Origin of the sequence: Paenibacillus polymyxa M1, assembly GCF_000237325.1 — a bacterium.
Classification (GTDB): domain Bacteria; phylum Bacillota; class Bacilli; order Paenibacillales; family Paenibacillaceae; genus Paenibacillus; species Paenibacillus polymyxa_C.
Genome location: NC_017542.1, coordinates 5,490,858 through 5,548,528 on the forward strand (window position 1 = coordinate 5,490,858; position 57,671 = coordinate 5,548,528).

Here is a 57,671-nt window from a genome sequence, read left to right on the forward strand (position 1 = left end):
ATCGAAACAATTGGTTATCACTAGATATCATCAATATGTTGTTTTTGTGAAAAATATATATTTTTTACTATATGGAGGGTTTTACGATGAAGGTGCTGGAGGAACATCAATTATACGACATCGGCGAGCGAGTCATTGGGGCACAAGATCTGGACATGCTGCGGGAGAATGCAAATTTAAATGGAGAATCGTTCAGTGGCAAAATGAGCAAGCTTGGCTCGGAATATGCCAAATGGTATGCGCGCTTGCGTGTACTTCCGCCTGAATTGACAGACGCCATTGACCACGGGTATGTATATGTTCACGATTTGGACCAATATGCGCTCGGAACTACAAATTGTATCTTTATCCCATTTGGTCGTTTGCTACAAGACGGTTTCAATACAGGCAATGGCTCTGTACGCACACCGCAAACAATTATGTCTGCGATGGCACTGGTCGCCATCATATTCCAGTCTCAGCAAAATAGCCAATTCGGTGGTGTCTCTGCCAATAAAATAGATTGGGACCTTGCTCCATACGTTGCTCGTTCCTTCCGCAAGCATCTGCGCAAAGGACTCCGGCTGTTCGAGGAAGAGCTAGACTCCCGTTGGTCTGACGAAGAACTGCATCTAGCCAATACCCACTTGCAAGAAATCTGTCCTCGTTCATACTCATTCGCACGCGAAGAGACAGAGACAGAAACCCGGCAGGCCGCTGAATCGCTCATTCATAACCTGAACACGATGAGCAGTCGGGCAGGGGGGCAAATTCCGTTCACTTCACTAAATTACGGGATGTGTACGTCTGCTGAAGGTCGGCTTGTTTCGCAATCACTGCTGGAAGCCACAATTCGCGGACTCGGCAGCGGGGAAACTCCTATTTTTCCACAACATATTTTCCAATGTAAAAAAGGAGTCAACCAGGCAGAGGGCGATGTCAACTACGACTTGTTCTTAAAGGCGGTAGAGTGCTCCAGCAAGCGGATGTATCCCAATTTTGTGAATGTGGATGCTACCTTCAACCTGCCCTATTACCGCGCAGATGACCCCGATACCATCATTGCCACGATGGGCTGCCGTACCCGCACCATTTCTGACCGTTTCGGTAGAAACCGCCAGAGCGGCAAGGGTAATCTCTCATTTAATACCATTAATCTGGTACGGCTCGGGATTGAATACGGTATTTGCACAGGCAAGCGTCTGACACCTGACCGGGATCGCTTTGACGCGAGATTGGAAGAGGTTATGCGAATTGCAGTAGACGGTCTAATCCATCGCTATCATATCCAGACCAGCCAGCCAGCCAAAGCTTCGGACTTTATGATGCGCGAAGGGGTATGGGAAGGCGGAGAAAAACTGGCACCTGATGAGAAGGTAGGAAGCCTCCTAAAGCACGGTACACTTTCGATTGGTTTTATCGGGCTGGCTGAGTGCATGAAAGCATTATATGGAAAACACCACGGGGAAGATGATGCTGTATACCGTGAAGCACAGCGAATCATCACTTCCATGCGCATGTATTGTGATCGAATGAGTGAGCACTACAATCTAAATATTACACTGTTCGCAACGCCTGCCGAAGGTCTGTCAGGCAAGTTTACATTGCTGGATCAACGTGACTTCGGAATTATCCCTGAGGTCAATGACCGGGAATATTACACGAATTCCTTTCATATTCCGGTGTATTACAAGCTTCCCGCTGCACGTAAAATCAGCTTGGAGGCTCCGTTCCATAATCTATGTAATGCGGGTGCAATTTCATACATTGAGCTGGACGGTAATGCACGGAATAACCCGGATGCATTTCTTAAAATTGTTCAGTACGCACTTCAACAGAACATCGGCTACTTTTCCATCAACCATCCGGTAGATCGTTGTACGGAATGCGGCTATGAAGGAATTATCGGGACAAGCTGTCCTCAATGCGGCACAGATGAGGAGCACACGCACTTTCAGCGTTTACGTCGGGTAACCGGATATCTGACAGGAGATTATACCGTTCGTTTTAATGCTGCCAAGCAAGCCGAAGTTCGCGACCGGGTGAAGCATAAGTGAATTTGTGCGGCTATATTCCGGAATCTCTGAATGAAGGATACGGCCTGCGCACCGTCGTATTCATTAGCGGTTGCCGCCATGCCTGTCCCGGCTGTTTTAATCCAGCTTCGTGGAACTTCCGCGCAGGGGAGCCATTCGCGCCTGAGCGTCAACAGGAGGTTATCCGTGATATCATGGATAACCCGCTGTTGGACGGACTGACTCTCTGCGGGGGAGACCCTTTTTTCTCAGCAGCAGAATGCTCGCAATTTGTACGTGACTTCCGCGCGGCTTGTCCCGACCGAACCGTATGGGCCTATACAGGCTTTGTTTACGAGGATCTGGTCATGGATCCGGAACGACAGGAGCTAGCGTTTTTGTGTGACGTGATTGTAGATGGCCGTTTTGTTGAACAGCAAAAGGATCTGACCCTCCCCTTTCGAGGCAGTCGTAATCAACGTCTGGTAGATGTGAGAGCCAGTATTCAGGCAGGTTACACCGTTTCATTGGCTTAAAGGCGATGTTCTACTTAGCAAGATACTATATCAAAGACAAGTCCCCACGATGGGGTGGGCTTGTCTTTTTTGCATATAACTAACAGATTCCACTCCAGTTTCTATTACTGTTTCTATTGCACATCCTGTGAGTTTCACTTATGATGGTGAACAAGTATACGAGTGCATAATTATTCGTCATACCTTAATCGCATAGCCTGGAAATAGGTGTCTGTTCTATTCAGATCAGACTTAAAAGGGAAGCCGGTGCAAATCCGGGACGGTCCCGCCACTGTAAACGGGGAATGTTCAGCTACTCATACACCCACTGGTCCACAGACCGGGAAGGGATGCTGAACGTCATGATCCGTAAGTCAGGAGACCTGCCTATTTTAACAACATCGCAGTACCTACGGAAGATAGGGAGGTGTTAAGAGCAGTCGCCGTATTTTTGAATTTTAATCGCGGAGGCATTCTTTCCCCTACTCATTTTTAGCCTTGGGGACAGAATGCCTTTTTTGGTACGTAAAAATAAACTGGCTACCAGTTAGGAGGAAACCTACATGTCCATTAACGAACGATCTGCATTGTCGGGTTTGATTAGCAGTAATCTGGGTTATCCACGTATCGGTGGGAACCGGGAATGGAAGAAAGCACTGGAGCGCTTCTGGCAGGGTAGTATTGACGAAAGCGAACTGCATAGTGAGATGAAAAGATTGCGTCTGGAGCATCTGAGCAAGCAACGTGACAAAGGGATTGATCGCATTCCTGTCGGAGACTTCTCCTATTACGATCATGTGCTGGACACATCCGTGATGTTCGGTCTCGTCCCCGAACGCTTCAACTATCGTCCTACAGGTCCAATTCCTCTATCTGTGTATTTCGGGATCGCACGTGGGCAGAAGGGAGCTACTGCCAGTGAAATGACCAAATGGATGAATACCAATTACCACTACATCGTTCCCGAATTGGCAAATGCGGCTCCGGTGCTCACTGAAAACAAACCATTACTAGCTTATCGTGAAGCAAAGCAGGAGCTAGGCATTGAAGGTAAACCGGTTCTCATCGGTCCCTATTCATTTGTTGTTTTATCCAAAGGCTATGATCGTAAGGATCTCGCTTCTATTATACGAACCTTCCAGCCTTTATACGCCCGAGTCTTGTCAGAGCTAGCAGCAGAAGGCGTTCAATGGGTCCAAATCGATGAACCTGTCCTGACCACCTCATTCCCGGCAGAGGATCTGGAGATTATTCAGGAGGTCTATGAAGCTTTGACCCAAGCTGCACCCTCGTTGAACATCATGCTGCAAACCTACTTTGGCAGCCTGGACCATTATGAGCGTCTGACTGAACTTCCGGTACAGGGACTGGGTCTTGATTTTGTATACGATGATGGCGAAAATCTTCAGCATATATGCCAGCATGGCTTCCCTAAAGGGAAAACGCTGGGTGCTGGTGTCATTGACGGACGCAATATCTGGCGCAGCGACCTGAATGCCGTGGCTGCACTGTTGGACCAGTTAGCAGAACAGACCACTGCCGCACAGCTTATCGTACAGCCATCGTGCAGTCTGCTGCATGTGCCGGTCAGTCTGGACGCAGAGCATAAGCTGGACCGAGAACTGGTGCATGCACTAGCCTTTGCCGATGAAAAGCTGGATGAAATCGCAGTCTTGACGGCTGCACTTGGTAAGCACGATCCATCTGCAATTGCCAAGCTTGAGCAAAGTTCGGATGCGGTAGCCCGCTTCAACCGCTCCGCGGCAAGGGTACAGACAGCTGCCGATTTGGCCGACCTGCTGGCAAAAGAGCCACTGTCACGCAGCGTTCCTTTCGCCGAGCGCCGGGTGATTCAGCAAAATAGGCTGAAGTTGCCCCCACTGCCTACGACGACCATCGGCAGTTTCCCGCAAACTGCTGAGGTCCGCAAGGCCCGTCTGCACTATCGCAAAGGAGAATGGTCTGCCGAGCAATATCGGACATTTATCCAACAGCAGATCAAGGAATGGATTGATATCCAAGAGGACATTGGCATAGATGTGCTTGTACATGGGGAATTTGAACGGACCGACATGGTTGAATTTTTTGGCGAAAAGCTGAAAGGCTTTGCTTTTACACAAAACGGGTGGGTGCAGTCCTACGGCTCCCGCTGTGTTAAACCGCCGATCATTTACGGAGATGTGTCGTTCGATCAACCTATGACCGTGGAAGAGACGGCATTTGCTCAGTCGTTAACCTCCAAGCCAGTTAAAGGGATGCTTACAGGCCCTGTGACCATTTTGAACTGGTCCTTTGAACGTAATGATATTCCACGCAGGCAAGTAGCTTTGCAGTTAGCTCTGGCATTACGGGCAGAGGTAGAGGCACTCGAACAAGCGGGTATTAGCATGATTCAGGTGGATGAACCCGCAATTCGTGAAGGGCTTCCGTTGAAAAAAGAACAACAGCAGGCCTATTTGGATTGGGCTGTTCAAGCCTTCCTTGTGACCACGGCCACCGCTCAGCCTGCGACCCAAATCCATACACACATGTGCTATTCCGAATTCCAGGATATGATCCAGTCCATTTCAGACATGGATGCCGACGTGATTTCTATTGAAACCTCTCGTAGCCACGGAGAACTGATTGTTAGCTTTGAGGATCAGGTTTACGACAAAGGCATCGGTCTGGGTGTATACGATATCCACAGTCCGCGCATTCCTGATGTATCAGAAATGCTAAGCATGATTCAGCGTGCCTTGCGCGTACTGCCATCAGATTTGTTCTGGGTTAATCCAGACTGTGGGCTGAAAACCCGTACCAAGGAGGAATCTGTTGCCGCATTGCGGCAAATGGTACAGGCGGCTCAAGCAGCCCGTGCCGTGCTGTCTGTATCCAACTAATATATTTATCATATCCAATCGCGTCATCATGTCCACCATATCCTATTCCCTTTCGGTCTTTCTATTAGAGACCGGAAGGGGGGTTTTATTTATTCCAAGTCATATAATGTATATGCACCTTGAATATGCTCGATTTTCATCTGCTTCAGATGTACACCTAAGCCATGTTCTCGATCCCAGGAACAACTAAAATTCAAATATAGTTCATCCTTTTCCGATGAGTCGGAAATCAGTATAGATATAAGCTGCATTCGATCCAGCAATTGCTCTGGTCGCTCCACATAAGGCGCATATTCATTAGGGTCCTCTCCCCATGAGCTGTATGCCTTCCGATACTTTTCCACTATGTCTACATAATAATGGTGTATGGACTCCAATACTTGAGGATGGATCTCTGACGAACATGCCATATACGTCTCCCATGTCTTTTTTTGCAGCTCTGTAGGTTCTTCTATAGTCTGTGCCTGTTCTTCAGAGTCGGCTCCCACGATAAATTCAGCTTCTATCTCCGATGGCTGCCCGCAAAAATCAAGATGTACCACACCACGTAGTACAACCTCCTCCGACACATCCCAAGTCTCATCATCCTGTTCCAATTCCCTATACCAGTGTTTCCAGTCCATCCTTTATCCACCTCTTCATCATAGGTAATCTTTAACTCTATCGAACACTTTACAATCTATCATTTTAATGAATCAAATTAAAGTAACATCCTATGGGGCCACCCAGCCAGAAATCGAGAATTTTCCAAATGAAACTACTTTATTCTACAAGATTCGCTATTCATGTAAGCCTTAAAGAAAGAAAACCAGCCCATTTTGACCCGAAGATTTTATTATTAAAAATTTAGTACCTTGCATTAATCAGTACATGATGTTAAATTATACCTGACTACTGATTTATAATCAGTACCCGTGACAAATTATGCACAAACACACGTTTCTTCCCCTTATTCCGAACGACACCTATGAATTATGATTACATCAGGAAGGGAGCATCGCTCGTGAATGTGAACATCCAATTCAAAAAAGGGGTACTGGAACTATGCGTTCTAGTTCTAATTGGACGTAGAGACCGCTATGGCTACGAATTGGCTCAAGCCGTCTCCCGTCATATCGAAGTAGCAGAGGGAGCCCTATATCCACTGCTTCGCCGTCTGGTATCAGAGGGATACTGCACGACGTATTTACAGGAATCGACCGAGGGTCCGCCCCGTAAATATTATCGGCTAACCGATACCGGTAGCCATTATACAAGACTACTTACACGGGAATGGAATGATTTTGTCCATCATGTCGCAAGCCTACTGGAGGAAGGAAATTCCGATGAATAGAAAACAGTTTCTTACAGAGGTGGAACAGCGTCTTTCTCCTCTCCCTGCAGAGGTACGCCATGAGCTGCTTAGTGATTTGAGCCAGCATTTTGACTACGGGTTGGTTAATGGCAAAAGCGAAAGTGAGATTGCCCATGAACTGGGTAACCCAGAAGATATTGCTCGAGAAGCGTTGGATGTTCCCAATGCAGCCTGGAACGCTTCTCCTCCGCTTCGCCAGGGCAGCTTTGCTCGCAATATTTTTACTTTCCTAGGGCTGTTGTTTCTCAATTTGCTAATCTCCATCCCGATTATGGCTACCCTATGGGCAGTATGGGCTTCATTGGCTGTGGTATCGATCAGCTTCATTGTAGCCCCCCTTCTCGCTGTTACTGATTATGCGCTAAACAGCACCTTTTACCCGGCCAAATTCTTTTTCTCTATCACGTTGACGGGTATAGGTCTATTGCTGCTGCCTGGAGTACGTTATCTCTTACTCCTTATGGTCAAGAGCACAGTACGATACTGGAAATGGAATCAGACTACCCTGAGGGGAGCTTACTAAAAACATGAATAAAAAGTGGTTTATTGCAGCAGGTCTGTGCATTGTCATCGGTGCAGCCGGAATGGTGGCCTACGGTGCTCCATGGAATCAACAAGTAATGAAAGAAACAACAGCTATAAATAAAAAGTGGACATTCACACGTGGTCAGCTACAAAACCTGAAAGTGGACAGTTCTGATAATGTTTCTATTTTGTTCACTCCTGGCTCTGGTGACCAAGGTACGATACGCATCAGCGGAGAAGTTCAGACAAAAGTCGCCGACCAAATTCATAATGCCCAAATTGAGAACGGTAAGCTTACCATTCAATCGGAGCCGGCCCCTTCCTTGTCATTCTTTTCGATCACTCCTGATTTGGATCAAACGATTACCGTAGAGATGCCCTCTGGCGAAACACTAACTGACCTACAGGTAGATGCACACTCAGGGAATGTAAAGCTTCAAGATGCCTCTGTGAAAAACACTTCTATCACCGCTACTTCAGGCACTGCCGAGATTACAAACCTCCAAAGTACCCACCTGATCGCAAATTTAACATCCGGCAATTTTACAGCCAGTCAGCTTGCAGCAGATATGGAGTTAAAGCTTACTTCAGGTGATGTTACCATTCGCGATTATAGCGGTAATGGTCTTCTCTCCCTAACCTCAGGGGAGACAAATATTACACAACGGGCCGTAGCCAACTTGGAAGTGAATGCTGATTCTGGTGACGTGAAGATTAAGCAAGCTCCCGATTTTAAAGGTGTTTATAATGTCCGCTCTGACTCTGGGAGTGTCAATACTCCCGAATCTGTTCCCGGTAGTGTGAACGTGATTAAGGTCGAAACCACTTCAGGAGATATTGATATTTCCAAATAGAGACCTCTAAATGAATGCCTCATTAGAGGCGAAGTTTGGTTCAAGGGGTTCAACCTAGTATAATGAAACCATGTGCTCAGATGCACAACCACGTTATATAGTGATAAGGAGGAGACTGGATGGAACTTAAGAACAAAACAGCCATTATTACAGGAGCCAGCAAAGGAATCGGTAAGGCAATTGCCGAAACTTTGGCCAAGGAAGGCGTTAATCTGGGGTTAATCTCACGCACATTGACCGACCTACAAAAGCTGCAGGATTCACTGGGGAGTACATACGGTGTGAAAGTGGTGAGTGCTGTTGCGGATATATCCGATCGCACACAGGCCGCTGCCGCTGTAGCTTCACTGGAGCATGAACTGGGTGCCGTCGATATTTTGATCAACAATGCAGGCATCGCCACCTTCGGCACAGTCGCAGATATGGACCCCGAAGAGTGGGAACGTATTATTCGCGTAAACCTGATGGGAACCTATTATGTGACACACGCCGCTCTTCCAAGCATGCTGGCGCAACAGAGCGGAAATATTATTAACATTTCCTCCACAGCAGGAGAACGAGGTTTTGCAACAGGCTCTGCATATTGCGCATCCAAATTTGCTTTGATGGGATTCACGGAAGCACTGATGCAGGAAGTTCGCAAATCCAACATTCGGGTTACCGCGCTGACACCAAGCACGGTCAATACAGAATTGGCTGTAAATGCGGGATTGCCTATTGGTGACGAGGACCGCATGCTTCAGCCGCAGGATTTGGCCGATCTGACGTTAGCTGCATTGAAGCTGCCGCCACGGGTTCAATTAAAAGTAGCCGGCATTTGGACAACCAACCCACAGTAATTCGACATGACATCTTAGATTCATTGGCTGCACCAAGCTCCGGCAGACGTAATTGTTCGTCATGCCGGAGCTTTTTTTAGGATAGCTATACCAAAACAAACTTTAATATAAGCGCTTTGTACTTCCAGCATACATAACATACAATTCCTGCAACCATAAGCGCATTCCAAGAAAGGGGAAAAATGATGAAGAACACAGGAATGACACGACCACTAGACCATTTGGGACGCATTGTGCTACCCAAAGAACTACGCACTTCTATGAATATTAATATTGGAGATGCCCTCGATTTTTTTATTACACCAGAGGGACTGATGATTCGCAAATATACGGGGGTTTCTTGTTATTTTTGTGGCGCCGTTGATCATTTAAGCTATTTCAGAGATCATCTGATCTGCAAGAGTTGTATTGAAAACCTGAAGAGCGATAATCCCTCCAGTCATTTGAGTGAAGCACGTCCTGTCCAGCCGAAGAAAAGAAGAAGCTACAGGAATCAGAATGAGCTCCTGAATAAACTAAAGCAGCTCATGGAGGAATACCCTAATGTCTCTCAAAAAGAATTAGCCGAAATGCTGGAATTGTCTCAAGGTCGTGTGTCACAGCTTAAAAAGCTGCTCCTTTGAATCTGTCTGTCCACCTCGTTTGTTAAAAACAAATAAAAAAAGAGCCTAACGGCTCTTGGATCATTCATCATTACGCAATGTCAGACTGCTCCATAATCGGGACTCGATAGGCAAGCAGGGACTCGTCTATTACGGCAGAAATAAACGTTGCTTCTATTTCAGGCACCAGTCTAAGCGCATAGTTCCATGCGTTTTCCTCAATTTGCAGCGCAAGCCGTTGCCGGGTCCCGATCCCGTTCTCTTGCTCCATCGCATCGGAGAGGCCCTCTAATTCAGTATCGGCGGCGTGCCCGATCTCATGCGCAAGCACAACCGTAAAATACTCCTCAACTCGATCTGCGCTGCCGAACAACTGTAAACATTGTGTTTCGATAACATCCGTATACATGGTAATGGCGTGAGCATGCATGGCATATTTGCCCCCAATCAGCCGTCCACCAGGAAAACGTTTCTCCAGCTTAACTGTTACGCCTATAGCAGCTCGTTCCAAAAGCTCAGCGACAATGCGCTCTGCCTGATTTCTCTCCAACTTAGCTTCGCTCCTCAAACCAAGATATATAAAGTTATATGTACGATATAACTTATGAAATTATGAATGTACTCATACAATACACAGTACGATATTATACCTTTTTACAAAGGAGAATACCATGCCAGAAGATTATTATATCGGCTGGGGAACGCTTGCCCTTATTAATGCCGGCTTCGCACAGTCCAAAAATCGGAGCAGGCTTAACTGGTTTGTGCTCTCACTACTCATAGGGCCGATCGCGACCCTATTGATCGTTGTATGGGATACACCGGAGTCCAGATCCAACAATTAGTCTCCCGTTAGGTTATCCAGAATGAAAAGGACAGCCTTGCGGCTTCTGCGGCAGCGCTGCATCTGTTGTTGGTTTAGCCTGTCTCGTCATATATGGCTTTTCCTGAACTCCGAAATTCGGCTTCACAAGCCGATTATCGTAAGAACTATGAAAAATATGCGTGGTTGCTGGTGACAACGGTGGGATCAGCCACGTCCAATTACCTGTCAGCACGCGACCAGCCTTGGCTTCCCGTTCCTCAAACAACTTGAATTGTGCTGCTGCGGTATGATGATCGACAATGCTGACCCCCGCTTTTTTAAAAGAATGCAGCACAGCAATGTTCAACTCTACCAGCGCCCGATCACGCCATAGCGTTGTTTCACTCGTCGTATCCAGCCCCATCAGTTTTGCCACCTGTGGCAACATATTATAGCGGAAGGTATCCGCAAAATTACGGGCACCGATTTCTGTCCCCATATACCAGCCGTTAAATGGAGCTGCTGTATAGATGATACCGCCAATCTCCAGCGTCATATCTGAAATCATAGGCACAGCATACCAGCGCAATCCCAGAGAGGCTATATACGAGAGTTCCGGATGCTCAATGGGCACCTCCATCACCAAATGTTCAGGAATATCAAAGAGCTTGGGAGGTTGGCCTCCCGCTTCCACAACTAGCGGCAATATATCAAAAGCAGTCATTGCTCCTTGCCACCCCAAATCCCTACAAGCATTCGTAAAATCCACTGAGATCGGATCCCCGATGACCCCTTGATCCGTTTCATATCCAGCATAACGAATGAGTTGATGGTTCCAAATACGAATATTCGGCTGGCCCGGCTGGGATGCGCGGAATACAGTAAGCGTAGGCTTAATTTTACCGCCATTCGTTCCTATGCGGATATGCTCCAATAGCTCGTGAACTACTTGCGTCGCATCTGACGCTCCACGTGCATCCCTGACCAAAAGCTTGTCCCAAAACAAGCGACCGATACAACGATTGCTATTCCGCCAAGCCATAAGTGCCCCGTGTTCCAGCTCTTCGTAAGTATGATCGTACGTTCCAATAGTCTCTATGTCGTGACGAATATCAAGAAGCCGGGCTTCCGCATCATCGCGGCTTCGGCCCAGCTCCTCATAACATGTATATATAAACTGCTCCGCTTCATGCAAAAGCTGTTGTTTCACTTCCACAACCTACACCCCATCCCGGTAGCTCACTTCCTTATGAGCCTATGGTCTTCCATGCCTATTCTTCATTATACTCCAGCGGCAGGCTGGAACCAACGGGATGTATAGCTTGTTCACCTGATCTCCATATACGTGGAAATCACTCCCAGAAATTTATCCCAAATATGCTGTAAGCATCCAGATATGTTTATCCATTTCTTCTCTCAAGCCATTCAGAAGATCCTCTGTTGCTTTGTCCTGTGCCGCTTCTGCTGCTTCCATACCACTAGCCAATTCAACAGTAATCGTTTTAAAATCAGCTACAACGGCCTTCACCATATCTTCGGCTGTCTGCTCGCCTGCGGACTCCTGAATAGCTGACAGTTGCAAATGCTCCTTCAAGGTCGCAGCAGGACGACCGCCAATAGCCAACAAACGTTCAGCAATCGTATCCAGATTAGCTGTTGCTTCATTATAAAGCTCCTCGAATTTAGCATGCAGTGTGAAGAATTTAGGTCCTTTTACATACCAGTGAAAATAATGCAGCTTTGTGTACAGTACAGACCAGGTAGCCACGTGACGGTTTAAAGCCTTGTGCAGTTCTTGAATAGCCTCTTGTGTAGGTGCGTTCGTATGATTTAATGTACTCATGTGTAAAATCCCCTCTCGTTATTATCATTAATATAGTTGGAGTGATACTCGCTAGCAGTAGTGTCTGATTTTCTTCTAAATCCCATGCGTGAAACTAAAAAATATTCAGCAATTAATTTAGACTTAATCTAAATCCTGTTTTAATTATAACACTATCTATGTGTTTTGCAAGGCCTTATTATGGTTAAACCATGAAGATTACGTGAATTGATCGACAGGCAAACGCTTCATATAAATTCGCAACCCACCTCAATAATCTAAACACAGCAAAAAAGAGCCGCCCCGTAAAAGGGTCGACTCTTTTTTTATTCTTGCATTTCCGAAGGGTTTATAATCAAGGGTACAACTTTGCCTACGTTTACATCAATCAAGCCGTGATCGGTAATTTTCAAAGCCGGGCTGACTGGCAAAGAATGAGTACTTAAAGACATGATTGGATTGTAATGGCGATAGCCTAGCGACAGTAATGCTGAACGCAGTTCCTTTACGTGGGCAGCAACCATTTCTAGCGGTCCTTCTGTTAAAATTCCGCCCACTGTTAACGGTAAATGGGACAGCACCTTGCCATTTTCAACTACGCAAAAGCCCCCTTGGCTGGATAGAACCGTATTCGCAGCCAAAATCATATCTTGCTTGTTATGCCCCACGACCAACAAGTTATGGTTATCGTGCGAATAGGTGGTTGCCACGGCCCCGCGTTTAATCGTATCTCCCCCGATCAAACCGTAAGCACGTTTGCCGTTCTTGCCATACCGCTCAAACGTAGCAATGAGTCCATGTTCACCATGTTCCCATACCAGTTCACCCTGCTCTACTTGGGCAGGTGCAATTCGTTCGCTTGTAAAAGTTGATCCATCCTTGACCATCATAATACGGCATTGATGTGTGCCATCAGCTACATCCAACTTCACAGTAAAATCCTGCTCTGTGAGTGGATTGAGCTTTACACTTTGATAAAAGTGGGCAGGGAACTGGCACTTTACCTGTGTCTGATGATATTCCTCAAATTTATCAAATACCTTATGACCGTCCTTATAGACTTGCTCCACATCAAACTGCTCCAGATCCGATAGTAGCACAAAGTCAGCTATTTTCCCTGGCGCAATTGTCCCGCGATCATGCATGCGCATCCGGGCAGCAGGAGTAAACGTAGCTGCATAAATCGCATCCTCAGGCTTCATGCCCATTCCGATCGCTTTACTTACAATATGGTTCAGATGTCCCCGCTCTACGAAAGAATCCGGCATTACATCATCCGTTACGAAGCAAAAATGTTGTGCAACGTCCTCCTGAATGAGATAGTCCATCACCTCAGGGGTCATGGATTTTTCCTGGATCTCAATAAACATCCCGGCGGCCATTCTTGCCTTCATACCTTCAATGCTTTGGTGGGTATGGTCTGAGCCTATTCCTGCATAGATCAACTGATGCAGATCCAGATCAAGCAACTGCGGCGTATGGCCTTCAATGATCAGCTCTGGGTAGTGCTCACGAACATGGCGTAAGATGCGGTTCGTCTTGCTCTCCGGATCACGAATGACATCTACATAATTCATAATTTCACCCAGGCAGATCATCTCACCCGTTTGCAACAAAGTATCAATCTCGGGGATGTCAATCTCGCCCCCTGAGGTTTCCAATGGTGTCGCTGGGACAGAGCTAGGAATCCCGTAAAACATATCAGCCACGCAATCTTTGCTGGCCTCCATCATTTCCTGAATACCTTCCAATCCGAAAACATTCGCCATTTCGTGCGGTTCCGGTACAATCGTCGTGACCCCATTGCGAATGAGTCCATAGGAAAAGGTTGCTGGTGTCACCATTGTACTTTCGATATGCAAATGGATATCGATCAGGCCGGGAATCATATATTTCCCGTGCCCCTCCACAATTTCAGCAGCCTCGAAAGATTCCAGACCACGCTGACCGATATACATAAACTTGCCTTCAAGTATAGCAACATTGCCTACCTCGAACGTCTTGTAGTAACTGTTATACACCTTAACTTGTAAAATCATTTTGTCTGCACGCATGATGTATCTCCTTCATCGAACCCGCTGATTATTGGACCAGCACCATTTTGTCTGCCGGAAAATGCAGGGTAACCCGTTGACCACTCAAGTAAGGCGTATCCATTTCCTGATTAGCCGTAAAGTTTCCCTTCGCTGTCTCTACCACATACTGATAGCTGCGCCCTAGGTAAGTACTTACCTTAATGACACCAGAAAGCTCATTTTCTCCTGTCTCGTTGCCTTCTGTTCGAATGACCAAATCATCCGGGCGAATAGCGCCTTGGCGAGCCCCTGGCTGGACTGTGCCCTGATTACGCACTACGCTAAACGAAAGGTCGCTTGTATTCAGTCGAATACGTTCTCCTTCTTCAGTGCGCTCGTCAAAGCTTAGAAAATTATTAAACCCAATAAAGCGGGCAACAAATTCGGTCGTCGGATATTTAAAAATGGTCGATGGAGCGTCTAATTGCTCGATGTTCCCCTTATTCATAATCGCAACCTGGTCAGAAATCGAAAAACATTCCTCCTGATCGTGCGATACATACACGGTGGCGATACCTAGCTCCTGTTGAATACGGCGGATTTCTACGCGCATATTTACACGCAGGTTAGCATCCAAGTTACTCAGAGGTTCATCAAACAGCAGCAGATCAGGTTCAATTACAAGCGCTCGCGCAATCGCGACACGTTGACGCTGCCCGCCTGATAATTCGCCAGGGAAACGTTTTTCGAATCCCCCCAAGCTAACCGTATCCAGCATAGTCATAACGCGTCGTTTCACATCATCTTCTTTTACTTTACGTAACCGCAAACCAAAGGCAACATTATCAAAAACCGACAAGTGCGGGAAAAGCGCATAACTTTGGAATACAAAACCGAAGTTCCGTTTATTCACTGGAACCCGGGTATAATCCTTATCACCAAACAAAAATGTTCCTTGTTTAGCTTCGAGAAATCCTGCAATAAGACGAAGTGTAGTCGTTTTGCCACAACCACTCGGTCCGAGCAACGAAAGCAATTGCCCTCGTTCGAGCTGCAAATCGAAATCCTGCAAGATCAGTTGGTTGTCATAAGCGACCGAAACGCGATCCAGAGTAAGCAGTGCCATAAGGTTGAAGCCTCCATTACCTTTTAGTGAAGTAAGACAATCCCATCAGTCGTTCAATCAAGAACATCAGGATACCCGTTAAGATCATCAGCATAACCGAAATCGCTGCAATCGTCGGATCAAAATAATTTTCGACGTAAGTCAGCATTTGAATAGGCAGGGTGCTGAAGCCCGGTCCTGTCATGAAGACGGAAATGTCGACATTGTTGAATGATTCCAGAAAGGCAATCAGGATAGCCGCAATAATGCCTGAGCGGATGTTGGGTAGAACCACCTTGAAAAAGGTTTCCAGCCGTCCAGCTCCCAAACTAAGCGCTGCTTCCTCAATCGCAAAATCAAAGTTAGACAAGCTGGATGCAATGACTCTAATAATGAACGGCAGCATAATCACCGTATGTCCGATCAAAAGTCCAGCGTATACCGGTAAATGGTACACAATGATCAGATAACGCAGCAGTGTAAATCCAAGCACAATACCTGGTATAAGCAACGGGGAAAGGAACAAGGCATTCAGTGCATCCTTCCCGCGAAACGAAAACCGACTAAGCGCATAAGCGGCTGGCATACCGATTAACAACGCCAAGATATTGCCCAGCAGAGAGACGACAATCGACGTTTTGAACGTGGACATAAACAAATCCACTTCAAAAATATTTTCATACCAGCGCAAGGAAAAGCCCTGCGGAGGAAATTTTAATACCGTGCCCGGCTCGAAAGAAGTGACCGATATGATCAACAGCGGACCGAGCAGAAAGATGAAGACCAGCAGGCTAAAGAAGCCTAGTCCGTAATGTTTCTCCCGCATATCCACCTACCCCTTCGGATTGAGTTTATGGGCCGCCTTATTTAAGAGACCGACCACGATAAATGTAATAGCAATCATAATTGTTGCGATAACAGAGGCTAAAAACCAGTCGTTAAGCGTCATCGCATTTTGGTACAAAAATGTAGCGATAACCCGCTGTTTCCCTCCCAGCAGTGCTGGGGTCGTATAAGCTGTCAGGCTGCCTACGAAAACAAGAATGCTTCCAATGATCAGACCCGGAACAGACAGCGGGAATACAATTTTACGAAATGCGCTGAATCTGGAGGCTCCAAGACTCTGAGCAGCATGGACAAGATCACCGTCAATATTTTCAAGCACACCAATCAATGAAATAATCATCAGCGGTAAAAACAAATGGACCAGACCAATAATCATCGCTGCCGGAGTGTACAAAATATTTAGCGGCTCATCCACGAGTCCTAAACTCATTAGCACGTTGTTTAATAACCCCTTGCGACCCAAAATGACCATCCAGCTGAATGACCGCACCACCGGACTCGTCAACAAGGGAAAGATAGCCAGCGCCAGCAAAATCCCTTTACGACGCGGGGCCTTTTGTGAAATATAATAAGCCGTCGGAAAACCGAGCAATACGCATACGAGGGTCGTTACGACACTGACCTCCAGCGTAGTCAGCAATATTTTCAGAAAATAAGGGTCCTTGAAGAAATGGAGATAGCCTTCTAGGGTGAATGAGCTGTTCTGTACGAAGGTCGAACCGATCGTCAACACAATCGGAATGACCATGAACACCGCCAGAAAGAGCAAACCTGGCAGCAGCAGCCAATACAAGTATGTTTTCTTCATGGGTAGCTCCTTGCGGTTATCAAAATGTTATTCCTTGTTCAGCACCTGGATAAACAGTTCCAGAAAAGCTTCACTGTCCACCTGCTCGCACACGTTCATATTGGGACTATGATTGAGACGGTTCTGCACATCTCCTACCGTTTGTCCGTCACATATGCGACTGGAGGTTTCCACGTCCACATATAACAGCGAGGTATCTACTAACCTCGAATTCAATGCCACACCTACGGCAAGCGGGTCATGAAGCGCACACGCTTTTACGCCGTTGCGTTCTTCATAACGCTTGGTATACACGGCCGTGCTTTCAGCTACATAATCACGAATCTCTGGGCGGGTCAGACGAGCAACATGATCCGCAGTCAGCAGTGCCTTGCGTGTTACATCCAGACCAACCTGTATCAATCGACTAAATCCAGCGTGAAATACGATCCGTGCGGCTTCAGGATCAGCGTACATGTTATACTCCGCTACAGGTGTAATATTGCCGCACCCGTGAATAACACCGCCCATAAAAATGACCTCATGAACGTGATCCGTCAGATCGGGACACTTCAGCAACGCCAACGCCAGATTGGTGAGCGGTCCGGTGCAAACCAGCGTTACTTCCCCCGAGTGAGCCATCACGGTCTCAATGATGATATCCGGTGCAAAACCTTCAGATGCAGAGATGGCTGGGACTATTCCACTCAATGCACCTCCGATGCCGTCTTCTCCATGAACACGGTGCTCGTGCAGGCCTTTTCGTATTAATGGAGCCTCTGCCCCCCGGAAGACCGGAATATCCGGTCTTTCCAGCAGGTTGAGGATTTTGCATGTATTCAGTGTTGCTTGTTTAAGTGAAACATTCCCGCATACCGTAGTAATCGCTTGGATATCCAGCTGACCACTTTTGGCCGCAAGTAAAATACCCAACGCATCATCAATGCCTGTATCTACATCTAATATGATCTTTTTCATTATTGTGTAACTTCCCGGTTCCAGCGATCTGTCCATGCCTTGATATGGTCGTTAACGAATTTCATATCCAGCTTGGTCAGCTTATTCACTACATCTGCACCATACGTAATCCCTTGAGTATCTGCACCGGATAGTACTACCTGTGTGTTCACCGGAGAATCAACCTTTGCCTTGGCGGATTTTTCTTGAACTTCCTTGCTCAGCTGCCAGTTGATAAATTCCTCAGCCAGCTCCTTCTGGTCGGAGCCTTTCACTACATTAATCGTGTTCATGACTGCATAAGCACCCTCACTAGGAGCTACAAATTTCGCCCCTGGCACGGCAGCCTGCAAATCTTTGAAATACATTTCCATAATCGGGCCGCCTGCAATTTCCTGCTGGCTAAACATGTTTACGAACTCGGACGTTTTACTATAAAACTTAACAATATTCGGACTCAGTTCCTTCAGCTTCCCAAAGGCTTGGTCTTCATTAAATTCCTTGCTACCCGCTACCTTGGAAGCCGCGTCTACCATCATCGGGCCAGCCGTTGCCGTAATATTCGGCAGAGTCACGTTTCCTTTGAATTCAGTGCCCCACAGATCGGCCCAGGAGGTCACATCTTTTTTCACCAGCTCTGGATTATAGGCAATACCAAGGCGTCCAACTGTATAAGCAGGGCCATATTCCTCACCCAGTGGTGCTTTGGCAATATCATAAATTTGGTTCAAGTTTGGCACTTTACTGCGATCCAACTTCTCGAATAGCCCCTGTTGAATTCCCTGTTGGGCATAATAATCAGACAGATAAATCAGATCGACATCAGTGCTGCCTTGACTGATTTTGTTCAATCGTTCCGCATTATTTCCGATTTCTACAACAATATCAACGTTATGTTCCTTTTCAAAAGGCTCGTACACTTCTTTATTAAAAAAGTCCTCGGAGAAGCCCCATGTGGAAATAACTAGTTTCTTTTTCCCATCAGCTGAGCCATCTTTTCCATCTGTCTGACCACTAGTAGCATTGCTGCCGCAACCTGCCAGTACCACAGATGCCAAGGTCACAGCCATAAATCCTTTAAACCACTTTTTCATATGAAACTCCCCCTGTTTTTTTATTCTGCACACCTTATGACACAAAAAAGAAAAGTACTCTTGTAAAACAAGAATACTTTTCTTCGTAAACAAAGAATAAGTTGATCCCGCTGCGCGTTATAACAGGTTCTCCCCTCAGATAGATCCGAAGCGAAAAGCCGAATATCCAATTTTATTAGGACTCTTTCAGTATGATGTTCGTAATGGCCCACTGCGTTGCTGAATCATAGTCGCGCAGTAGAGCTTCTATATCGAGCTCCATATCCTCAATCAGCTTCTCGCGAAGTCTCTTCTTATACAGCATGGACATTCGGAAATCCACTTCCAGCTTCAAGCCAGGGGCTTCCACTTCCAATGCCGCCGAGCGTGGAGAACGCCGGTGCTTCGCTACAAAGGTAACAATGTTGTTCTCAACGGTGGCCCGCAACAGCGTGGTCCCGAAGCCGAACAGTTCCTTTGAAACTTCATTGTAAATCTGGCACATCCGCTTTTTGCTTTCGTTACTGTCGAGCAGCGTCATGAACCCACCCTCATCAGCATATTACGTACAATCAATCTTTTAACACGATAGATTATACATAAATATACGCTAAATAGCAAACAAAAATCCCCGATTCAATAACGTATATCGCGAAAAAGCGAACAATATGTCGAAGTTTGTAGCTTTGCGACATTTTTATACTTACTGATCTCAAAAATCTCGGTTTAGATCCATCCTACCAAAGGGCCGAAAACAACGAAAGGAAACAATTTACTATTTCCATTGATCAGATGAAACTTACATTAACTGTAGCTCGTACAACAATGCTCCAACATAACAGCAACCTTAAGATGCAGACTTCAAGATTACTATCGCCGCATTCCGTGAGATATTTTTTCCTTCTACTATATATGTAGTATATATGTAGTTTTTATGTACACACAATTAAACCGTACCCCGCAGAAGTCTCCTAGCGATAGTACGGTTCTTGTAAGTTATGTAGCTGGCCACAACAGCATAAAGTTAGCTATGATATACGCCTGTCACCATTGTGCTGCTCGTTTACGCTTTTCTTCCCGCCGATCAGCTTCTTCCATTTTGCGAATATAACGTTTCAACTGCTCTTTATGCTCATCCAACTCGTGGATCCGTAATGTGGTTCCTTGGAGAAACGCCTCCATTTTGCGTGTTAATTCAGCAGCCGATTCGCCTCGCCAGTCTTGCAGACGACTATATATATTTTTCATCTGCTGCTCCTGATGCTGAAGTCTTTGCCTTAGCTGCTCGCACTGCTGTACAGCTCTCCGCAGATCCCCCAGGCTCAAAGATATTCTGCTCATCTCTTTCGCCTCCCGTTGTGTTCTTCCAGCTGCTCTTTCTTATTGATCCACCATCGTAAATTCCTGGCCCTTACGATCGATATACTCTGCTATCTCTGTGATCGACTCCTGATACCAGCGATTAATTCGATCCAGTGTCGCCGTAGCACTATGCGCAAGCGGGGTCAAAGACTGACTTTCACTTGTCCCGATATGAGCCTGAAATAACTGAATGGACGCACGGGTATCACTGGAAAATCCATGTAAGCTAGAACGCATCTGATTTGCCGCATGCTTTAGCTCTTCGGGTGTTAATTGAATTGTGCCCCCATTTTTGTTGCCTACAAAATAAGCTCCACCATTAGCGCGGTCATTTTGGCCTGCTCCCATCAAATTCACACCCAGTGCATTAGCAGCAAACTGCCCGAAGGCGCCTAATTGTCCCCCGTAGCGTTCGACCAAATCACCCATGACTTGCTTAAGCTCTGCCTGTGCGGCCAGCATTTGCTCGTACGCCTGCACCCGCGGATTACCTTCTACCAATTGTCCGTCCATAGTGTACAGCGGATTGCTGATATTGCCGTTCTCATCAAATGTGAAATGCTCCATGCCATGAGTTTTCTCTCCACCTAATACAGAATTATAGAATTTGGTGAATGCATCTTGCTGCATCATAGGTAATGTAATCGGAACATAAACAATGGGAGTCCACTTGGGGCCAAGAAAAAGTCTTCCCAATTCGGTTTTTCTTTCCAAGGGAATTGAAACAGGAATAGTAAACTTGGCTACATTGGCAGTCTTATAATCACTCCCAATATGGTACGTTTCCCCCACATGTTGGTTAGCCTTAGTGGCTCCCCCACCAACGCTATCTCCGGGATGGGCAAAAGCCACATTAGTCTTCTTGAATTCTCCTGCTTTTACTCTCTTTTGAAGATCTTCAGGTAATAAATGTACAATGCTCGGAGCAGCAAAACTTACGGATGATAAACCATTCTTCACTGCAACATATTCTGCTTCTGCACCGCCTAAAGAATGACCTGTTGTAGATATTTCGGCAGCGGGGTACTTCTTCTTCACTTCGTCGTACAGTGTTTGAGCTTTCGTAAATTGATTATCCTGATACTGTGCTTCATACTGATGAAATGAACTTTGTACCTGTAATGGGAGCTTTTCTATCTCTTCTTGATTATTTACATAATAATCGTGAAGTTGATTTAGATTTTTTGCTCGTCCACCCATGACATCGTTGATGTCTGTTCCTATGTCCATCATTCTACTCCATAGTGGTCTTCCTCCTGGCTCTGTACCCCTATACCCTATGATCACCTGATTGCTATCCTCATTATGAAAAACGGTAGCATCGAATCCAGAACCATTTGTGTCATGTATTAGTTTCTCGTCTAAATCAACAACCCTCCAACCAGGAATATCTTCATTCTTATAAGTCTTTGGATCAATATCCAATTGGTAAGCCTCATCTGCTATCTTCCAGTACGTTTTTTCGCTAATATACTGCAATTAATTCCCCACCTTGTCTAATCACCTAATATATTATAAAGTTAGAAAAAGTTGATACTTTCAAAAAAGGAGCATCTAAAAATTGAAAAAGAAAAAATTTTGGGTTACTGCTCTTATCTTATTCTTCATCCTAGTAGGAGCTCTCTATTACATGCAGTACGCATCAAATGTAAAAAAAGAAGAAGCTGTTAGAACAGGTATACCTATTGGAAAAGAATACATCAAAAAATACTATAGGGCTGATTTCATATTTAAGAGTTATGACTATATAGGTAGCTATGTTAATAATACAGTTCATCTAATCGGCTATATAAAAGGACATGAAGGTCAATCGATATCTATTGCTTACGATTTTGAAAAAAAAGAAGTGCTTAGTGTAACCGGACCGGATTGGTTCATTGACAGTCGATACCCTAAAAAGAATGTTCCACCATTTTAAAAATCAAGATTTGTATGCAAAAAAAAGCATATATGATTCATTCCAGTTCAAGAATATATTTTTCCAATCTAAGGAAGTGAAATCATTATAATACTTCCCATTTAGTTGGGATATAGTTATAAGTAAAAATAAGTATAAAGTCGTTGGTTACTGCATTTCTGGTCGTGGTTCATACCTAATAACGATTGGGACTTTGTAACTGTATGTTAGGAGAAGATTACATAAATGAACATACCTTTTAAGTTATGTCTAATACTTTTTATGGGGCCACTTATTCTAGCAGGATGCGGGTCCTCAGTATCTCAAGAAAAAGAATTAATAACCGTTGCCACTCCCATCGGCGTGGAGTTTATTAAAGAACACTATAATGCTGATTTTATACTAAAGGATTATACTGTGGATGATCCTGCTGTCCACTCAAGAATATATCTGTATGGGTACATTAAAGGTCACGAAGACAGCAAAATTACTATTTATTACAGTTATAAAACCAAAGAAGTAATCGACGTCTCTGGACCAGATTGGTTTATCGACAGCGAAGTTCCCAAATACAAGACCCCTTCTTCCTGAGAAGGGCTATTATAAATTTCACCGTCTAATTTTTCCCAAATTAAGAAGTAGTATAATTATAGTGCATCCTATTTACGAGCGATATAGCCGGGAGGAAAAATAAGTATAAAGTCATTGGATTCAGTATTTCTGGTCATAGTACATAGCTTAGGCGGAATAGGTCTTTGTAACTGTATGTTAGGAGAAAATTGCATAGATGAACAAATAAGGCTCCTTAGGAGCCTTATTCCCTCGTTGCCTGACACATTTACCGTTTTTCACTTTGGGTGCGAGGCTGATTTATATGAATAAAAGGATATTCGCCTTTGCTTATTTTACGTTTCCATTCTTGGACCATATCTTCCTGGGTCGACGGTTTCTCATTCACGATTGCTCCTGTAGTTACTTTAGCCATGCTCCCCCCCCTCTCTTGGTGGTTTTATTTACTGCGTCTTTATCTTTTCTCCAGTCATTTTAATGTTTCCGTCCATTTCAACCAAACTCGTTTTACATTTTAAACCGATGGCATCTTTGGCTGTGACTTGTATTGTGTTACCCGCATTGAGTACTAGGTTTCCATCAGCCTTAACACGGATGTCCTTTTTACTCCGCAATTCGATGCCGTGGTCATCTAGCAGTCGAATCACCACTTCATCGTCGTTCCCCGTGATTAAAATTTCATTTTTCTCAAAAATAATGGCTTTGCGGTACTTGGTCATAAAGATCTTCGTGGACGGGTCCTGAATAAAGTCGCCCCCTTTGGATCTCTTGCGGATTGAATGAGTAACAATGGCGTCCTTTTCTTTAGCGGTCGGAAAGTAAATGTCTACAAAGTCAAACAACTCCGGCATACAGTACCATCCTGTATTTCCTTCCGATGTATAAAATGTAGCCGTTGGGAAAGCGTAGGTTTCCTTGACATTTGGCTTGACCTTATCCATTTCATAAAAGAAAACCTTCACGTGGTCCTGCTCGATTCCAATAACCTTCGATTTTAACGAGATACCACGAATGCTTTCATTTACAATCAAATCCTGCTTCATTCCATCCAATGTAGTCAGTACATATTCATGCCACAAAGCACTATGGCGTATAAACGCAACCGATTGCAGGACGTATAATGCTTTCCCTTTAAATTTAACCTCCGCCCCAATTTGCAGTAGGGCATCTCTAGCCCCTGTCGTTTGCACTTTATAATATAAAAGGTTGTCATCCTTGCTAGCTCCTGGTTTGGTTTTTCTGGTCATGGAGTAGTTATACTGCCTGAGGTCACCCTGATTGACACCATCCGGTAATCCAAAATAAAACTGAGGTTTTTCACCAATCGGATCAGGTATTAGTCCCCAACCGAGCCGAGACGCTATACGTTTCAAAAACGACCAGTCTGTTTCGTCGAATTGCATCGTAAATTCCTGTAAAAGCTGATCTTTTAAGCGGCTCGTACAATTGGCTTTGGGATAGGATTTGAGCACGTGTTCAAGCAATGCTTGCAGCTTCATCTTTACATTTTGAAAAGATTGTCTATGCGGTATTTCATCCATCTGGCTTGTATAAGATAGAGCTTCGACAACCAAATGAGCTACATTGGATACCATCTTGATTCTGAACTGCGTGACTGGCCCTCGAAATAGCACACTCTGGTTATGATCGTCATTCATATAAGAAACAACTAACTTCGCCCCTGCTTCCATATGATCTGTATATTCTTCCATTTGAGCACCCGTTAACACACCTGTCAAGAAGACCTTCACATGCTCATTCATTTTCTGTACAACTTTAATTTTTGGATTTTTAAGAGATAAAACTGTTCCATTATACTTGATGATTGGATATCCCATGTTACCGCTCCTCTATGTCGGTTAGTTTACGTTTATCCGTTGTTTGCTTACGTATTGAACCACATCTTTAATGGTTCGATTATGTCCCTGATCGTTAAGAGTCTCATCTAATGCAGGAATTGTGGTAAAAGTTTTATTTTTTTTCTGAAAATATATGTCCGCTATAGGGAATGGTTTTGCACCATCTGGTCCAGTGCCCGTTTCATAATAAGCAATAATGATAATGTCTTTTAAACCATCCTTATTTACATCCCTAAAGGCTACCGCTTCTATAACCTCATCAGCATACCACCATTCATTTCCATACATATCTGGAAATGAATATATAATACGTTCTCGGTCATCTAATAGGAAAAAGTAGTTTTTAGGAATTTCATTTTCCCTTGTTTTAGTCGATACAAACCGTACTTTTCCAAAACCTTCGAGAGTAGTTTGAAAAGACTGCGACTCTTCAATTTCATATTGGTCGGTATTCAACTTTTCACCGCCAACTGTGGAAACAGACTGATCTTCAACAGAACTTAGTTCACTCCATAGTTCCTCATTCTGCCTGATATTCTCTGGAATTTGTGCCAAACGAATTTCATACTCCGCATGGTCCCCTACCATATGTGCCATAGGCACACTCATCCCCAATGAATCATTTGTGAAATAACTAAACGATCCCATTTCTACTTCCGCAATCGAACCTTTGGTTACATCCGCGTTTGCTAACAATTGAATCAAATCATCTTTTGTGAAATCACCGATTAATCCTTGTTGCTCCGGCTGAACAGCTGTATTCTTCCCGCTTTTTATAAGCTCAATAAAAGGGTTCTCGACCTTTACCAGATCCCTCAATCTTATTCTTGAAGCCTGCTTCATATCCAGGTTCGTCGTATAAAACATATGAGTAGGATAGGCTGCGTCCTTCACATAACGAATACCCATATATTGAACGCTCAAGAATCGTTCACTTTGTCGTTTGATCTCATAATCCATTTCAACATGGACTCCAGAATTAGAATCCGCATAGTTTTGTAATCCTTCTAAAGCGTCAGTCTTAAGAATTTGGTTTAAAGATTTTTGCTTTGCAATATCCTTGAGTTTTGTAATTTGAGGGTATTTAATCACGATCCCATTTTTTGAATATTTCTCTTGAATGAGCCCATAGCTTTGCGTTTCATTATGAGCATCCGAGGCGGTGCTATATTCGGAATCAATACGGACTTCTCCACTTTTGGAGAACTCAATGATAAGGCTTTGTTCAGAATCATCACTGTTTATTAAGAAACCATCGCCGTGGTCTAAAACTCCGATACTCATGCTATCATGTTGTCGACTCTCTAAAATAATAGGCTTCTTCATATCCTTGTTCAGTTCCCACGCATCCGGGAGCTTCATCATACCTATATCTATACTTTTCTGCGTCCACTTTTGTCCAGACAACTCCCACAAATCAACAAATACGGGGTTTGGATGATATGTGGAGACATGCCCCCCTAACCACAACTTTACTCCTTGGTCTGAATCTCGAACCACAAAGTCTGTAGTCAATTCTGGCCCGCCACCCTCAATCATCTGAGCATGTACAAGTTGCTTCGTACTCCACCACTGAATAAATGTGTATTTATCTCCAATCGTACCTGTCACCGTTTTAGGTGCTCTATAATTCATAACCCTAACGTTGAGCTGCCCGCTTTTTAACGGAAACGATTTTGTTAAGATAGTGAGATTATTATCGAACTTTTCTACTAATTCTTCATCCTTCATCTCTACACTTTCTGGCTCGTTTAACAACAAATTAAGTTCCTGTGTGAACTCCTCAAGCTTGTTTTGTCTGATATCAGAATCCTTATTCTCATCGTTGACTATGCGAAGTTTTTTCACTAACGTGTCCAGCTTTTTCGAATAGGAAATCGTTTTATCGTCATTTTGGAGAGAAAGCGCATGATTTGTTTCAGTTGCTGGAGACTCCTGTTCCTTCATGCACCCATTCAGCACCACACAGGAAATGAGTAGTAACAGGACATAACAAATTCGCGCATACTTCAAGTAACTCATGCTGGAGATCACGCTTTCTACAATTTATCGTTCATCTCTATACTCATAATCTTCCACTTGCCTGACTGCTTTTCTAACGTAAAAACAAGTCCTTTGTCTTTTTTCTCTTCACTTGAATTACTTCTTACTAAGAAGGTCCGCTGATTAGCCTCATTAGCAATCTCTTTTATGTTCAGATCTAATCCCGTATAGTCCATAGCGGAAAAATCTATGATATCTTCAAAATGATTTTTCGGGCTTGCCGACAATGCAGTGAATTCCGCCATTTCAGGTAAGTGTATAAAGAAGCGATTCATAAGATAATGATCCTCCAAATAATTTTGAATAATATCTGTAGGAACCATGGGATATACAAATTTTTTATTCTTATTTTCATATAGGACTTTTGTTTTTTCGGGTCCGGTGCTGTCGAATTTTTGATATGTTATTATCGTATGTTGTTGAGTATCCTGAAAACGGTAGTAACTCACATCCTCATAAACACCATCTTTATTAATATCCTCCAGCTTCCTGATTCCTTGCCCTGTTGCTTCTGGATAATTGTAATTCAGATTGTTAATTCGGTTATGGTCTAAAGTAAATATAGAGAAGCCTTCTGCCTCATTCACTTCGCTAGTTGAATATACAACTATAAATTTTTGTTCTGTTTGATCCAGCTTCATAATTTTCATGTCTGTATTAAGATGTGCAACCATAACTGGGTCCTCTAATTTACCAATGATATGATACCCAGTATCCTCCCGGGCTACAAATATGTTATCAATCTCCTCTTTTTCTAATCCAAAAGCAAGCACATATTCCGGCTTTCCATCACGATCCAAATCTTCTTTTAATACTTTTTGAAGCTGCTCATTTTGAGGTTGGATTTTTTTTATAAACTGGTCTAATGTGTTAGAATCTGTGACGTAATTTCCATTTCTTTTGTTAATCGGATTCACAATATTGCTATTTCGATCTTGTTTTTGAGCAGCAGACTCTGGCTCAGTCACAGCTTTTTGCTCTATCACTTGAGTGCTAGGTTTGGTGGGGTCAGCTGCCTGCTGCTTCTCATTCGTAGGTTTTTCCGAACATCCATTCAAAAACAGACTAGATAACAATATTAAAAATAATATTCTATTAATAAAGTTGATTTCAAAAAACCCCTTTTTATATTCAATTACTGCACTTTTATACGTTGTTTGCTTACGTATTGAATGACATTTTGAAGCGTTTGATTATGGCCTGTTTGATTAATATTCTTATCCAATTTAGGAAGAGTAGTGTATGTGTTATCTTTTTTCTGAAAGTAAATCCCCGCGACAGGCAGTGTCTCTATTCCGTGTGCATTAACTCCGGTGATATAATCAGCAATAATAACAATATCCATACGTCCATCCTGATTCAAATCCTTAAAGCCTACTGCCTTGATCTTGTCGATCATCCTACCGTTGTTACCATAAAATTCGGGGAATTCGTATAGTATCTTCTTTTTCACATATTTGTCACTGTTAACTTCCAAAAAAAACTTTCCTTGGATCAGATCATTTGTTTCCTCATCTTTTAATGTAGATACAAACCTCACTTTTCCCCAGCCATTAAGAGTAGTGGTAAAAGATTGTCCTTCTTGAATAGTGTATGGTTCTAGATCAGGGTCGGGCTGAGCATCTTCTTCTACATAATCAGCGCTACGTTGCTGCCTTATGGATTTCTCCATGTTATATTCTATGAAAATATTATTTACTTTTTCCGTTTTAGTATCCCACCGAATCCTCAAATGTAAGCCATTCTTGGAGTAAAGCAGACTCCCATTTGTTACAATACTCGGTTTGCCGTAGAGCTGTAGTACTTTGCCAAGTGTATCACCGATTTTCAAGCCTCTTTTCGTTTTAAACTTGGGATTCTCCAAACTCACGGCTACTAAATAGCTTTCACCATCCACCAGTTCCTCCCCTTCAAGTTCAATCTTAGATAAAACTACAAATCTTATTTCTGGCTCCTCATAGTTAGGATAGGATAGACTCCATCTTCTATATGTTCCATTCCCACTATCATATCCTCTATTGTTAGCTTCAAATCCTTCACTGTAACCCCACTTATGGATAAGTTCTTTAATATCCGTATTCTTATCAATCTTATGTGATCGATATGAGACTTCAAAGTCGTCGTCCTGAAGGGACTGCGGATCGGCAGATGCAATATTCTGGGCTTTTTCGACTTTTTCACCTCGATAGTTCCCTGTGCTCTCGTCTTTGACGCTAACTGTTTTCTCACTTTTATAATTATTGATACTTATAGAACCGCACGCAGTTACTCCAAAAATCATTACAAGCATTATAATGAAATAACCGTAACTTGGTTTGTACACTTCTTCTCCTCATTTCGAATTGTGATTTATCTTTCACCGACGATACTCCACTCATTCGTATCATTTTTTCTGCTATCGTTACCATTTTGGGTAGGTTTAAATTTAAAATCAGGAAGCTTAATACCTTCGGATGCAGCAATTTTCTGAGTTACACTTTTATCAAGACTCAACAGATATTGTTCATAGTTAGAAGCTTCATTCCCACTAAAGGTATTGTATATTTTCCGCACATTCTCACCCCAACGGTTATCGCTAGCGTATATGCCACATTCAACTCGCTTAGATTTCATTCTAAGAATCGGCGTGAACCAATTACAGTATTGAAAAACGTCTCCTTTGCCTGTAATACCTCTCAATTTATTGTTTTTTACTACTGCTTGCCTAAATTCCTGACCATAGTATATATAGCCCAATATCTTTCCAAATACTAAACTATTGGCTTTCATTAAATCTCTGGCATAATTAGTTTCAGCACCATGCTCACCATCGGCCGCTCTATTTGTACTACTAGTGTTAAAACTGCCAGTTCCTTCTTGGATAATAATTGCTAACAAAAAACGGGGATCAATCTGAATATCATATGTTTCTTGTATCTTCTTTGTAGCTTCCCATAAACCATGCAACTTTTCCTGATTCCATTTCATTTTGGTGAAATTTAATGAGCGCCTTTTGAATGTTTTTTCAGCCTCAGAACTACCGTTATATTGAAATTCAGCAGGTATCCATTTTCCTGCCGGAGTCTTTACGTTCGGTTTTGCAGTTTCTTTCGATTCGTTGGTAACTGACACCTCCGACGATGTATTTTCAGTAGTATCGATCAAACCAAGTTTCTCTCGTATAGCTCGTCCTGCCTTCTCGGCAGCCAGCTTTCCCCTAATATCTCCGCTTGCCTCCGCAGTCATCCAACGAACGGTTTCTTTTTTCATTTCCTCTTGAGCCCACTTGGGGAACGTAGCCATTTCGTGTAATTTGCTTCGAAGTCCTTCTGCCAGCTTTTGCGCTTTGCGCATGCCAACCTCGTCACCATTAGCTTGAGCGATGTACCAATCCTCTTTGTATTTACGCAGCCAGGTCTGGGCCCAATCAGGATAATTCAGTTTTTGTTTCTTTTGTTCTGCCGCCAGATCAAAAGCCTTTGCTTTCCTGTGTGCATTAGCAGTTGTTAAAGCTCTCAACATAGGGGTAGCACCAAACGTTGGTTCTTTCCATTTCATATGTCTTCTCCTTTTTTACGAATACTAAAAGAATCGTATCTCTGACATACAGGTATCGTGATATTTGCTTCCTCGCTCTACGGCCTCAATCGTTATTTTCACGAAAGAGGTATGAATGGGGTTATCAAGAAATTGGTTGCTTATAAAATCATTATCTATCATCATGGTCTGCCCGTTTGAAAACTCCAGTTTCATTCGTTTAACTCTATTATTTGCTTGGAAAGCTTTGGATGACTTAGCTAAACCATTAATAAGCTCAAACCCCTTTAGTTCTTGCATAGAGCCGAAATCAATTTTGATCCACTCCCCGATCCCGTCTCCTTTAACGCCTTCACACCAGGCTGTACTCACATCTCCGTCCATGATGTTACGGGCAGCATAGGAGTTCCCTGCCTGATCTGGAAGTGTAGATGAAGCAACAATTTTCTGTGCCGGAATGCTTTTCCGATATTTCATCAAATCCGTTGTAGTTTGTATCCATTGCACAGGAGCCACAGAATACCCTAACCTCTGCATTACATCAAAGTATTTTACACTTTGGCCAGTGTTGATATGGTGCTGTTCTATCTCTTTTTGAGAGTTCAAATAAACCATTCGTTTGCCATCCATAGTTAAAGTAAGGCTTCCAGTCACATCTGCCAGTACTCTTTTATTTCCATTCTTCAAATCTAATAGATATGTTTTATTATTACTGGAAGAAGAGTACAGCAGTAGATCATTATAAAGCCATTGTTCAATCCAAATCCCCTCTGTCCCCATGCTGACTTGTTTAACTTTTTTATTATTCACCAAATCATAAAAGACTAGGTAACTATTACTCTGAAGACATAGCTTCATACTATCAGGAGAAAACTTTGGGTTTTTAAGATTAGCAAAGCCTGTTACATGATTGTACAAATCAGCGAGTTTTTTAGCAGACTTCTCCTTTATAATATATTGATATAAAACCCCATTTTCTGCGTAGACACATCTTTTTAAGTCAGGAGAAATCAAAAAATAATCAGTAGTTACTGGTATATTAAATTCGATTGTCTTCTGGAGTGTCGATAAATTAAAAATTTTAACCATTAAATAATTCGAATCGTGTGATTCTCTGCATAGGATAATATGGCTACCATTAAATAAAATACCATTTATATACAGTTCATCTTTTGGATAATCTCCTTTTTCACTCACATACAGCTTATCGATAATACTATCTGTGTTAATGATATCATCACCATTTAAATCGTCCATGTTTTCCAAATATTCTATAGGTTCGTTATCATTTTCACCCCGGAATAGTATCCAGTTTGTTGGCATTACAATTTTATTATCATTTGTTGTCTGAGCTACTTCACTCTTATGTGCCGTACTTTGTATTTGACTACTTTCATCAGAGTGATAACACGCGGATAAAATCAACAATGCAACAATGCATATTAATATTCCTTTCAATAGTCAAACTCCTCATTATCTTTTTTTCGTTATGCTTTTTTTCGTCCTATCTTTTCTGTCAATGATAGCAAGTCCGTAAATTTCTTCGTTGATGTACTTGTCTTCTAATGAGTGTTTTACCACTCCTACAGCGATAAGAAATTGAGTGAACTCATATTTATGAATTGTTATACAACCAGTTGAAGACTCGTGCTTAGGCTTAGAACTGTCTTTATTGAAACCCTTATGGATGTTGATACCAGTAGCTGTGTGCTTTTTATTTTGCATAATTGACGGAACGCCCCCTCCGTTCCTAATGCGTAATGCTGGATATGTTCCACGGTGACGTCCACTTTTAAATTCATATACCCCCTCGTTTACCGTGGCAGCCTCATTTTCATAATCTGGAAGTGTACTTGCATTATTGCTTGTATATTTAATTTCTCCATCTACCACCACAATAGCCGTCGCTCCATACCGTCCTTCCTGATGATCGTCCTGTGCATAACTATACGAACCATCTCCTTCAAAGAAAAACACAAGGGGTGCCTTACGGTTCGAGGACAATTTCTTTTGAACAATGCTGTTATTTGTGTAATCGTTTATTCTGAACAGAGCTCGAGCCTGATTACCTTTTATACCCTTACTATTTATATAATTTTCAATCTTTTTCACTGCTACCAATCCATCTTTATAATCATTAGGATCAAGTGGCTTCGGTTCTTCCTTCGCTGGCTTTTCAGGAGTAGTTGGCGGCTTCTTGCCCGGTTCCGTTTTCGTTGTTGTCGTCGTTGTTGGAACTGTTGGCGTTGCAGGCCTGCTAACCTTAGGCCATGGAAGAATCCCATTGGCTACTTGATGCAGGTATACGGCCAGCACATCACGACCATATCCCTTATTCTCCAGCCCATATTTTTTCGCAAAATCATGCAACGCAGCATTAAGCTCCTTATCCCAATCGCCTGTAGTTGGTAGCTTGTACGAGAAGCTGTCTGGATACTTCTTGGCAAGCTTGTTCAAATTATCTCTGGCAAGCAGGCTGTTCACACCATACTTACTACGCAGGCCAGCCGCTTCCTTAGCAATAGCCTTTTGATCGGCGATGGTCAACTTATGGGCCGCATCTGCGTATTGTCCGGACAGCTCCTCCAGCCGATTCGCATCCTGATAGGATTTGGCTGAATGCCCACGAATCAGCTCGTTGATTAGCACGTTGTCACGCAGTTGGTTGGCGAGAAGATGCATCTGCTTTTGCTTAGCTTTATCGTTGGTGCTGTGCCCTTCCCACCACTGGGACGTGTATTCGTGCATTTGCACTCTGGCCCAGGCAGGCATACGATCTATTTCTGCCACCTGTTGGCGCAATTGCTTGGCCTTGGCTGCTGCTTCCTTGGCTCCCTTTTTATCCCCTGCTGCCACGGCTTTGTAGTAGTCCGTTTTATATTGCAAAAGCAAATTCTGCACCCATTGCGGATACCCTTTTCCCTTCAATTCTTGAACCAGGGATTTATAGGCTTTTAGTTCGGCATCAGGCACCTGACTTTTCATAAACTTACTAGCCTTGATATGAAATGTTCCATCGGTTCGGATATAGCTGGTTTTGCAAGTTAGAGATATTTCACGCGTAGCGTTCATTTGTACTTTTTTGCCGTGCAGCACCAGGTCTGTATCGGCGTGAAAGGTGAGATCATGGTGACTATACACGTGAATACCGGATGCAGGGTTTAAGCGTACAAGTATTTTTTCTTTCTGGGTGGAGAGGGCTAATTCCTTATCATCGAATCTCGCCACTTTTTGTGTTTTGGTATGGAACAGCTTTCTTGACGGCTGGCTGATTTCATCTCCTTTGTAGTCTCTCTTACGTAGGGATTGAACTACACGAGCTTCCTTTTCATTGTTGGATGGAAAATACAAATGGACATGATCCCCCAGCTCAGGCATGCAATGCCAACCGATCCCAGCACCGGTATACATGGTGGGATAAGAGAACCAGCACCCTTCGACTTTGGGCTGCATAGAATCCACGGACAAGTGAAGTTTAACGGATTCGTTTTCACTATTTAAATCAATAACTTTCCCTTCAATAGAGGTACCTTTAATAAACTGATTATGTATAACCTCCCTCGGAATACCCTCTTCTGGAACGAGAACATAGTCATAGGTCATAATACCTTGCTTCATCTCTGCATGAACCTGATCAATAACCCAATGTTTTCGTCGAAACAAGACTACATCTCCAAGTTCAAAACGTTTCGTATCCTCCACTTCAGCATATGTATACCGGGGGCCTGACTTTGTTTTTTGGAGGGAAAAGTTAATGCTGCGTAGTTCACCTTTCACCTGTTCTTTCGAGGTACCTAACCATAATCTCGGGTATACGGATGTAATCTCGGCAATCAACCCGGAGTGTAGATGAGAGGCCATTCTTTTCAGAAACTCCCAATCACTCTCCCCATACTGAATAGTAAAGCCGCCGAGCTTTTGATCGCTGTCTGTCAGGTCAATAAAATCGCCATGTGGATAGGTATCTATAAGTTCCCGAAACAATTGATAATACGTCAAGTTCCCGTTTTGAAAAGAACGATTTTTCCGTTGTCGATCCAGTATATATGTAAAAGAGGCCGCCTCTATGTACATGTGATATACACCATTTTTAAATCCAATGCTAATATTGGTGACGATTCCTTTAAAAATGCTCACTGTCCCTTGATCTTCATCTATCTCGTATACCTCTAGCACATCTTCATCATGCGCTAAACCATCATACTTAGCATGGTCCTCATCCGGTATGAGAGCAGTGATGTACACTTTGCCGTGCTCATTTACCTTCTGTGTCAATTGAATATCCAGTAGCCGGACGATTTCATACGGTGCATTTACTCTAATATTGCCATAAGTCAGCACAGTTCCAGCCAGTCCCATCTTCTTCCCCCCGTTTGCTCTTCACGTGATGCAAATCCTTGTAAGCTGCTAGCTATTCCTGCCCATCTGTCATGAATGAAATTTTGCCACACCACATGCATAAATTCGTAGAGCAGCTCATCAGGGCAGGAGATTGATCTACGTATACATCTCTTTTTCCATTCAACCAAGGCATAGGTACACTCGGTTTGCAGGGCTGAGGAATGATTTTTCCAGAATTACCTTTGTTAGCAGAAGAAACAACAGGATTATGCATACTACGGCACATTCCGAAAGATGAGATATGCGTCTGCGGGTGAAAATCCTGAATATTTCCTTGCAACTTATCACCAATACTAATCCCTCTGTTAGCCGAAACACTAAACCTGCCCGGATGACTTCCATAGGTACACTGTATCTGTGCTCCATCCACTATATAGCTCTCACTCATTCTCGGATTCCCCTTTATATAAACGGACTCTCTGTTTCGACCTTATGTAATTTCATCCCTGTCAGATTAAACTTCAACATGCATTCAGCCACATCTAAATCTACAATGATATGCTGATCGGCATGCTGAACCCTGAAAATCTTATGATTCTCCAATGCATGTGCATCTAAGACGATTTTCCTTAATGTGCCGTCTCTATGATATTCACTAAGTGGTGATAAACACCTCAAGCTAGGCGGATGAGTCAGCCAATACCTCGTTTGCTGCATTCGCTGCATATCGGCAAAAACAACCAGCTTCCAGCTTAACCCGGCTTGATATATATCAAATATCTCCTTTAGTTGTTCAGAAACGATGGGTACTGGATGCTCTATAAAATCAATATAGTCCGCATCGCCTGATACATAAAATTGCAAAATAGACTCTTCATCAGTACACGATGAGCTGTCTGCCCATTCCAATAGCTGCCTGCGATTCATTTCTATTGGATATGTATACTCTGTAATACGATTATCCTGTTGAATCATGTAGTACTCCATAAGCTGTTGAATACACCGCCTCACTGATTCCTTTATACTCCCCTATTCTTATTTCCAAATCGTTCTCGCATTTCAACGCCTCGAATTCAGGAAGTTGTACAGCCTGTTGCATAGCGTCCTTGGCTAATTTCAGAATATACTGATGAAATTCCCACGCAGCCTGAAGTACAAATCGCTCGACATCCGGCTGAATAACCTTATTCATATAAGGTTTTCGAAGCTGACTCAATTCATCCTCCAGTTCTGCCAACAGTCCGAACGCCCAGCCTGCATCATAGGTTCCACGATAAGGTAGAGGATCAAAGTACCAGTTCGCACCATAGACCTCAATGACATAGTTATAAATGCGCTCCCTTAGATACGTGCGCCTCATAGAATAGGTAATGTATCCAATTGTTGTCTTGTCCGCTTCTGCAGAATTGGCTTGTAAGCAAATCGATTGAAAAGATTGGATAAAAGAGAAGATAAGTTCCTCTTTTCTATGCTCATACAAGACCGCTACCTGACTTAATTTCTCATGCAACATATCTTCTGCATAGGTCTTATGGAAGTGATCTAGGGCTTCCCGTCTATTCATAATCCCACCTCTGAACCTATTATATAGAATATTTACATGATATTACTGGTTCCATTCTCCTATTTTATTACACAATTTTCATATCATGAGATTACATATGAATTTATGAAAACAGAATGAAAATAATCATATTTTTTCGTGAATGTGTAAAAATACAAACAAAAACCTTCCCAGAAAGGCTAGCATTCGGCCTACGACATGAAGTTTTGTGCAAACGAATAGGTAATTGGAAGCAGTAAGACTCAGGTTTATAACGAAATAATGATGTATAATTAAGGATACGCTCCAACAATACATTCAGAGGAACAGGAATGGGGTACACAAACTATTAGAGTTTTGATCACCACCACTTTGCATCAAGATTGGAGACATATGACTACTTCACCTACAGGTTTTTATAATAGTATTCAAGAGGCTACCGCACATGTCATTGATGTGTTGAGTGATATTCTACATGTTAATACCATTTTTATTGCCGCTAATGACGGGGTTATCAATGTAATTGTAGATTCATTTAACCGGGAAGAAGTGCTGGTTCGTAATGGAGAGGAGCTTCCTTTTGAGCTTAGCTATTGCAGTCTGGTGCTGAACCATTCCGCGGATCACCTCACCATTTCGGAAACGTCTATTCATCCGCAAACACGTGATTTAGATGTGACTAAAACCATTGGAAATCACTCATTTACGGGAATACCCATACGTATGAAAAATGGCCAGGGGTATGGAACCATTTGTATTTTGGATGCGCCATCTGCACAATTGACTGAAACAGAAATGAAGGCTCTCAAGGCTATGGCTGTATTTCTGGGTTATGTGGTTGAACTGGAAAAAGACAAGATCGATGCAGAAGCTTCTTCCATGAGCAAGCTGGATTTGATTTCTTCCCTGAGTAACAAAATTCGTTTTTCGCTCACTGAAATATGGGGAGCTACGGATCTAATGATGACCACGGAGTTAACAGAGGAACAACAGCAATATATGAGTATTATGGAAGCTAGCAGTCGCTCGCTTATGATGCTGTTGAATAATATTCTGGATTACAGCAAAATTGAATCCGGGCAAATCGATGACATTGAAGATCCATTTGATCTGAGAACGATGATGGAAAATGTGTTGAGCTTGTACACAGAGGTAGCTGCGCAACGGAATTTGGAATTGAGGTTGGATTGGAATCTTGCAAGCTCGCCTATTTTTATCGGGGATGAGGCTAAAATTCGCCGTATGCTGATCAATTTGGTAGATAATGCAGTGAAATTTACAAGCACAGGATCAGTCACCTTATCTGCAAATACCCAGTTCGTGACCAATGCGCCTGAGGCTGAATTGGAAGTAAGGGTAAAGGATACGGGGATTGGTATATCTCCAAATAAACTAAAAATGTGGCTGGAGCATGACTTCGGGCCCTCTCCCTCCTATGGCAATCCCGGCTTGGGTTGGCAGATTACCAAACAGCTGTTGAAACGAATGAATGGTACAATGACAGGGGTTAGCGAACCTGGTAACGGGACGGAGATAACGCTCCAATTTACCCTAAAAACATATCAGGAGTCAGCCTGAACAAACGGTAGGCTTGCAATCATGTGGGGCCAATTACAGTAATAAAACCCGTGACCGATAGCGTCACGGGTTTTAGCTATGAATACGCACTAGGCAGTATGATCACTTTATGCCACACATTTGTACACAGTTGGGTTTAGTAACGTTTGGGAGCAGCCTGCTTGGCCAAATCCGCCATATACGTAAAGAAGGCTTCCGGGTCTGTATCATATACCAGATTCACAGGGCGTCCATCCGCCTGTTCCACCGTTCTGCCCTGACTTGGGCCTTCTGCAATAACGCTGCAATGCACCGTCTTTTTCTTGACAATGTCCGGGCGTCCTACGGATGCAGTGGTCAGTACATCCCACAGGTAGTAGGTAGAGTTCGTCTCGCTATACACGAGCGGAGGACATCCAGCGTAGCAATTGCCCAGGAAATCAACGCCTTCATAACGGCGCTCGGCAGCCCAACGATTGCGTACGGCTGGAGTTAACGGCACTTTGCTTGTGCTTTCCAGCGCCACCAGATCAATCGTGATGCCGCTTTGCCACACCCGATAGGCCGCTTCCGGGTCCCAGAACACATTCCACTCTGCGGTACCGTCATGCTCCGGCTCCTCCACATTCCCTTTTTCAAAGGTGCCGCCCATCCATACCAGCTTTTCAATCTTGGCTTCAATATCCGGTGCTTCATCCAGCGCCCGTGCCAGATCGGTTAGCGGTCCAGTGAATAGCAACAGCGTTTTACCTTCAGCTCCGCGTACCTTTTCGATCAGATGCTGATGAGCTGGCAGAGATGAAAGCGGCGCTTCCATTCGTCCCGATTCATTCAGCACAGGTAATGCATCTACATAGAATGAATGTAAACGCCAAGCGGCAGGGAACGGATTTTTACCGCGTGAATTAGACTTGGCGACTTCAACAGGCCCTTTATTTTGTCCAAAACGATCAATAATTTTTCGGCTGGCATCCGTCGCCGGCTCCAGGTAACCATCTGCTGGAATAACCGATACTCCGGTCAAATGAACTTGCTCCATCTGAAGCAGCATAAACAGGGATACTAAATCATCCACGCCACCATCATGATTAAAATAAACGTTTGTCTGACTCATCTGTCTCTTCCTTCCTTTATCCCCGTAAAACAGGCTTGTTCTTATCAGCAACCATCCTTCATTATGCCTGATCGCTTCACAGGAGTAAATGTGCGATAGCGCCTGAATGAGGGATTTTTTTGTTTGCTCCGTGCTTAATCAAGGTAGAAATGTGTGTAATAACAGGGTAGAATCATGGGTCCTAATCGGAAGCGTAGGAAGGAGAGATGCATATGACAACCCGAACCATAGAAGAGTTGGAGCAGATCCGCAAAGAGTGCAAATCCATGGTAACGAGAAGGGCTGCAGCTTCGGGAGGAGCTGTATTGGTCCCGATTCCGGGGGCTGACGTTCTTGCTGATGTCGGCATTTTGATGCAGCTACTGCCTGCCATTAATGAAAAATTTGGATTATCTGAGCAGCAGCTGGATGGTCTGGATGCAGAAACCAAGTCGATGGTGTATGGCTTTATCACTTCAATTGGCAGCAAGCTGATCGGGCGACTCATCACCCGAGAAGCCATCGTGAAGATTTTGCAGAAAATGGGCATTCGCATCGCCACCAAGCAGGTTAGCAAGTTTGTCCCTCTACTGGGGCAAGGACTAGCCGCAGCGATTGGCTTTACTGCGATGCGGACCATTGGCAATCGGCATATCGATGAGTGCTACGAAGTGGCTAAACGCCTGCTGGAGCAGCAAACTGCCGCAGATACGGCACGCAACTGGACGGTACCACAGCAACCTCTAGATCCTGTAGGTGTCGATAAGTTACCAAATCAGAATCCAGAAGCAGCGATTCCGCTACTGCCAGCATCCCATAAAGATTAACCTGTCAGAGATTTAGTATTCCTCCAATTCTCCAGCACGGGGTAACACAGGTCGTGACAGCTCCTGTATCTCCGTGCTTTTAACCATCTATCTTGGCACCATAAGAGCGGGCCACTGCTACTGCCAGTTCGATATCCAACTTGGCTCCGGTGATGTCCAGATCTTTAAAATTCACGCCATCCATCTTCGCACCGCGCAGGTCGGTTCCTTGAAGGTGGGCTTTGTGCAGCCTTACCCGGGTAAGATCCGCCTCGCGCAAATCTGCCTTTTCCAGATGGCATTCGGATAAATCAGCTTCCTTGAATCGTATTTTTCGCAAATCCTGTTTTCTTAAATCTGCATGACGCAAATTCGTATAAGACCAGTCTCCGCCCGTAATCGTGATCCCATCCATATTCGCCCCCGCAAAGTCTGAACCTACCAGCTTACAGTTATCAAACCGGACTACAAACAGATTCGCGCTGGTGAATAGACAATTGGTAAAAGCGGACTCCTTGTAGTGAGATGCATTCAGAATGGCTCCGGTAAAATCACAGTCCACAAAAGTACAGTCTTCCACAAGGGACTCATTCATCTCCACACCCCGAAAGCGACATCGGGTAAACTCGCAATTTCTCCACTCGCCTTCTCTGGCATCCATTGAGCCAAAATCACGGCCTTCATAGACCTTATCTGTATAAAAGAACATATTTCCCTCTCCTATTCCTTATTCCCGACATCAGGGATTCAGCTTTTCGGCAAGGACTGCTCAAAACCGCCTTTCATTTTCCCCAGTAAACCCTTCATCATCTTATGATCCTGCGGCGTAAACTCAGACATACACGACCGGATCAACTTCGTATAATAAGGGACTATCTTGCTTAACAGTTCCCGTCCTGCCTCTTTTAATCCGACAGTCACCATCCGTCCGTCACTCTCGTGAGCCACACGTTCTATCATTCCATCTCGCTCCAAACCGTCGATCAGTCCTGTCATGGTCCCACGCGTGACATCCGCTTTTTCCGCTAACTCCGATGGTGTCATGCGATGCGGCGCATGGCAATGCAACAAGCTAAGAACGATAATCCGGCCCTGAGAAGCCCCCAGTTTGGTCAAATCTGTATCCATCTCTCTGAAAATACCGTTAGCCAAGCGCGCAAATGTCACAAATGTCTCTATATTATCTACTTCGGCATCCTCATGTCCAAAGCTACGCAGCACCCCGCGTATGGAATCATTATGAAAATTAAAATTCATAGTCCATCCATTCCTTCCTTAATCCCGCTTGTTCCATCAAACGGTAGCTTTTCCACTCATCTGGCAGTAAAGAGGCATATGGCTCCTTGGCAAAACGATCATCTACCAGGACCAGCAGCCCCTCGTCATGCTCTGTGCGAATAAGTCTGCCACCTGCCTGAAGAACCTTGTTCATCCCCGGATATACATACGCATAGTTGAAACCATTTCGTCCCTGTTCCGAAAAATAATCCCGCAGCACATCCCGCTCCGCTCCAATTTGCGGCAAGCCGACCCCGACGACCACTACCCCGTTCAAGCGATCCCCAGGTAAATCGACACCTTCAGCAAAGACACCACCTAGTACGGCAAAGCCGAGCAGGGTGCGCTCTTGCCCAGGTTGGAAGGCCTCTAGGAACCGATCACGCTCCGGTTCGGTCATACCCGGACTTTGTACCAATGTATCTGCAGACACGTCCCGAAGCATGAACTCCTCGTATACCTCTCGCAGATACGGATAAGACGGGAAAAACACGAGGACGTTCCCTTTCCGCTCCGCAACCAATCCAGCCAGCATATCCGCAATCGCCCCTTTAGAACGCTCACGATCCCGATAACGGATGGAGAGCGGCAGCAGACGTACATCCCATTGCTCCTGATGGAAAGGGGAAGGGACCTGTAACGTATAGTCTTCCTCGCTTGCTCCAAGCATGTCCCGGTAATAAGCAAGCGGTGTCAACGTCGCCGAAAAATAAATAGTCGAGCGATAGTTCTTTACAGCCTGTCCCAGCAAGTGCGAAGGGTCGAGGCAGAACAGTTTGATCCTCACCTCACTGCGCCCTGCTTCAGAATAAGTAACGTAACGTTCATCGTATAAAGCAGCGATTCGCAGCATATTTTGGGCGGTAAAATACGTATCCAAAAGCAATGCGTAGGCCGTACTTTCACTGCTTGCGCGACTTGTACTGTTCCCCATCACCAGTTCACGTTCAGCGGCCTCCACAAAGGGCACCAATAACTCCAGCACCTCTTGCGGTGCTGCTGTTTCCACTGCTTTTCCTGTATCTGCATGCAGCTTGCGCAGCGTAATCATATGTGCGTTCACTGCACTCGCAGTCTTAGCAACCTCCGGGCTTAGCAATTTAAATTCTCTTTTCAGTTCCAAAAAAGAAGATTTCAGGATTTCCGCCGAAAACATGTCCCGACCGCGTTCCACCAGATTATGCGCCTCATCCACCAGCACAACACCTTTTCGCTTGTGCTCTTCCAGCAATCTCTTCAAAGAAATCCGTGGATCAAAAACATAATTATAATCACTGATTATACCATCCGAGGCATACGCCACATCTAGCGAAAATTCAAAGGGACATACCTTATGCTTGCGCGCATAATGCTCAATCACCGCCCGCGTCATTAACGTCTCATTCGCCAAAATATCGGATACTGCACCGTTGATCCGGTCGTAATAGCCCTCGCACATGCTGCATGATCCAGCATCACAATCATGTTCATCCTTAAAGCAAATTTTATCCTTCGCCGTCAACGTTACCACATGCATGTGCAGCCCTTGAGCCTGCATTCGGGCATAAGCTTCTTCAGCTGCTGCCCGAGTGGTGGTACGAGCCGTTACATAATATACTCGCCTAGCCAGTCCTTCGCCGATCGCCTTAATCGCAGGATACAAGGTGGATACCGTTTTACCGATACCTGTGGGTGCTTTGGCAAACAGGTTAACCCCTTCGGCAATCGTCTTGTACACCGAACCCGCTAGAGTTCGCTGACCTGAACGATATGTGTCAAAAGGAAAGTCCAATATAGCAATACTGGCATCCCTCTTCTCCGCATGTGCTCTCAGCAGGAATGCATACGGTGCATAACCAGCAATCATCTCCTGAGTGAAAGCTTCCAGTTCTGCAAAAGATAGCATCCGTCTGAAGCGACGAATGTCTTCACTGTGTGATTGTACATAAGTAAGTTGAACCTGCATGGAATGATGCTGCTCCTCACGAGCAATCATATAGGCATACAGAAATGCTTGTGCCCAGTGCACGGGGTGGCCGTCCCCCTGAATATCTTCGAGGGGCTGAGAGATCGATTTAATTTCATCAACCGTCCATACGCCATCCAGCTCAATCAGTCCGTCACAGCGGCCTTCGATGATAAACAATTTGCCCTCATATGAAATTTCTGTACGTAAATGTACCTCTTTACGGTCATGCTCCTTATAACCTTTCTGGATAACCTGATGTACGCGAGTTCCTTCCTGCATACTGCTATTCGAACGAAAGCCGCTCTGAATGCTGCCACTTCGATGCACATACTCCACAAGTGGACGCACCGAAATGTGAATTGGTTCCTTCATACGATCACCCGTTCCGGTCATAGTCCTTACACTGTACCACGTAGATCAACGAAACGTAAGGGACATAAGAATCGTTTGTGGTCGATTGGTATTCATTCATATCTACTTTTTACCGAAATATAGAAACGAGGCCTTTTACTTTATTCCCAACATACTACAACTCACATTACAGCAAAAAGGACAGGGACATGTTAAAAGAATTAATTAACAATTTTGCGTTATTAACGAGCTTCTTATTCTTCGGAAATTTATTTTCCCGGAAATATGAACGTTACCTGACAAACCATGCACTCATCCATCAGGTAATGAACGGTTTAATGCTGGGCCTGTTTGGCATTCTGTTAATGATGACCGGTTTATGGATCCATGGGCACTTTGTGGTTGATCTGCGCCAATTGGCGATTATCATATCTGTTTATATAGGAGGAACGATATCCGGTTTGCTGACCACCCTGATCGTCATCTTGTATCGTATTTACATCACAGGGGGGTGGACGGACATTTCTCTGACTGCTACGGTCAATTGCTTCGTGACATTAGTCGTTTCACTTATCTTTATTCGAGAAAAAAAGCTAACACTCAGCAAATGGATGTCAGCCGTGCTTGGAGCTGTTGTTGTGTCGCTGTTATCTACTTTCTTTGTAGCTAATCCACCCAACTTAGAAACAATAATAATGATCACAACCGTGAAGATTCTTGGCGGCTTGTTCACTTATTTTATGATGTCCCATATCAAAAAAACAGAACGGGCTATTCACCTGCTGGAAGAGGCTGCGAACCGCGATCATTTAACCGGGCTATACAGTCCGCGTGCTTTTGATGCGCTGTTCGAAGAGGTACTTCATGCTTCCAAGACTACAAAAAAACCCTTTGGACTTGTGATGCTAGATATTGACCACTTTAAAAAAATTAATGATACGTATGGCCATTTGAACGGAGACGCCGTCTTAAGCCAACTGGGAATTTTGTTAAATCGGGAATCTACAACGAGAGCATACCCCTCCCGTAAAGGCGGAGAGGAATTCGCAATTCTACTCGGAGATTGTGATACCGAAAAGGCGGCAAGCTTTGCCGAGAAGATTCGAAAAGCTGTGGAAAATGAATGTTTTCTCTTGAATGACGGAACCATAATCTCCTTAACCGTATCCATCGGAGCAGGCAGCTCTCCTGCTATTGTATCGAGACGTTTATTGGAAAAGGCAGACGAAGCGTTATATGAAGCTAAACGATCAGGACGCAATCGGGTAGAGTTGGCAAAACCATAATTATTAGTCGCTAAATGTCAGGAAAGCTGGATTAATGTTAATAAAAAGTGGTAAAATGGAAATAACATCGTTATCAAAAAAACTGCTGCCGCTAGTGGAGACATGCCTTACAATCGACATGGGGGGTGGGCTTTGTGAACCTCGAACAATTGGAAAAACTCATGGAAAAAGAACGCCGTGAACTGAATCGCATGGCTGACTTACACGGATTAAGAGATGAACGTGTATTGGACAAATCCTCCAGGCTTGACCGTATTATGGACAAGTACCTTCACACCAAGCGCGCAATAAACCAAACACACTCATAGAAGCCAGCTACTTCGCTGCCCCTCAGGGCAGCTTTTTTATGATGTAAGCCACATCCGTCCTTCTCACCGACGACTTCCGCCATATTCTGTCCGCAACAATCGCTGTGTGAAAGATATCCACTCTCTGGCAGCAAAGGACAGATACCGATCGTTCCGCCAGATCATCCCCAAATGCCAAGGAATGACAGGATCGACCAATGGAAGAATACGCAAGCGTTCGGAATCCAAATCCCGGCATATCGCCTCCGGCAATAACGCTACTCCTAGGTTGGCAGCAACCATTTCGCTGATCAAATCCCATTGAGAGCTTTCGTAGACTACACGCGGCTGAAAGCCGGCACGAACACATTCGGCAATGATACGGTCGTGTAGCGTAAAATCCTCACGGAACAGCACAAACGCCTCCTCTGCTAACGCAGATAGCGGCACCTCCTTGCAGTCGGCCAATGCATGCGTGGGATGAACGAGCAAATTCAGCTTTTCCTCCACAAATAGAAATGTCTCGAACATATCTCCAACCGGAGGCAGCACAATCACCCCGATATCCAGTGCCCCAGCTTCTACGTCCTGCTCCACTTTCTTCGCTCCATCCTCGAACAATTGAATGGTCACATCGGGAAAGGCCTTGTGGAATTCTCCAATGACACGCGGAAAAAAGCTCGATCCGACCATAGGAGGCAGACCAATGCGGATATGTCCTTTTTTCAGGTTCATCAAATCACTCAGCTCCGAGGACAAGCTCTGAAAGGACTTCACAATCGCTTGTGCTTGAAGCTCAATGACCTTGCCCGCATCCGTGAGTTCGATTCTTTTGCCAATACGATCGAACAAAGTAACTCCCAGTTCTTCTTCCAGGCTTTTAATCGTCTTACTAATCGTCGGCTGAGTAATAAACATGCTCTGTGCTGCCTTCGTAAAGCTTCGCAACCGCGCGACTTCCAGAAAATATTGCAAATGTCGGATATCCAAAGCTACACCTTCTTCCATAGACAAACGGAATAGACTTCATTCTTTATATGCATTTTACTCATGAAAGCTTGTGATGTAAAATTTCATTACAGTTTGAAAATAACGGATCTCAAAGATAGGAGACTTTATATATGAAAAGCTTCATACGCGGTGTCCTTCAGATTGCCGTCCTGATGGCCTTTTCGCTCATCCTGAACGCGGTGGTCTCCTGGCTCCACCTGCCTATACCCGGTAGTATCGTCGGTATGCTAATTCTCTTTATTCTGCTGCAAACCCGTGTGGTCCGACTAAGCTGGATCGAGGTTGGCGCAAACTGGTTGCTGGCCGAGTTGCTATTATTCTTTATTCCCTCCGCTGTTGGCGTTATGAATTATTGGCCGATGCTGGAACACGATGGCATGAGCATTATGCTGGTCGTGCTGCTCGGCACCTTTCTGGTGATGGCCTGCACAGGTATGATCGCCAGTCTGCTTGGTAAACGAAAGGAGCATAAATCATCATGACCGGTCTTCTATGTATTGTATTAACACTTGCTATTTACTGGATGGCCAAACGCATGTACCGCACATTGCCCAAGGTGTATTTGTCCCCATTGCTCATTACACCTGTAGTTATCATTTTGATTTTGACGTTGACGGGTGTGAACTACCGTTCTTATAATTCAGGCGCTCATTTTCTATCCATGCTGCTACAGCCAGCTACGATTGCATTTGCTGTCCCTTTGTACCGATATTTCCCTGTGTTAAAAAAACACGCGGCCCAAATCGTGCTTAGCGTGTTATCTGGATCTGTCGTAGCCGTGCTGTCCTCCATGGCGCTCGCCAAGTGGATGCACCTGGACTCCTCGCTGCTGAGCAGCCTGATTCCTCGCTCGATTACGACACCTATTGCGATGAATGTATCGCAAACGATTGGCGGTAACCCGACGGTCACGGCGGTATTCGTTATTCTGACCGGATTGAGCGGTCTTATTATCGGCCCGATGATCGTCAAACTGTTCCGTATCGAAAATGAAGTTTCACGCGGGGTATTGCTCGGTACCGGTGCTCATGGTACGGGTACTTCCAAAGCGTTCGAGTTCAGTTCGCTGACGGGCACGATTTCCAGCATCTCGATGGTGCTCGCCGCTCTCTTTACCTTGGCGGCTGCGCCCTTCCTGTTCCACTTGATGCTGTAAGCCATCTGTATACAAAGAAGCAGCGATTCTCTTATGAATAGAGGATCGCTGCTTTTGTTTTGTAGGCCCCTTTTTCGCTTAAAGCAGTGATGCGAACGAAACAATTGTAGAGAAGCAGAGCGGTCAAGGATACACATCCCTCACACTGTATCAGATGACTTTAGTGGCGCCGGGTTCGGCTTCTATCTCTACAGGTGTCACAGCTTCATACAGGTAAGCATCCAGCTCAGTCGTATATTGGCGTTCTTGCTCGGCGCTCCAGCCTGCATGCTCGGACATTAATGTAACGACAGCCTGCTTCCAGCGCTTCACCTCGTCAATTTGGAAGAACAGTGCTCCCGTGCGACGTATGAAAAAATCAGACGGTGTCACCGCCATTTCCTGTTCCATCGCGTACAGAAGCGGAACACGCACTTCCACAGGTAGTGCCGCTTCCGTCTCGGTGGCGTTCTTCATGCTCTGTGTCGCTATAGCAAACAGTCGCTCCACATTTGAACCATAGCGAACAGCCCATGCTCTGGCGGTCTCCGGCGGCAGACCGAGCGCAGCGCCCGCTATGGCTTGCTTGCTCACGAAAGCGTCCCAGCCCGCCGAGCCGCCTACACTGCCGCCCGAAATTGGGATATGCCTTGTGCGGCATGCCCGAAAGCCCTGCCCATGCAAGCGGCCTAATTCCCGTACCGCACGATCCACGACGAGTTCGGACATTTTCCGGTAACCTGTCAGCTTGCCGCCTGCGATCGTGATCAGACCTGAACGGGATTCCCAGATTTCGTCCTTACGTGAGATTTCTGAAGGGCTTTTACCGTCTTCATAAATGAGCGGCCGTACCCCTGCCCAACTGGATTCCACGTCTGTAACCGTCAGCTTCACATCCGGGAACATCCCGTTGATCGCTTGAAGCACATACGCCCGGTCTTCGGCGGTCATCCGGGGATGCGCCGTATCCCCCTCATACACCGTATCGGTCGTACCTGCATAGGTTTTGCCGTCACGCGGGATCGCGAATACCATGCGTCCATCCGGTGTATCGAAGTACACTGCCTGTTGAAGCGGGAAGCGCCCAGCATCGAATACCAAGTGGATACCCTTCGTCAGGCGAAGCACCTTACCCTCTTTGGAGCGATCCATTTCCCGCAACGTATCTACCCATGGTCCGGCTGCGTTAATGACCAGCGAAGCCCTGATTTCGTATGACTTCCCCGTTACCCGATCGGTTACACTAGCGCCGCTTATTCGTCCGCTGTCATATAGCAGCTTGTCAGCCTTGGCATAGTTCACGGCCAGCGCCCCTCGTGTAACAGCTTCCTTCATCACCTCAATCGTTAGGCGAGCATCGTCTGTGCGGTACTCCACATAACTACCGCTTCCCCTCAGTCCTTCTCTCTTCAGCAAAGGCTCGCGCTCCAGCGTAGTCTGGATGTCCAGCATGCGGCGGTGCTCACTACGCTTCACGCCAGCGAGGAAATCATACACCAGTAGCCCGATAGAAGTGGTGAAAGCATTAAATGTGCCACCCTGGTGAAAAGGAAGCAGCATACGCTCCGGAATGGTCACATGAGGACCATTTTCGAATACGATGGCTCGTTCCTTCCCGACCTCGGCTACCATCTTTACCTCAAATTGCTTCAAATAACGAAGACCACCATGCACTAGCTTGGTAGAGCGACTGGATGTACCTGCTGCAAAATCCTGCATTTCCACCAGAGCCGTTTTCAAACCACGATCCGCTGCGTCCAGTGCAATTCCCGACCCTGTAATGCCGCCGCCAATAATTAAAATATCAAAATGCTCACGCCCCATACGCTCCAAAACGGCCGTTCTCTCCTGTGCAGCAAATCCCTGTTCTCCCATCATCTATCCCTCCAACTTTGCATGTCTGCTATCAATCTGACACCGAATCATCAAAGGATACAAAAAAAGACCACGAACATCGCTGCGGCGGATGCCGAGCGGTTCATGGTCTCTCCAAGTCTCCTGACGAGTATTAACTTATCTATATCGTAGCACACACAGTACACGATGAAAAGGAGAATCTGCCTGTTGTCAGATGACTGCCTACTCTCGTAAAGTGACCTTTACTTGAACGACATTGCGGCATGGACCGCCTTTTTCCAGCCACCATATCGTTCAGCCCGCACATCTTCACTCATGGTTGGAGTAAAGGTTCGATCACTTTGAGCATACCCCCGGACTTCATCCAGACTGTCCCAAAATCCAACTGCCAGCCCTGCCAAATACGCTGCCCCTAGCGCCGTTGTCTCGTTCACAGCAGGTCGTTCCACAGGCAGATCCAGAATATCGCTCTGGAACTGCATCAGGAACTCGTTCATCACTGCGCCCCCATCTACACGCAATGAATGCACAGGTACACCCGAATCGCTCGCCATGGCGGTTAGAACATCTTTGGTCTGGTAGGCCAGCGATTCCAGTACCGCTCGGATAAAATGCTCCTTGGACGTTCCCCGTGTCAAGCCAAAGGTAGCGCCGCGCACGTCGCTATCCCAATACGGGCTGCCAAGCCCTACAAAAGCCGGGACAAAATATACCCCCTCCGTCGAGGTCACCCGCGCTGCATACGCTTCACTATCTTTGGCCTCGCGGAACATGCGCAATCCGTCACGCAGCCACTGAATAGCAGACCCGGCTACAAAAATGCTGCCCTCTAACGCATACTTCACCTGACCGTTCAACCCCCATGCAATGGTCGTAATCAGTCCATGCTTCGATTCACAGGGTTCATTTCCGGTATTCATCAGCATAAAGCATCCCGTACCGTATGTATTTTTAATCATGCCTTTGTCAAAGCATCCCTGACCGAACAGAGCTGCCTGCTGATCGCCCGCCGCTCCGGCAATGGGAATTTCCTGTCCAAAAAAATGATAATCCACCGTATTCGCATATATTTCGGAGGATGACCTCACCTCCGGCAGCATAGACGCAGGAACGCCGAGAATATCCAGCAGCTCCTCATCCCATTTCAGCTCATAAATGTTGTACATTAGCGTACGAGCAGCGTTGGAATAGTCCGTTACATGCGCTTTACCGCCAGACAGTCTCCAGATCAGCCAGGTATCGATTGTACCAAACAACAGCTCTCCACGCTCCGCCTGGGCTCGCGCTCCTTCAACGTTGTCGAGTATCCATTTGACTTTGGTACCCGAAAAGTAGGGATCAATGAGTAGGCCTGTTTTGCTATGAAATGTTTGATCAAGCCCACGGCTTTTCAAGTCCTCGCAAATCCCGGCTGTTTGCCGTGACTGCCATACCAGCGCATGATATACCGGCAGGCCTGTATGTTTATCCCACACCACCACAGTTTCCCGTTGATTGGTAATACCAATTCCAGCAATTTGGCTGGCTTTCACACCTGATTCCGACAGACAGGAGGCGATGACGGCCAAAATAGAGCTCCATATTTCATTCGCGTTGTGCTCCACCCATCCCGGCTGGGGAAAATACTGCGGGAACTCCCGTTGTGCCTTGTACACTACTTTTCCCTGCCGGTTAAATAAGATGGCCCGCGAACTGGTTGTGCCCTGATCCAAGGCAAGAATGTACTGCTCCGTCATTTTCCAATCTCCTTGATTATTATGTAGGTTGCCCACTTGATTCAAAAAAGGCTATCGCTTATAGTGCTCAAACAGTTGTTTATTGGAGGTCGTAACCGCTGCAGCTCCCGCTGCCAACGCCGCTTCCACATCCTCAGGGGTACGAATAAGTCCGCCAGCCAAAATAGGAATACCCGTGCGTTCACTGACCTCCGCAATCATCGGCGGCACAACACCCGGCAGCACCTCAATATAATCGGGGCGCGTTTTTTCCACCAGTGCGTAGCTTTTTTCCAGCGCAATCGTATCCAGCAGGAACACTCGCTGTACAGCAAGAATCCCCTTTTTTTTAGCAGTTGCAATCACCCCGGAACGGGTCGAGATAATCCCAAATGGCTTAATTTCCTGACACAAATACTCAGCGGCATATTCGTCATTCTTCAAACCTTGCACCAGGTCGGCATGCAGAAGCATCTGCTTATTGCGGCTCCTTGCCATCTGATATAGGTTGCGCAACTGCGCTACATGCGTATCCAGAAAAACAGCATACTCATAAGAGCTGTTCAAAATATCCTCCAACTGCTTCATGTGCTTAGCTGCAGGTAAAATGCGTTGTCCCTGAAATGGCATGGATATCCCCCTTAGGCCGAAGTCGGTCAAACTCGTTCAAATTTTATATTATCACTCTGTTCGACGAACGTGAAGCGGTCTCTTATTTATAAACCGCGAACTCCCCATATGCCAATTGTGCGCTCGACTACTCCCACCTCTTTTACTTCCCTACCACAAAAACATTGAGATATTGCGTTCTTTTTTTGTACTTTTTGATCATCCATATATCTATTACTTTTTCAAAAAATTCGCATAAATTGATATTAATCTTTCAAAGAATGGAGTGAATAGAATGGGTTTTTATGTTCGTAACAGTACGTCTAACCCTATTTCAGTTGCTGTTGGATACTATGATTCTGGTTGTAGTCCTATCACCTATGCTAAGAGAGGCTGGTACCGTATAGAACCCGGTAGACGCGCATTTCTTGTAGCTGGGTCAGCCGCAAACCAAACGTTTTATGTCTACGGACATGACAGTTTCGGTAATTGGTGGGGTGGTGATTTCTACACAGATGTTCCTAGAGAGGCTTTCACAAGATGCTGGATAGCAGGTTGTCAAGGCCAGGGCTGTAGAAATGTGGGGTTCGATGAGATCAATGTTGGCAATTTCGAAAACTACACACTAAACCTTGTAGATAGTACCCAAGGTGCATCTAAGTCAAGACGTACTCTAGTAGCGAAAAAAAGAAAAACCAATTTTAAATTAGGGAAGTTCAGCTTTATAAAATCACCTGGAAAAGTAGGTAAACTAGGCAAGACTAGAAAACCACTATATGGTAAACGCAAATAGAATGATATAAACAGAACCAAAAGAAGCCTCCCAGCCATGAGCTGGGAGGTGCTTCTTTACATACTAACTGTGTATTCCTTCACTCGTCTATAAAACTAGCCCTCAAACCCTTGGCGCAGCCACGAGGTAGCCAGCATTATTGCACCGCGCTTGGCCGCGGTTTCCGACAATGGGTTCAGCATCACGAAGTCGTGTATGATGCCCTGAAAGCGCGCAGCGGTTACATCTACCCCAGCTTCACGCAACTTGTTCGCATAGGCCTCCCCTTCATCACGCAACACATCGGCCTCGCCTGTAATAACCAGCGCACGTGGTAGCCCTTTGAGCTGGTCAGTGGTAGCACGTAACGGAGACGCCGTGATCTGCGCTCGCTCGTTAGGATCTGTCGTATATTGATCCCAGAACCACTGCATCCCTTCGCGGCTCAGGAAATATCCTGTGGCGAACTCATGGTACGACTCCGTATCAAAAGAAGCGTCCGTCACTGGATAGAACAGCAACTGCTGCCGAATGGTAGGACCACTGCGTTCTTTGGCCAGCAGAGTTACAGCTGCAGTCATGTTACCACCGACACTATCTCCGGCGATCGTCAGCGTATCGGGCTTCAGCCCATGCTCGCGCCCATGCTGTGCCACCCATTGAACGACCGCGTAAATTTCCTCAATCGCCGTCGGATATTTGGCTTCAGGCGACAAGCTGTATTCCGGGAATACAACGGCTGCCTGTGAGCCTACCGCCAGTTCACGAATCAGACGGTCATGCGTATGAGCATTACCGAATACCCAGCCTGCCCCGTGGATATATACAATGACCGGGAGATCGCCTGTCACCTGTTGTGGACGAACAATTTTGACCTTCACCTCACCGCCAGGGCCACCTGGAATCGACAGGTCCTCCAGGTCTGCGGCAGGTTTATCTGCTGGACCGGATTGAACTTCATTGACCGTTTCACGTCCTTTTTCAGGACCCAAATCATACAGAAACGGAGGCTTGGCATTATCGTCTGCAAATTTTTGCGCTGCGGGCTCCAGCTGTACTTTTTTACTCATATCGTTTCACTCTTCCTTTCTGATCTGCGGTCTACATGTATTTAATATGGTTTACATTTACTTATTCAGTATCATCTTATATTTAAACGAGTTCCTCTCTTTCCAATCGGAGGACTCTATCTTGCCCAACAGAAGAGCTTGACTTTTAATTTATATTGTAACTATAATAGTTACATATTAAAGTTCAAGTATGAACATCATGCAACGCATGAATCAAGCAAATAAATCATCCAAATCATTTTTTAGGAGGCTATTCTATTATGAAAATTGCAGTTATTGGTGCAGGCGGTAAAGCAGGAAGTAATATCGTAAAAGAAGCATTAGACAGAGGGCATGAAGTAACCGCCATCGTGCGTGATCCGGCTAAAGTAACGGACAATCGTGCTGCTGTAGTACAAAAAGACGTTTTTGACCTGAAAACAGATGATCTGAAAGGTTTTGACGTCGTTGTTAATGCTTTTGCCGCTCCGTTTGGACAAGAGCATCTGCATGTAGATGCAGGTAATGTACTGATTGAGGCTCTCCGCCATGTATCCGGTACTCGCCTGATTGTTGTAGGTGGTGCAGGCAGCTTGTTTACGGATGAATCCCAGACACTCTTGGTAAAGGATACTCCTGACTTCCCTGATTTTGTATATCCAACAGCTCATAATCAAGGGAAAAACCTTGAAATTCTACGCGGTACCAGTGACCTAAACTGGACTTTCATTAGTCCTTCTGCAGAATTTGCTCTCGGCAAACGTACAGGCTCTTACCAAGTGGGCAAAGACACCCTGCTGGTTAATTCCAAAGGTGCAAGCTATGTCAGCTATGAGGATTATGCTGTTGCCGTAGTAGACGAAATTGAAAAACCACAACATCTGAATCAACGCTTCACTGTCGTATCCGAGTCCTAATTCTGCAGCTGAACCGAACATTCCAACATAAAAAGACCCTTCGGTCACTTTCCATCCTGCTTGGAAAATGAACCAGAAGGGTCTTATTGTATGTCTAGTCAGTCCAACCTCTTACTTCTCAATCTGGCTTACAGTCTTGCGATCACTAAAACATAGCTTAAGAATTGGAGGTGCAGCCAACGTCGTCAAAATAACGGCAATGATAACTGAGGTAAAATACTGCTGTGCCAGCAGACCCGTTTGCAACCCGGTGGCTGCGATAATAAGTGCAACTTCGCCACGAGATATCATGCCAGAACCAATCGCAAGCGAGGAACGGGTATTAAAACCTGTCAGCCGCGCGCCGATGCCTCCTCCGACTAACTTCGTCACCAGCGCTATCAGTGTCAAAACAACAACAAACCCAAGCTGCTGCCCCACTCCCTCAAAAGATACATTTAAGCCAATGCTGACAAAAAATACAGGAACAAAGATGGAATAAGCGATGGGCTCTACCTTTTCTTCTACGACATGCTTAAAACTTGTTTGCGAAATGGCAATCCCGGCAGCAAAAGCTCCGATAATACCCGCCATACCCATCAAATCTGCAAAATATGCAAAACCGAAGCAAATAACCATAGCAGCAGTAATCACAGCTTCTGTCACTTTGAGGGGGGCAAGTATTTTCATAATCCATGGAACAACGAACCAGCCACCCAGAATAGCCCCCACGAAGAAGATCAGCTTCTTGCCAACAAGAAGTCCCAGCGAGGTTTGCCCACCCATGCCGAATATACTCATCACTACCGCAAGCAGCACTACGACAAGCACATCATCCAGTACGGCTGCACCTAAAATGGTCGAGCCTTCTCGAGTATTCAGCTTGTTCATATCCTTGAGCACCTGCACTGTAATGCTTACGGAAGTAGCGCTCAAGACAATCCCCAAAAACCATCCTTCATGTACTGAAAATCCAAAGGCTTCACCGACTGCAAAACCACAGAGCAACGGCAAAATAATCCCCCCGACCGCCACTGCTACCGCAGGCTTCCAGTTGCGCCGAAGCTGATCCAGATCCGTCTCCAGCCCGGCAATGAACATCAACAGCAACACGCCGATTTCAGACATATCATGAATCAGCGAATCATTTTGCACCCATCCCAAAACTGCCGGGCCCAGTACGATACCAGCGATCAGCTTCCCCAATACCGCTGGTTGACCGAGCTTAACCGATAGATGACCGGCTACTTTTGTAAACAACAGAATCAACAGAAGATACAATATAAATTGCATAGGTTAATAACCTCCTTTTATTTAATCCTTGACCTCATTTGCGCATCATCTACAACATTAAAGAAAACGGATAATCATAAAATGCAGAACAATCGTCCAAAATATGTGTCTGACCTTAAAGAGACCAACAACTCGCAAAATAAAAAGGGAAACCCGAATACAGCACAGGTTCCCCTAAAAAGACATAAAGGAGCCTTGGTGACAGGCTCCTCCGGTAATTCATATATTCATTTGATGTTGTCGGTTATCCTTGCGCAAACAACTAACTTTATCTTTTAATTATATCTCTTTTGCAAACCCGTGTAAACGTATTGAATCAATTTTCTGCTTGTTTCACATATCTGTTGCGATATTCATGCTGCAGCATACTCATCAAAATCGAATCGTGGTATTGGTGATTGTAAAATAAAGCATCCCGCTGCACACCTTCACGCTTAAAGCCTACTTTTTCATAGCAGCGGATGGCCTTTTCATTAAAATCAAATACATTCAGCTCAATCCGATGCAGGTTACAAATGCCGAACCCATAGTCCAGCATTAACACAAGCGCTTCGGTGCCGTAGCCTTTGCCTTGATCCCCCTGCTCATTGATCGCAATACGGATGTTGGCGCTGCGATTCAGACTATCCATATCCTGTAATGCAATATCGCCGATGACACGATCATCCTCCTGAAGTGCAATGAGAAGCAGCAAGCTTGAGGCATCCTGCCCTTTACCTTCAATGTAACGGGCAATTTGCTCTTTGGTAAAGCTTCGCTGTGTGCCCGTCAGCCTCCGCACTTCCTGATGGAACAATGTATTATAGTATTGCTCGGTGTCCTCCACGTTAATGGGGCGCAAGTACACCCGCGAGCCTTCAAGTAGTCGTGCCACTGGCGTTGTAGATGAAGAATTTTGAGTCAACATGATCTCTCCTATGCTAAAAATATAAATTGCTAGAATGGAAGCAAACGATTACGCTAGATCAACATTTTGTTCAGTAGAAGGGGTAGGATTAGCGAGAGACTCGCGCCAAATTACGGATTGAAGCAGTAGTCCTGCCAAACCTAGGATTCCTACAGTCATCCCGATCCAGACAAAAGCCGTCCCCGCCCCTGCTATTCGGATCAATACTCCCCCAGCAAGCGGCGAAATGACCATGATCGCTCCAATCACGGTACTTTGGATACCAAAGACACGCCCCACCATATCAGCAGGGGTTTTGGCTTGTAATATGTAATTCTGGGTGATAATGTACAGGCCGTTCCCCACACCTAACATGGCCCCGATCGTAAGCAGAACAGGGAGTCCTGTCCCGGGTTGCGCCCAACCCAAAGCGGCAATAGCTCCGCCAACCAGCACATACCCTCCACCGAGCCCCCAGCCTGCGCTTATACGATTCAAGCGATTAAGCACAAGCATGCAGCCGACGGCGCCAGCACCTATAGCTGAAACCAGCCAACCGAGCAGCGATTCGTTGCCCGGAGCGAGCACTCGCAGCAATGTAGGGAACTGGTAGTCGATCATAAGAATGGCGATCAAACCGAACAGGCCGAATATGAGCGTATGCAAAAGCATTCGACTGCGCCAGAGGAACGCCCAGCCCTCCCGCCACTGGCTGAAAAAACGGGATGCGTGAGCAGGCCCTCCCTGCATCTTGGCATCATCTGCCTCATCCGGTGTAAGCGATGCCGACTTCCTTAGCTGCGCGTCAGCACCAGCAACCGCTTGCTGGTCTGTGGCAGCCAGCGTCGGGCCGATGCCACGCAGCGGCCAGAGCAGCAGGCCAGAGCAGAGGCGCAGCAGTGCATTCAGGATAATGCATGCTTGCGGGGACAGCACAGCCAAGGTCATGGCGCCCAGCAAGGGCCCCGCGACTTTGGAGGCCTGATTGACCAGTCCGTTCAGCGAGGTTGCACGGAACAGGTCGCCACTGGCGACTACTGTACGGGTCAAGCCTTGCTGTGAAGGCATTTGGAATACGCCAGCCGCCGCGCGCAAACCAAGCAAAGGCAACAGCCACGCCGGACCTGGGACGGCGAGAATCGCCAGCGTCAATAAGGCGATAGCTGCATCGCAGATGATCATCAGTCGGGCCTTATGCACCCGATCGGCTAACGTGCCTGCAATGGAACCGAGCAGTAGACCCGGTAGTGCCATGACTACCGGAATCAGCGCAATCAGCATGGGATCGGCTTCCCAGCGGTAAGCAACAAGCACCTGAATGGCGATAGCATCAAACCAATCGCCAAAGGAAGCAGCCGTATGGGCCGCAAACATCCGCCGAAAACGACCGTTACGCCAAATGCTGAGCGTGGATTGCAATTCTTTATTTTCCTTCATTTCTACTCACCCTGCTCTCATTTTCTGCTTCTTTAGCAATAAGAACATTCTAGCGGGCCTATATCAGAGGAAAATCAGACAGCTAAAAAAAGTCAGGCCCCAGAAAGGATCTGCTCCAGCCAGCGTCTTAGCGCCGGACGATGCAATGTTAAATTATTGTCCCGATCAAGCCGATTATATTGAGCCGCGTATTTCTCTTCCAACATGGGATAAGAGCCACAGAGCTTCAAAAAACCGCGAATTTGGCAAACCGCCTTGATTTTTAGCAGTTCCTGTTTCGCCATATCAAGGGTAACTAG

The 57,671-nt window shown here is 45.2% G+C and carries 56 protein-coding genes and 1 riboswitch (1 of these 57 only partly in view); of the genes, 19 read left to right on the forward strand and 37 right to left on the reverse strand.

Translation table 11 applies throughout. The features are described 5' to 3' along the window. Nucleotides 1–86 precede the first annotated feature (86 nt). From PPM_RS24690 to metE, 3 genes are all read left to right on the forward strand, one after another. Entirely contained in the window at nucleotides 87–2,036 is a 1,950-nt protein-coding gene (locus tag PPM_RS24690; RefSeq protein WP_016324865.1) for an anaerobic ribonucleoside triphosphate reductase, read from the forward strand. After that, nucleotides 2,033–2,530 (forward strand): anaerobic ribonucleoside-triphosphate reductase activating protein, encoded by a 498-nt coding sequence (nrdG, locus tag PPM_RS24695; protein WP_016324866.1) that lies wholly within the window; start codon nucleotides 2,033–2,035, stop codon nucleotides 2,528–2,530. The genes PPM_RS24690 and nrdG overlap by 4 nt, the downstream gene beginning before the upstream one ends. A 188-nt stretch (nucleotides 2,531–2,718) precedes the next feature. Then, a riboswitch (cobalamin riboswitch) is annotated at nucleotides 2,719–2,915 on the forward strand. A 157-nt stretch (nucleotides 2,916–3,072) separates the two neighbouring features. After that, nucleotides 3,073–5,391, forward strand: coding sequence for a 5-methyltetrahydropteroyltriglutamate--homocysteine S-methyltransferase (metE, locus tag PPM_RS24700; RefSeq protein WP_016324867.1), 2,319 nt, complete (start codon nucleotides 3,073–3,075; stop codon nucleotides 5,389–5,391). Nucleotides 5,392–5,480: 89 nt separating this feature from the next. Here metE and PPM_RS24705 read toward each other — a convergent pair whose 3' ends face one another. Continuing rightward, on the reverse strand, nucleotides 5,481–6,014 hold the full coding sequence (locus tag PPM_RS24705) for a DUF6985 domain-containing protein (RefSeq protein WP_016324868.1): 534 nt from the start codon (nucleotides 6,012–6,014) through the stop codon (nucleotides 5,481–5,483). Nucleotides 6,015–6,394: 380 nt separating this feature from the next. On the opposite strand from PPM_RS24705, the gene PPM_RS24710 reads away from it, so the two are divergent. From PPM_RS24710 to PPM_RS24730, 5 genes are all read left to right on the forward strand, one after another. Next, nucleotides 6,395–6,724: a PadR family transcriptional regulator gene (locus PPM_RS24710; protein WP_013373556.1), complete on the forward strand. Its 330-nt coding sequence runs from the start codon at nucleotides 6,395–6,397 to the stop codon at nucleotides 6,722–6,724. Further along, nucleotides 6,717–7,268: a DUF1700 domain-containing protein gene (locus tag PPM_RS24715; RefSeq protein ID WP_025676804.1), complete on the forward strand. Its 552-nt coding sequence runs from the start codon at nucleotides 6,717–6,719 to the stop codon at nucleotides 7,266–7,268. The genes PPM_RS24710 and PPM_RS24715 overlap by 8 nt, the downstream gene beginning before the upstream one ends. Nucleotides 7,269–7,272: 4 nt before the next feature. Further along, nucleotides 7,273–8,124 carry a DUF4097 family beta strand repeat-containing protein gene (locus PPM_RS24720; RefSeq protein WP_016324870.1) on the forward strand — a complete coding sequence of 284 codons (852 nt, stop codon included), beginning with the start codon at nucleotides 7,273–7,275 and terminating at the stop codon, nucleotides 8,122–8,124. A gap of 119 nt (nucleotides 8,125–8,243) precedes the next feature. Then, nucleotides 8,244–8,963, forward strand: coding sequence for a 3-ketoacyl-ACP reductase (locus PPM_RS24725; protein WP_013373559.1), 720 nt, complete (start codon nucleotides 8,244–8,246; stop codon nucleotides 8,961–8,963). Between the two features lie 185 nt (nucleotides 8,964–9,148). Further along, complete coding sequence (locus PPM_RS24730; RefSeq protein WP_013373561.1) at nucleotides 9,149–9,586, forward strand: AbrB/MazE/SpoVT family DNA-binding domain-containing protein; 438 nt, start codon at nucleotides 9,149–9,151, stop codon at nucleotides 9,584–9,586. Nucleotides 9,587–9,656: 70 nt separating this feature from the next. Here the strand turns inward: PPM_RS24730 and PPM_RS24735 are convergent, their stop codons facing one another. Continuing rightward, entirely contained in the window at nucleotides 9,657–10,115 is a 459-nt protein-coding gene (locus tag PPM_RS24735) for a hypothetical protein (protein WP_013373562.1), read from the reverse strand. Between the two features lie 121 nt (nucleotides 10,116–10,236). Between PPM_RS24735 and PPM_RS29715 the strand changes: the two genes are divergently transcribed. After that, a complete protein-coding gene (locus PPM_RS29715) occupies nucleotides 10,237–10,410 on the forward strand; it encodes a hypothetical protein (RefSeq protein ID WP_013373563.1) in 174 nt (57 codons plus the stop codon). A 12-nt stretch (nucleotides 10,411–10,422) separates the two neighbouring features. Here the strand turns inward: PPM_RS29715 and PPM_RS24740 are convergent, their stop codons facing one another. The 11 genes from PPM_RS24740 to PPM_RS24790 form a co-directional block, all read right to left on the reverse strand. Next, nucleotides 10,423–11,586, reverse strand: coding sequence for a nitric oxide synthase oxygenase (locus tag PPM_RS24740; RefSeq protein WP_013373564.1), 1,164 nt, complete (start codon nucleotides 11,584–11,586; stop codon nucleotides 10,423–10,425). A 150-nt stretch (nucleotides 11,587–11,736) separates the two neighbouring features. Then, nucleotides 11,737–12,213 carry a Dps family protein gene (locus tag PPM_RS24745; RefSeq protein ID WP_013373565.1) on the reverse strand — a complete coding sequence of 159 codons (477 nt, stop codon included), beginning with the start codon at nucleotides 12,211–12,213 and terminating at the stop codon, nucleotides 11,737–11,739. Between the two features lie 305 nt (nucleotides 12,214–12,518). Then, complete coding sequence (locus PPM_RS24750; protein WP_013373566.1) at nucleotides 12,519–14,246, reverse strand: adenine deaminase C-terminal domain-containing protein; 1,728 nt, start codon at nucleotides 14,244–14,246, stop codon at nucleotides 12,519–12,521. 28 nt (nucleotides 14,247–14,274) lie between these two features. Continuing rightward, on the reverse strand, nucleotides 14,275–15,333 hold the full coding sequence (locus PPM_RS24755) for an ABC transporter ATP-binding protein (protein WP_013373567.1): 1,059 nt from the start codon (nucleotides 15,331–15,333) through the stop codon (nucleotides 14,275–14,277). 16 nt (nucleotides 15,334–15,349) lie between these two features. Beyond that, the gene (locus tag PPM_RS24760) at nucleotides 15,350–16,138 is read right to left on the reverse strand and encodes an ABC transporter permease (RefSeq protein WP_013312456.1); all 789 of its coding nucleotides are present in this window, start codon (nucleotides 16,136–16,138) and stop codon (nucleotides 15,350–15,352) included. A gap of 6 nt (nucleotides 16,139–16,144) precedes the next feature. Further along, nucleotides 16,145–16,966: an ABC transporter permease gene (locus PPM_RS24765; protein ID WP_013373568.1), complete on the reverse strand. Its 822-nt coding sequence runs from the start codon at nucleotides 16,964–16,966 to the stop codon at nucleotides 16,145–16,147. A 27-nt stretch (nucleotides 16,967–16,993) separates the two neighbouring features. Continuing rightward, nucleotides 16,994–17,923: a nucleoside hydrolase gene (locus PPM_RS24770; RefSeq protein ID WP_013373569.1), complete on the reverse strand. Its 930-nt coding sequence runs from the start codon at nucleotides 17,921–17,923 to the stop codon at nucleotides 16,994–16,996. Then, the gene (locus PPM_RS24775; protein ID WP_013373570.1) at nucleotides 17,923–18,996 is read right to left on the reverse strand and encodes an ABC transporter substrate-binding protein; all 1,074 of its coding nucleotides are present in this window, start codon (nucleotides 18,994–18,996) and stop codon (nucleotides 17,923–17,925) included. Before PPM_RS24775 ends, PPM_RS24770 begins: the two co-directional genes overlap by 1 nt. Before the next feature lie 175 nt (nucleotides 18,997–19,171). Further along, nucleotides 19,172–19,516 (reverse strand): hypothetical protein, encoded by a 345-nt coding sequence (locus PPM_RS24780; RefSeq protein ID WP_013373571.1) that lies wholly within the window; start codon nucleotides 19,514–19,516, stop codon nucleotides 19,172–19,174. 503 nt (nucleotides 19,517–20,019) lie between these two features. Continuing rightward, nucleotides 20,020–20,316 (reverse strand): WXG100 family type VII secretion target, encoded by a 297-nt coding sequence (locus PPM_RS24785; RefSeq protein ID WP_013373572.1) that lies wholly within the window; start codon nucleotides 20,314–20,316, stop codon nucleotides 20,020–20,022. A 39-nt stretch (nucleotides 20,317–20,355) separates the two neighbouring features. Next, a complete protein-coding gene (locus tag PPM_RS24790; RefSeq protein ID WP_013373573.1) occupies nucleotides 20,356–21,816 on the reverse strand; it encodes a lipase family protein in 1,461 nt (486 codons plus the stop codon). Nucleotides 21,817–21,898: 82 nt separating this feature from the next. On the opposite strand from PPM_RS24790, the gene PPM_RS24795 reads away from it, so the two are divergent. Further along, nucleotides 21,899–22,255: a hypothetical protein gene (locus PPM_RS24795; RefSeq protein WP_016324872.1), complete on the forward strand. Its 357-nt coding sequence runs from the start codon at nucleotides 21,899–21,901 to the stop codon at nucleotides 22,253–22,255. A gap of 225 nt (nucleotides 22,256–22,480) precedes the next feature. After that, the gene (locus PPM_RS24800) at nucleotides 22,481–22,825 is read left to right on the forward strand and encodes a hypothetical protein (protein ID WP_013373576.1); all 345 of its coding nucleotides are present in this window, start codon (nucleotides 22,481–22,483) and stop codon (nucleotides 22,823–22,825) included. Between the two features lie 247 nt (nucleotides 22,826–23,072). Here the strand turns inward: PPM_RS24800 and PPM_RS29720 are convergent, their stop codons facing one another. The 11 genes from PPM_RS29720 to PPM_RS24850 are packed head-to-tail and all read right to left on the reverse strand — an operon-like array spanning nucleotide 23,073 to nucleotide 36,127. Next, entirely contained in the window at nucleotides 23,073–23,219 is a 147-nt protein-coding gene (locus PPM_RS29720) for a hypothetical protein (protein WP_013373577.1), read from the reverse strand. A 28-nt stretch (nucleotides 23,220–23,247) separates the two neighbouring features. Continuing rightward, a complete protein-coding gene (locus tag PPM_RS24805) occupies nucleotides 23,248–24,642 on the reverse strand; it encodes a hypothetical protein (protein ID WP_013373578.1) in 1,395 nt (464 codons plus the stop codon). 21 nt (nucleotides 24,643–24,663) lie between these two features. Continuing rightward, nucleotides 24,664–26,685 carry a hypothetical protein gene (locus PPM_RS24810; RefSeq protein ID WP_013373579.1) on the reverse strand — a complete coding sequence of 674 codons (2,022 nt, stop codon included), beginning with the start codon at nucleotides 26,683–26,685 and terminating at the stop codon, nucleotides 24,664–24,666. Between the two features lie 17 nt (nucleotides 26,686–26,702). After that, nucleotides 26,703–27,782 (reverse strand): hypothetical protein, encoded by a 1,080-nt coding sequence (locus PPM_RS24815; RefSeq protein ID WP_016324873.1) that lies wholly within the window; start codon nucleotides 27,780–27,782, stop codon nucleotides 26,703–26,705. Between the two features lie 59 nt (nucleotides 27,783–27,841). Continuing rightward, on the reverse strand, nucleotides 27,842–29,029 hold the full coding sequence (locus PPM_RS24820) for a hypothetical protein (protein WP_013373581.1): 1,188 nt from the start codon (nucleotides 29,027–29,029) through the stop codon (nucleotides 27,842–27,844). Nucleotides 29,030–29,055: 26 nt separating this feature from the next. Next, nucleotides 29,056–30,243, reverse strand: a complete 1,188-nt coding sequence (locus tag PPM_RS24825) for a hypothetical protein (RefSeq protein WP_013373582.1) — start codon at nucleotides 30,241–30,243, stop codon at nucleotides 29,056–29,058. Between the two features lie 24 nt (nucleotides 30,244–30,267). Continuing rightward, complete coding sequence (locus PPM_RS24830) at nucleotides 30,268–31,680, reverse strand: NADase-type glycan-binding domain-containing protein (protein WP_013373583.1); 1,413 nt, start codon at nucleotides 31,678–31,680, stop codon at nucleotides 30,268–30,270. A gap of 15 nt (nucleotides 31,681–31,695) precedes the next feature. After that, on the reverse strand, nucleotides 31,696–34,581 hold the full coding sequence (locus PPM_RS24835; RefSeq protein ID WP_013373584.1) for a phage baseplate assembly protein V: 2,886 nt from the start codon (nucleotides 34,579–34,581) through the stop codon (nucleotides 31,696–31,698). A 52-nt stretch (nucleotides 34,582–34,633) separates the two neighbouring features. Continuing rightward, a complete protein-coding gene (locus tag PPM_RS24840; RefSeq protein WP_043886067.1) occupies nucleotides 34,634–35,011 on the reverse strand; it encodes a DUF4280 domain-containing protein in 378 nt (125 codons plus the stop codon). 14 nt (nucleotides 35,012–35,025) lie between these two features. Then, on the reverse strand, nucleotides 35,026–35,538 hold the full coding sequence (locus tag PPM_RS24845) for a hypothetical protein (RefSeq protein WP_013373586.1): 513 nt from the start codon (nucleotides 35,536–35,538) through the stop codon (nucleotides 35,026–35,028). Beyond that, on the reverse strand, nucleotides 35,522–36,127 hold the full coding sequence (locus tag PPM_RS24850) for a hypothetical protein (protein ID WP_013373587.1): 606 nt from the start codon (nucleotides 36,125–36,127) through the stop codon (nucleotides 35,522–35,524). The genes PPM_RS24845 and PPM_RS24850 overlap by 17 nt, the downstream gene beginning before the upstream one ends. A gap of 372 nt (nucleotides 36,128–36,499) precedes the next feature. Between PPM_RS24850 and PPM_RS24855 the strand changes: the two genes are divergently transcribed. Further along, nucleotides 36,500–37,684: a sensor histidine kinase gene (locus PPM_RS24855; RefSeq protein ID WP_013373588.1), complete on the forward strand. Its 1,185-nt coding sequence runs from the start codon at nucleotides 36,500–36,502 to the stop codon at nucleotides 37,682–37,684. Between the two features lie 136 nt (nucleotides 37,685–37,820). On the opposite strand, the gene PPM_RS24860 is transcribed toward PPM_RS24855, so the two are convergent. Further along, complete coding sequence (locus PPM_RS24860; RefSeq protein WP_013373589.1) at nucleotides 37,821–38,777, reverse strand: nucleoside hydrolase; 957 nt, start codon at nucleotides 38,775–38,777, stop codon at nucleotides 37,821–37,823. A 212-nt stretch (nucleotides 38,778–38,989) separates the two neighbouring features. Between PPM_RS24860 and PPM_RS24865 the strand changes: the two genes are divergently transcribed. Next, on the forward strand, nucleotides 38,990–39,583 hold the full coding sequence (locus PPM_RS24865) for a hypothetical protein (RefSeq protein WP_013373590.1): 594 nt from the start codon (nucleotides 38,990–38,992) through the stop codon (nucleotides 39,581–39,583). Nucleotides 39,584–39,662: 79 nt separating this feature from the next. Here the strand turns inward: PPM_RS24865 and PPM_RS24870 are convergent, their stop codons facing one another. Genes PPM_RS24870 through PPM_RS24880 form a run of 3 tightly spaced genes read right to left on the reverse strand, consistent with a single transcriptional unit; the run spans nucleotide 39,663 to nucleotide 43,181 of the window. Next, the gene (locus tag PPM_RS24870; RefSeq protein ID WP_013373591.1) at nucleotides 39,663–40,271 is read right to left on the reverse strand and encodes a pentapeptide repeat-containing protein; all 609 of its coding nucleotides are present in this window, start codon (nucleotides 40,269–40,271) and stop codon (nucleotides 39,663–39,665) included. A gap of 38 nt (nucleotides 40,272–40,309) precedes the next feature. After that, nucleotides 40,310–40,819: a MarR family winged helix-turn-helix transcriptional regulator gene (locus PPM_RS24875; RefSeq protein WP_013373592.1), complete on the reverse strand. Its 510-nt coding sequence runs from the start codon at nucleotides 40,817–40,819 to the stop codon at nucleotides 40,310–40,312. Then, nucleotides 40,809–43,181 (reverse strand): ATP-dependent DNA helicase, encoded by a 2,373-nt coding sequence (locus PPM_RS24880; protein ID WP_013373593.1) that lies wholly within the window; start codon nucleotides 43,179–43,181, stop codon nucleotides 40,809–40,811. The genes PPM_RS24875 and PPM_RS24880 overlap by 11 nt, the downstream gene beginning before the upstream one ends. A gap of 167 nt (nucleotides 43,182–43,348) precedes the next feature. Here PPM_RS24880 and PPM_RS24885 point away from each other — a divergent pair, with 167 nt between their 5' ends. Both PPM_RS24885 and PPM_RS28220 read left to right on the forward strand, forming a co-directional pair. Beyond that, entirely contained in the window at nucleotides 43,349–44,425 is a 1,077-nt protein-coding gene (locus PPM_RS24885; protein WP_013373594.1) for a GGDEF domain-containing protein, read from the forward strand. A 134-nt stretch (nucleotides 44,426–44,559) separates the two neighbouring features. Then, on the forward strand, nucleotides 44,560–44,733 hold the full coding sequence (locus PPM_RS28220; RefSeq protein ID WP_013373596.1) for an aspartyl-phosphate phosphatase Spo0E family protein: 174 nt from the start codon (nucleotides 44,560–44,562) through the stop codon (nucleotides 44,731–44,733). Nucleotides 44,734–44,796: 63 nt separating this feature from the next. Here the strand turns inward: PPM_RS28220 and cidR are convergent, their stop codons facing one another. Beyond that, the gene (cidR, locus tag PPM_RS24890; protein WP_173364608.1) at nucleotides 44,797–45,702 is read right to left on the reverse strand and encodes a cidABC operon transcriptional activator CidR; all 906 of its coding nucleotides are present in this window, start codon (nucleotides 45,700–45,702) and stop codon (nucleotides 44,797–44,799) included. 131 nt (nucleotides 45,703–45,833) lie between these two features. Here cidR and PPM_RS24895 point away from each other — a divergent pair, with 131 nt between their 5' ends. Together PPM_RS24895 and PPM_RS24900 are read left to right on the forward strand one after the other, a co-directional pair. Further along, nucleotides 45,834–46,205 carry a CidA/LrgA family protein gene (locus PPM_RS24895; RefSeq protein WP_013373599.1) on the forward strand — a complete coding sequence of 124 codons (372 nt, stop codon included), beginning with the start codon at nucleotides 45,834–45,836 and terminating at the stop codon, nucleotides 46,203–46,205. After that, complete coding sequence (locus PPM_RS24900) at nucleotides 46,202–46,879, forward strand: CidB/LrgB family autolysis modulator (RefSeq protein ID WP_013373600.1); 678 nt, start codon at nucleotides 46,202–46,204, stop codon at nucleotides 46,877–46,879. The genes PPM_RS24895 and PPM_RS24900 overlap by 4 nt, the downstream gene beginning before the upstream one ends. A 150-nt stretch (nucleotides 46,880–47,029) precedes the next feature. On the opposite strand, the gene PPM_RS24905 is transcribed toward PPM_RS24900, so the two are convergent. The 3 genes from PPM_RS24905 to PPM_RS24915 form a co-directional block, all read right to left on the reverse strand. Beyond that, nucleotides 47,030–48,733 (reverse strand): glycerol-3-phosphate dehydrogenase/oxidase, encoded by a 1,704-nt coding sequence (locus tag PPM_RS24905; RefSeq protein ID WP_043886068.1) that lies wholly within the window; start codon nucleotides 48,731–48,733, stop codon nucleotides 47,030–47,032. 224 nt (nucleotides 48,734–48,957) lie between these two features. Next, nucleotides 48,958–50,451, reverse strand: a complete 1,494-nt coding sequence (glpK, locus tag PPM_RS24910; RefSeq protein ID WP_013373602.1) for a glycerol kinase GlpK — start codon at nucleotides 50,449–50,451, stop codon at nucleotides 48,958–48,960. Nucleotides 50,452–50,502: 51 nt separating this feature from the next. Continuing rightward, nucleotides 50,503–51,060 (reverse strand): glycerol-3-phosphate responsive antiterminator, encoded by a 558-nt coding sequence (locus tag PPM_RS24915; RefSeq protein WP_013373603.1) that lies wholly within the window; start codon nucleotides 51,058–51,060, stop codon nucleotides 50,503–50,505. 274 nt (nucleotides 51,061–51,334) lie between these two features. Here PPM_RS24915 and PPM_RS24920 point away from each other — a divergent pair, with 274 nt between their 5' ends. Then, complete coding sequence (locus PPM_RS24920; RefSeq protein WP_043886069.1) at nucleotides 51,335–51,832, forward strand: DUF1036 domain-containing protein; 498 nt, start codon at nucleotides 51,335–51,337, stop codon at nucleotides 51,830–51,832. A 95-nt stretch (nucleotides 51,833–51,927) separates the two neighbouring features. Here the strand turns inward: PPM_RS24920 and PPM_RS24925 are convergent, their stop codons facing one another. Continuing rightward, the gene (locus PPM_RS24925) at nucleotides 51,928–52,881 is read right to left on the reverse strand and encodes an alpha/beta hydrolase (RefSeq protein WP_013373604.1); all 954 of its coding nucleotides are present in this window, start codon (nucleotides 52,879–52,881) and stop codon (nucleotides 51,928–51,930) included. 260 nt (nucleotides 52,882–53,141) lie between these two features. Here PPM_RS24925 and PPM_RS24930 point away from each other — a divergent pair, with 260 nt between their 5' ends. Further along, the gene (locus tag PPM_RS24930; protein WP_013373605.1) at nucleotides 53,142–53,777 is read left to right on the forward strand and encodes an NAD(P)-dependent oxidoreductase; all 636 of its coding nucleotides are present in this window, start codon (nucleotides 53,142–53,144) and stop codon (nucleotides 53,775–53,777) included. 111 nt (nucleotides 53,778–53,888) lie between these two features. Here PPM_RS24930 and PPM_RS24935 read toward each other — a convergent pair whose 3' ends face one another. The 4 genes from PPM_RS24935 to PPM_RS24950 form a co-directional block, all read right to left on the reverse strand. After that, complete coding sequence (locus PPM_RS24935; protein WP_013373606.1) at nucleotides 53,889–55,049, reverse strand: cation:proton antiporter; 1,161 nt, start codon at nucleotides 55,047–55,049, stop codon at nucleotides 53,889–53,891. Nucleotides 55,050–55,365: 316 nt separating this feature from the next. Beyond that, nucleotides 55,366–55,956 (reverse strand): GNAT family N-acetyltransferase, encoded by a 591-nt coding sequence (locus PPM_RS24940; RefSeq protein ID WP_013373608.1) that lies wholly within the window; start codon nucleotides 55,954–55,956, stop codon nucleotides 55,366–55,368. 48 nt (nucleotides 55,957–56,004) lie between these two features. Further along, on the reverse strand, nucleotides 56,005–57,372 hold the full coding sequence (locus tag PPM_RS24945) for an MFS transporter (protein ID WP_013373609.1): 1,368 nt from the start codon (nucleotides 57,370–57,372) through the stop codon (nucleotides 56,005–56,007). 92 nt (nucleotides 57,373–57,464) lie between these two features. Further along, nucleotides 57,465–57,671, reverse strand: the 3' portion of a protein-coding gene (locus PPM_RS24950) for a winged helix-turn-helix domain-containing protein (RefSeq protein ID WP_013373610.1). It continues 945 nt past the right edge of the window; 207 of the gene's 1,152 nt are visible here — the last part of the coding sequence; its start codon lies off the right edge, out of view; the stop codon is at nucleotides 57,465–57,467.

Excerpts from the sequence above, each read along its gene's own strand:
- PPM_RS24690 (WP_016324865.1), top strand. The coding sequence starts at position 87 with ATGAAGGTGCTGGAGGAACATCAATTATACGACATCGGCGAGCGAGTC.
- metE (WP_016324867.1), top strand. The coding sequence starts at position 3,073 with ATGTCCATTAACGAACGATCTGCATTGTCGGGTTTGATTAGCAGTAAT.
- PPM_RS24705 (WP_016324868.1), bottom strand. The coding sequence starts at position 6,014 with ATGGACTGGAAACACTGGTATAGGGAATTGGAACAGGATGATGAGACT.
- PPM_RS24715 (WP_025676804.1), top strand. The coding sequence starts at position 6,717 with ATGAATAGAAAACAGTTTCTTACAGAGGTGGAACAGCGTCTTTCTCCT.
- PPM_RS24720 (WP_016324870.1), top strand. The coding sequence starts at position 7,273 with ATGAATAAAAAGTGGTTTATTGCAGCAGGTCTGTGCATTGTCATCGGT.
- PPM_RS24725 (WP_013373559.1), top strand. The coding sequence starts at position 8,244 with ATGGAACTTAAGAACAAAACAGCCATTATTACAGGAGCCAGCAAAGGA.
- PPM_RS24730 (WP_013373561.1), top strand. The coding sequence starts at position 9,149 with ATGAAGAACACAGGAATGACACGACCACTAGACCATTTGGGACGCATT.
- PPM_RS29715 (WP_013373563.1), top strand. The coding sequence starts at position 10,237 with ATGCCAGAAGATTATTATATCGGCTGGGGAACGCTTGCCCTTATTAAT.
- PPM_RS24745 (WP_013373565.1), bottom strand. The coding sequence starts at position 12,213 with ATGAGTACATTAAATCATACGAACGCACCTACACAAGAGGCTATTCAA.
- PPM_RS24750 (WP_013373566.1), bottom strand. The coding sequence starts at position 14,246 with ATGCGTGCAGACAAAATGATTTTACAAGTTAAGGTGTATAACAGTTAC.
- PPM_RS24755 (WP_013373567.1), bottom strand. The coding sequence starts at position 15,333 with ATGGCACTGCTTACTCTGGATCGCGTTTCGGTCGCTTATGACAACCAA.
- PPM_RS24760 (WP_013312456.1), bottom strand. The coding sequence starts at position 16,138 with ATGCGGGAGAAACATTACGGACTAGGCTTCTTTAGCCTGCTGGTCTTC.
- PPM_RS24765 (WP_013373568.1), bottom strand. The coding sequence starts at position 16,966 with ATGAAGAAAACATACTTGTATTGGCTGCTGCTGCCAGGTTTGCTCTTT.
- PPM_RS24770 (WP_013373569.1), bottom strand. The coding sequence starts at position 17,923 with ATGAAAAAGATCATATTAGATGTAGATACAGGCATTGATGATGCGTTG.
- PPM_RS24775 (WP_013373570.1), bottom strand. The coding sequence starts at position 18,996 with ATGAAAAAGTGGTTTAAAGGATTTATGGCTGTGACCTTGGCATCTGTG.
- PPM_RS24780 (WP_013373571.1), bottom strand. The coding sequence starts at position 19,516 with ATGACGCTGCTCGACAGTAACGAAAGCAAAAAGCGGATGTGCCAGATT.
- PPM_RS24785 (WP_013373572.1), bottom strand. The coding sequence starts at position 20,316 with ATGAGCAGAATATCTTTGAGCCTGGGGGATCTGCGGAGAGCTGTACAG.
- PPM_RS24800 (WP_013373576.1), top strand. The coding sequence starts at position 22,481 with ATGAACATACCTTTTAAGTTATGTCTAATACTTTTTATGGGGCCACTT.
- PPM_RS29720 (WP_013373577.1), bottom strand. The coding sequence starts at position 23,219 with ATGGCTAAAGTAACTACAGGAGCAATCGTGAATGAGAAACCGTCGACC.
- PPM_RS24805 (WP_013373578.1), bottom strand. The coding sequence starts at position 24,642 with ATGGGATATCCAATCATCAAGTATAATGGAACAGTTTTATCTCTTAAA.
- PPM_RS24810 (WP_013373579.1), bottom strand. The coding sequence starts at position 26,685 with ATGAGTTACTTGAAGTATGCGCGAATTTGTTATGTCCTGTTACTACTC.
- PPM_RS24825 (WP_013373582.1), bottom strand. The coding sequence starts at position 30,243 with ATGAAATGGAAAGAACCAACGTTTGGTGCTACCCCTATGTTGAGAGCT.
- PPM_RS24835 (WP_013373584.1), bottom strand. The coding sequence starts at position 34,581 with ATGGGACTGGCTGGAACTGTGCTGACTTATGGCAATATTAGAGTAAAT.
- PPM_RS24840 (WP_043886067.1), bottom strand. The coding sequence starts at position 35,011 with ATGAGTGAGAGCTATATAGTGGATGGAGCACAGATACAGTGTACCTAT.
- PPM_RS24845 (WP_013373586.1), bottom strand. The coding sequence starts at position 35,538 with ATGATTCAACAGGATAATCGTATTACAGAGTATACATATCCAATAGAA.
- PPM_RS24850 (WP_013373587.1), bottom strand. The coding sequence starts at position 36,127 with ATGAATAGACGGGAAGCCCTAGATCACTTCCATAAGACCTATGCAGAA.
- PPM_RS24855 (WP_013373588.1), top strand. The coding sequence starts at position 36,500 with ATGACTACTTCACCTACAGGTTTTTATAATAGTATTCAAGAGGCTACC.
- PPM_RS24860 (WP_013373589.1), bottom strand. The coding sequence starts at position 38,777 with ATGAGTCAGACAAACGTTTATTTTAATCATGATGGTGGCGTGGATGAT.
- PPM_RS24865 (WP_013373590.1), top strand. The coding sequence starts at position 38,990 with ATGACAACCCGAACCATAGAAGAGTTGGAGCAGATCCGCAAAGAGTGC.
- PPM_RS24870 (WP_013373591.1), bottom strand. The coding sequence starts at position 40,271 with ATGTTCTTTTATACAGATAAGGTCTATGAAGGCCGTGATTTTGGCTCA.
- PPM_RS24875 (WP_013373592.1), bottom strand. The coding sequence starts at position 40,819 with ATGAATTTTAATTTTCATAATGATTCCATACGCGGGGTGCTGCGTAGC.
- PPM_RS24880 (WP_013373593.1), bottom strand. The coding sequence starts at position 43,181 with ATGACCGGAACGGGTGATCGTATGAAGGAACCAATTCACATTTCGGTG.
- PPM_RS24885 (WP_013373594.1), top strand. The coding sequence starts at position 43,349 with ATGTTAAAAGAATTAATTAACAATTTTGCGTTATTAACGAGCTTCTTA.
- PPM_RS24895 (WP_013373599.1), top strand. The coding sequence starts at position 45,834 with ATGAAAAGCTTCATACGCGGTGTCCTTCAGATTGCCGTCCTGATGGCC.
- PPM_RS24900 (WP_013373600.1), top strand. The coding sequence starts at position 46,202 with ATGACCGGTCTTCTATGTATTGTATTAACACTTGCTATTTACTGGATG.
- PPM_RS24905 (WP_043886068.1), bottom strand. The coding sequence starts at position 48,733 with ATGGGAGAACAGGGATTTGCTGCACAGGAGAGAACGGCCGTTTTGGAG.
- glpK (WP_013373602.1), bottom strand. The coding sequence starts at position 50,451 with ATGACGGAGCAGTACATTCTTGCCTTGGATCAGGGCACAACCAGTTCG.
- PPM_RS24915 (WP_013373603.1), bottom strand. The coding sequence starts at position 51,060 with ATGCCATTTCAGGGACAACGCATTTTACCTGCAGCTAAGCACATGAAG.
- PPM_RS24920 (WP_043886069.1), top strand. The coding sequence starts at position 51,335 with ATGGGTTTTTATGTTCGTAACAGTACGTCTAACCCTATTTCAGTTGCT.
- PPM_RS24925 (WP_013373604.1), bottom strand. The coding sequence starts at position 52,881 with ATGAGTAAAAAAGTACAGCTGGAGCCCGCAGCGCAAAAATTTGCAGAC.
- PPM_RS24930 (WP_013373605.1), top strand. The coding sequence starts at position 53,142 with ATGAAAATTGCAGTTATTGGTGCAGGCGGTAAAGCAGGAAGTAATATC.
- PPM_RS24935 (WP_013373606.1), bottom strand. The coding sequence starts at position 55,049 with ATGCAATTTATATTGTATCTTCTGTTGATTCTGTTGTTTACAAAAGTA.
- PPM_RS24940 (WP_013373608.1), bottom strand. The coding sequence starts at position 55,956 with ATGTTGACTCAAAATTCTTCATCTACAACGCCAGTGGCACGACTACTT.
- PPM_RS24945 (WP_013373609.1), bottom strand. The coding sequence starts at position 57,372 with ATGAAGGAAAATAAAGAATTGCAATCCACGCTCAGCATTTGGCGTAAC.